Source organism: Mesorhizobium newzealandense (assembly GCF_042682145.1).
Taxonomy (GTDB): Bacteria; Pseudomonadota; Alphaproteobacteria; order Rhizobiales; family Rhizobiaceae; genus Mesorhizobium; species Mesorhizobium newzealandense.
In genome coordinates this window covers 55796-113466 of the sequence record NZ_JBHUGZ010000016.1, presented here as the reverse complement: position 1 = coordinate 113466, position 57671 = coordinate 55796, and the positions used below count along the sequence as shown (strand labels likewise).

The 57671-nt window shown below is 58.8% G+C and carries 35 protein-coding genes and 20 pseudogenes (1 of these 55 cut by a window edge); 43 read left to right on the top strand and 12 right to left on the bottom strand.

Translation table 11 applies throughout. The features are described from left to right. A pseudogene (locus ACFSOZ_RS23490) lies at window positions 1-397 on the bottom strand (IS3 family transposase) (its annotated part extends 619 nt beyond the left edge of the window); the annotation flags it as partial. A gap of 467 nt (window positions 398-864) precedes the next feature. On the opposite strand from ACFSOZ_RS23490, the pseudogene ACFSOZ_RS23485 reads away from it, so the two are divergent. The 3 genes and pseudogenes from ACFSOZ_RS23485 to ACFSOZ_RS23475 all read left to right on the top strand — a co-directional run. Further along, window positions 865-1427: pseudogene (locus tag ACFSOZ_RS23485) on the top strand (helix-turn-helix domain-containing protein); the annotation flags it as partial. A 63-nt stretch (window positions 1428-1490) separates the two neighbouring features. After that, window positions 1491-2642, top strand: a complete 1152-nt coding sequence (locus ACFSOZ_RS23480) for an IS110 family RNA-guided transposase (RefSeq protein ID WP_379101827.1) — start codon at window positions 1491-1493, stop codon at window positions 2640-2642. 295 nt (window positions 2643-2937) lie between these two features. After that, a pseudogene (locus tag ACFSOZ_RS23475) lies at window positions 2938-3447 on the top strand (IS630 family transposase); the annotation flags it as partial. On the opposite strand, the gene ACFSOZ_RS23470 reads toward ACFSOZ_RS23475, so the two are convergent. Next, window positions 3435-4415: an IS110 family RNA-guided transposase gene (locus tag ACFSOZ_RS23470; RefSeq protein WP_379101825.1), complete on the bottom strand. Its 981-nt coding sequence runs from the start codon at window positions 4413-4415 to the stop codon at window positions 3435-3437. The pseudogene ACFSOZ_RS23475 and the gene ACFSOZ_RS23470 overlap by 13 nt on opposite strands. 77 nt (window positions 4416-4492) lie before the next feature. Here ACFSOZ_RS23470 and ACFSOZ_RS23465 point away from each other — a divergent pair. Then, window positions 4493-5484 (top strand): annotated as a pseudogene (locus tag ACFSOZ_RS23465) (IS701 family transposase); the annotation flags it as partial. A gap of 274 nt (window positions 5485-5758) precedes the next feature. Here ACFSOZ_RS23465 and ACFSOZ_RS23460 read toward each other — a convergent pair. Together ACFSOZ_RS23460 and ACFSOZ_RS23455 are read right to left on the bottom strand one after the other, a co-directional pair. Continuing rightward, window positions 5759-6147: pseudogene (locus ACFSOZ_RS23460) on the bottom strand (Y-family DNA polymerase); the annotation flags it as partial. After that, a pseudogene (locus ACFSOZ_RS23455) lies at window positions 6138-7115 on the bottom strand (DUF4158 domain-containing protein); the annotation flags it as partial. The pseudogenes ACFSOZ_RS23460 and ACFSOZ_RS23455, both read right to left, overlap by 10 nt. A gap of 153 nt (window positions 7116-7268) precedes the next feature. On the opposite strand from ACFSOZ_RS23455, the pseudogene ACFSOZ_RS23450 reads away from it, so the two are divergent. The 6 genes and pseudogenes from ACFSOZ_RS23450 to ACFSOZ_RS23425 all read left to right on the top strand — a co-directional run. Further along, a pseudogene (locus ACFSOZ_RS23450) lies at window positions 7269-7769 on the top strand (DUF1403 family protein); the annotation flags it as partial. A gap of 5 nt (window positions 7770-7774) precedes the next feature. Further along, window positions 7775-8116 (top strand): annotated as a pseudogene (locus ACFSOZ_RS23445) (SMC-Scp complex subunit ScpB); the annotation flags it as partial. 40 nt (window positions 8117-8156) lie between these two features. Further along, window positions 8157-8885, top strand: a complete 729-nt coding sequence (locus ACFSOZ_RS23440; protein ID WP_379101823.1) for an IS6 family transposase — start codon at window positions 8157-8159, stop codon at window positions 8883-8885. A 708-nt stretch (window positions 8886-9593) separates the two neighbouring features. Beyond that, window positions 9594-10646 carry a KamA family radical SAM protein gene (locus tag ACFSOZ_RS23435; RefSeq protein WP_379102023.1) on the top strand — a complete coding sequence of 351 codons (1053 nt, stop codon included), beginning with the start codon at window positions 9594-9596 and terminating at the stop codon, window positions 10644-10646. A 366-nt stretch (window positions 10647-11012) separates the two neighbouring features. Continuing rightward, window positions 11013-12020, top strand: a complete 1008-nt coding sequence (locus ACFSOZ_RS23430) for a D-alanine--D-alanine ligase family protein (protein WP_379101821.1) — start codon at window positions 11013-11015, stop codon at window positions 12018-12020. A 49-nt stretch (window positions 12021-12069) separates the two neighbouring features. Next, window positions 12070-12315, top strand: a pseudogene (locus ACFSOZ_RS23425) (IS481 family transposase); the annotation flags it as partial. Between the two features lie 26 nt (window positions 12316-12341). Here ACFSOZ_RS23425 and ACFSOZ_RS23420 read toward each other — a convergent pair. Continuing rightward, a pseudogene (locus ACFSOZ_RS23420) lies at window positions 12342-13786 on the bottom strand (ISKra4 family transposase). Window positions 13787-13939: 153 nt separating this feature from the next. Further along, window positions 13940-14905, bottom strand: coding sequence for a MurR/RpiR family transcriptional regulator (locus ACFSOZ_RS23415; protein WP_379101819.1), 966 nt, complete (start codon window positions 14903-14905; stop codon window positions 13940-13942). A gap of 358 nt (window positions 14906-15263) precedes the next feature. On the opposite strand from ACFSOZ_RS23415, the gene ACFSOZ_RS23410 reads away from it, so the two are divergent. The 3 genes from ACFSOZ_RS23410 to ACFSOZ_RS23400 are packed head-to-tail and all read left to right on the top strand — an operon-like array spanning window position 15264 to window position 19049. Further along, entirely contained in the window at window positions 15264-16043 is a 780-nt protein-coding gene (locus ACFSOZ_RS23410; RefSeq protein WP_379101817.1) for an enoyl-CoA hydratase/isomerase family protein, read from the top strand. Between the two features lies 1 nt (window position 16044). Then, complete coding sequence (locus ACFSOZ_RS23405) at window positions 16045-18237, top strand: acetate--CoA ligase family protein (protein WP_379101815.1); 2193 nt, start codon at window positions 16045-16047, stop codon at window positions 18235-18237. Beyond that, window positions 18234-19049 carry an enoyl-CoA hydratase-related protein gene (locus ACFSOZ_RS23400; protein ID WP_379101813.1) on the top strand — a complete coding sequence of 272 codons (816 nt, stop codon included), beginning with the start codon at window positions 18234-18236 and terminating at the stop codon, window positions 19047-19049. Before ACFSOZ_RS23405 ends, ACFSOZ_RS23400 begins: the two co-directional genes overlap by 4 nt. Here ACFSOZ_RS23400 and ACFSOZ_RS23395 read toward each other — a convergent pair. Then, a complete protein-coding gene (locus ACFSOZ_RS23395) occupies window positions 19046-19351 on the bottom strand; it encodes a LexA family protein (RefSeq protein WP_245330990.1) in 306 nt (101 codons plus the stop codon). The genes ACFSOZ_RS23400 and ACFSOZ_RS23395 overlap by 4 nt on opposite strands. Window positions 19352-19396: 45 nt before the next feature. Between ACFSOZ_RS23395 and ACFSOZ_RS23390 the strand changes: the two genes are divergently transcribed. The 11 genes and pseudogenes from ACFSOZ_RS23390 (at window position 19397) to ACFSOZ_RS23340 (ending at window position 31886) form a co-directional block, all read left to right on the top strand. After that, window positions 19397-20521, top strand: coding sequence for an IS630 family transposase (locus tag ACFSOZ_RS23390; protein WP_095081716.1), 1125 nt, complete (start codon window positions 19397-19399; stop codon window positions 20519-20521). A gap of 128 nt (window positions 20522-20649) precedes the next feature. After that, window positions 20650-21479 (top strand): annotated as a pseudogene (locus ACFSOZ_RS23385) (IS1380 family transposase); the annotation flags it as partial. A gap of 127 nt (window positions 21480-21606) precedes the next feature. Beyond that, window positions 21607-22889: pseudogene (gene istA, locus ACFSOZ_RS23380) on the top strand (IS21 family transposase). Further along, window positions 22886-23767 carry an IS21-like element helper ATPase IstB gene (istB, locus tag ACFSOZ_RS23375; protein ID WP_379101811.1) on the top strand — a complete coding sequence of 294 codons (882 nt, stop codon included), beginning with the start codon at window positions 22886-22888 and terminating at the stop codon, window positions 23765-23767. The pseudogene istA (ACFSOZ_RS23380) and the gene istB (ACFSOZ_RS23375) overlap by 4 nt, the downstream one beginning before the upstream one ends. Further along, a pseudogene (locus ACFSOZ_RS23370) lies at window positions 23768-24325 on the top strand (transposase); the annotation flags it as partial. A 590-nt stretch (window positions 24326-24915) separates the two neighbouring features. Continuing rightward, window positions 24916-26487: an ABC transporter substrate-binding protein gene (locus tag ACFSOZ_RS23365; protein ID WP_379101809.1), complete on the top strand. Its 1572-nt coding sequence runs from the start codon at window positions 24916-24918 to the stop codon at window positions 26485-26487. Window positions 26488-26544: 57 nt separating this feature from the next. After that, window positions 26545-27489: an ABC transporter permease gene (locus ACFSOZ_RS23360; RefSeq protein WP_379101807.1), complete on the top strand. Its 945-nt coding sequence runs from the start codon at window positions 26545-26547 to the stop codon at window positions 27487-27489. Beyond that, window positions 27482-28390, top strand: a complete 909-nt coding sequence (locus ACFSOZ_RS23355) for an ABC transporter permease (protein ID WP_379101805.1) — start codon at window positions 27482-27484, stop codon at window positions 28388-28390. Before ACFSOZ_RS23360 ends, ACFSOZ_RS23355 begins: the two co-directional genes overlap by 8 nt. A gap of 10 nt (window positions 28391-28400) precedes the next feature. After that, the gene (locus tag ACFSOZ_RS23350) at window positions 28401-29876 is read left to right on the top strand and encodes a M81 family metallopeptidase (protein WP_379101803.1); all 1476 of its coding nucleotides are present in this window, start codon (window positions 28401-28403) and stop codon (window positions 29874-29876) included. Next, entirely contained in the window at window positions 29869-30885 is a 1017-nt protein-coding gene (locus ACFSOZ_RS23345; RefSeq protein ID WP_379101801.1) for an ABC transporter ATP-binding protein, read from the top strand. Before ACFSOZ_RS23350 ends, ACFSOZ_RS23345 begins: the two co-directional genes overlap by 8 nt. 35 nt (window positions 30886-30920) lie before the next feature. Next, window positions 30921-31886 (top strand): ABC transporter ATP-binding protein, encoded by a 966-nt coding sequence (locus ACFSOZ_RS23340; RefSeq protein WP_379102021.1) that lies wholly within the window; start codon window positions 30921-30923, stop codon window positions 31884-31886. Window positions 31887-32068: 182 nt separating this feature from the next. Here ACFSOZ_RS23340 and ACFSOZ_RS23335 read toward each other — a convergent pair. After that, window positions 32069-32623 (bottom strand): annotated as a pseudogene (locus ACFSOZ_RS23335) (IS6 family transposase); the annotation flags it as partial. Window positions 32624-32688: 65 nt separating this feature from the next. Here ACFSOZ_RS23335 and ACFSOZ_RS23330 point away from each other — a divergent pair. After that, window positions 32689-32841 (top strand): annotated as a pseudogene (locus ACFSOZ_RS23330) (IS6 family transposase); the annotation flags it as partial. On the opposite strand, the gene ACFSOZ_RS23325 reads toward ACFSOZ_RS23330, so the two are convergent. After that, complete coding sequence (locus tag ACFSOZ_RS23325; RefSeq protein WP_379102019.1) at window positions 32801-34027, bottom strand: DNA/RNA non-specific endonuclease; 1227 nt, start codon at window positions 34025-34027, stop codon at window positions 32801-32803. The pseudogene ACFSOZ_RS23330 and the gene ACFSOZ_RS23325 sit on opposite strands and share 41 nt — an antisense overlap. A gap of 754 nt (window positions 34028-34781) precedes the next feature. On the opposite strand from ACFSOZ_RS23325, the gene ACFSOZ_RS23320 reads away from it, so the two are divergent. From ACFSOZ_RS23320 to ACFSOZ_RS23275, 9 genes are all read left to right on the top strand, one after another. Beyond that, a complete protein-coding gene (locus ACFSOZ_RS23320) occupies window positions 34782-36449 on the top strand; it encodes a DUF4403 family protein (RefSeq protein ID WP_379101799.1) in 1668 nt (555 codons plus the stop codon). A 49-nt stretch (window positions 36450-36498) separates the two neighbouring features. After that, window positions 36499-37149, top strand: a complete 651-nt coding sequence (locus tag ACFSOZ_RS23315) for a hypothetical protein (RefSeq protein ID WP_379101797.1) — start codon at window positions 36499-36501, stop codon at window positions 37147-37149. 229 nt (window positions 37150-37378) lie between these two features. Then, window positions 37379-37960 carry a hypothetical protein gene (locus tag ACFSOZ_RS23310; RefSeq protein ID WP_379101796.1) on the top strand — a complete coding sequence of 194 codons (582 nt, stop codon included), beginning with the start codon at window positions 37379-37381 and terminating at the stop codon, window positions 37958-37960. A 736-nt stretch (window positions 37961-38696) separates the two neighbouring features. Beyond that, entirely contained in the window at window positions 38697-39443 is a 747-nt protein-coding gene (locus tag ACFSOZ_RS23305; RefSeq protein WP_379101794.1) for a hypothetical protein, read from the top strand. Window positions 39444-39522: 79 nt separating this feature from the next. Further along, window positions 39523-40644, top strand: a complete 1122-nt coding sequence (locus tag ACFSOZ_RS23300) for a hypothetical protein (RefSeq protein WP_379101792.1) — start codon at window positions 39523-39525, stop codon at window positions 40642-40644. Then, entirely contained in the window at window positions 40641-40952 is a 312-nt protein-coding gene (locus tag ACFSOZ_RS23295; RefSeq protein ID WP_379101790.1) for a hypothetical protein, read from the top strand. Before ACFSOZ_RS23300 ends, ACFSOZ_RS23295 begins: the two co-directional genes overlap by 4 nt. A gap of 485 nt (window positions 40953-41437) precedes the next feature. Beyond that, window positions 41438-46087, top strand: a complete 4650-nt coding sequence (locus tag ACFSOZ_RS23285; RefSeq protein ID WP_379101786.1) for an RHS repeat-associated core domain-containing protein — start codon at window positions 41438-41440, stop codon at window positions 46085-46087. A 36-nt stretch (window positions 46088-46123) separates the two neighbouring features. Then, entirely contained in the window at window positions 46124-46732 is a 609-nt protein-coding gene (locus ACFSOZ_RS23280; RefSeq protein WP_379101784.1) for a tetratricopeptide repeat protein, read from the top strand. A gap of 181 nt (window positions 46733-46913) precedes the next feature. Beyond that, a complete protein-coding gene (locus ACFSOZ_RS23275) occupies window positions 46914-47693 on the top strand; it encodes an IS1380 family transposase (protein WP_379101782.1) in 780 nt (259 codons plus the stop codon). Window positions 47694-47930: 237 nt separating this feature from the next. Here ACFSOZ_RS23275 and ACFSOZ_RS23270 read toward each other — a convergent pair. Beyond that, window positions 47931-48971 (bottom strand): annotated as a pseudogene (locus tag ACFSOZ_RS23270) (IS110 family RNA-guided transposase). Window positions 48972-49154: 183 nt separating this feature from the next. Here ACFSOZ_RS23270 and ACFSOZ_RS23265 point away from each other — a divergent pair. The 5 genes and pseudogenes from ACFSOZ_RS23265 to ACFSOZ_RS23245 form a co-directional block, all read left to right on the top strand. Further along, window positions 49155-49854, top strand: a protein-coding gene (locus tag ACFSOZ_RS23265) for an IS6 family transposase (RefSeq protein ID WP_465264473.1) whose coding sequence is annotated in 2 segments (ribosomal slippage) — window positions 49155-49808 and window positions 49810-49854 — 699 coding nt in all. Because the reading frame shifts where the segments join, the coding sequence is not laid out codon by codon here. A gap of 24 nt (window positions 49855-49878) precedes the next feature. After that, window positions 49879-51078: pseudogene (gene tnpC, locus ACFSOZ_RS23260) on the top strand (IS66 family transposase); the annotation flags it as partial. Window positions 51079-51102: 24 nt separating this feature from the next. Then, the gene (locus ACFSOZ_RS23255) at window positions 51103-51876 is read left to right on the top strand and encodes a hypothetical protein (protein ID WP_379101781.1); all 774 of its coding nucleotides are present in this window, start codon (window positions 51103-51105) and stop codon (window positions 51874-51876) included. After that, complete coding sequence (istA, locus tag ACFSOZ_RS23250; RefSeq protein ID WP_379101779.1) at window positions 51764-53032, top strand: IS21 family transposase; 1269 nt, start codon at window positions 51764-51766, stop codon at window positions 53030-53032. Before ACFSOZ_RS23255 ends, istA (ACFSOZ_RS23250) begins: the two co-directional genes overlap by 113 nt. Then, a pseudogene (locus ACFSOZ_RS23245) lies at window positions 53029-53388 on the top strand (ATP-binding protein); the annotation flags it as partial. The gene istA (ACFSOZ_RS23250) and the pseudogene ACFSOZ_RS23245, both read left to right, overlap by 4 nt. An 80-nt stretch (window positions 53389-53468) precedes the next feature. On the opposite strand, the gene istB (ACFSOZ_RS23240) reads toward ACFSOZ_RS23245, so the two are convergent. Together istB (ACFSOZ_RS23240) and istA (ACFSOZ_RS23235) are read right to left on the bottom strand one after the other, a co-directional pair. Beyond that, window positions 53469-54236, bottom strand: coding sequence for an IS21-like element helper ATPase IstB (gene istB, locus ACFSOZ_RS23240; RefSeq protein WP_095090151.1), 768 nt, complete (start codon window positions 54234-54236; stop codon window positions 53469-53471). Continuing rightward, window positions 54214-55967, bottom strand: a pseudogene (gene istA / locus ACFSOZ_RS23235) (IS21 family transposase); the annotation flags it as partial. The gene istB (ACFSOZ_RS23240) and the pseudogene istA (ACFSOZ_RS23235), both read right to left, overlap by 23 nt. Before the next feature lie 122 nt (window positions 55968-56089). On the opposite strand from istA (ACFSOZ_RS23235), the pseudogene ACFSOZ_RS23230 reads away from it, so the two are divergent. The 4 genes and pseudogenes from ACFSOZ_RS23230 to ACFSOZ_RS23215 form a co-directional block, all read left to right on the top strand. Then, window positions 56090-56623, top strand: a pseudogene (locus ACFSOZ_RS23230) (ATP-binding protein); the annotation flags it as partial. 74 nt (window positions 56624-56697) lie between these two features. Beyond that, the gene (locus ACFSOZ_RS23225; RefSeq protein WP_379102015.1) at window positions 56698-56955 is read left to right on the top strand and encodes a Mov34/MPN/PAD-1 family protein; all 258 of its coding nucleotides are present in this window, start codon (window positions 56698-56700) and stop codon (window positions 56953-56955) included. Further along, entirely contained in the window at window positions 56952-57380 is a 429-nt protein-coding gene (locus ACFSOZ_RS23220; protein WP_379101775.1) for a patatin-like phospholipase family protein, read from the top strand. The genes ACFSOZ_RS23225 and ACFSOZ_RS23220 overlap by 4 nt, the downstream gene beginning before the upstream one ends. Continuing rightward, entirely contained in the window at window positions 57322-57663 is a 342-nt protein-coding gene (locus ACFSOZ_RS23215; RefSeq protein WP_379101773.1) for a patatin-like phospholipase family protein, read from the top strand. Before ACFSOZ_RS23220 ends, ACFSOZ_RS23215 begins: the two co-directional genes overlap by 59 nt. The last annotated feature ends 8 nt before the right edge of the window (window positions 57664-57671 follow it).

Below are 57671 nucleotides of genomic sequence, written 5' to 3'. Positions count from 1 at the left end.
GTCTCTGGCGGTCGGCGAGACTGGTAGCGGATCATCTTGCGATCGGCGCAGACGAAGGAACAGGCCCGACGCTCCGACAGGCCCATGACGGCCTGCAGATGCGCGACGGCTTCGCGCTTGGCGGCGGGCCCTACCATTTTTTTGACAGAAGCTCACGCAGCGCCGAGGCTTCGAGCATCTGGTCGGCGAGCAGCTTCTTCAGCTTGGCGTTCTCGTCTTCCAGAGCCTTCAGGCGCTTGGCGTCAGAGACGTCCATCCCGCCATACTTGGCCTTCCAGTTATACAGCGTCGCCTCCGAGACCCCGTGCTTGCGGGCCAGATCGCCCGCCTTCGCACCCGCCTCATGCTCGCGCAGAACCGCGATGATCTGCTCTTCCGTAAAACGCTTTCTCTTCATCAGTCCGTCCTTCAATCAAGGCCCGGACTCTAAGCTCAGATGGAGGAAATTCTCAGTGGCATGTATGGACGGCCTCCGCGTGGCAAGGGGAATCTGCGGCGTTTCTGACGAGTTGGTCGGGTGCAGGCATGTATACGGCCTTTGATTGCGGCGCGTTCATGCCGCAGGCCCTGATGAAGTCCGCTGATCGGATCCCAGACAGGTCAACGCGCTTCTAAGCGGCACCCACTGAGCGGGTTTGTCCGATCCCGGCTCGACCGTCCGTCATCACACCATCAGCACCTCACCAATCCCTGCATCCTCCGCGACCGCCTCATGCGGCGGCGGAAGCCTCAAAGCGTCGGCCGGTCGTCATTAGCGCCCAAACGATCCTCGCCATTTTATACTAAAGGATCTGACGGCTGACTCTCTTGGGATACCGGAGTGAGCGGAACCGTGATTCCATTGGGGCGAGGAGGATTCGCGCCATGGGATCAGCGATCAAGATGCGGACGGACTATTCGGCAGCCGAGTTGCGGCGGCTGGCCAAGAGTTCGAAGGATAGCAAGCAGAGCCGTCGGCTGCTGTCGTTGGCAGCGGTTCTCGACGGGATGAGCCGTGAGGATGCGGCCCGGGTCGGCGGCATGGACCGGCAGACCCTGCGGGATTGGGTTCACCGTTTCAACGACGCTGGTCCAGACGGCCTCGAGGACGCCTGGAACGGCGGGCCGGAGCCGCGCCTGTCGGTGTCGCAGAAGGCGGAACTGGCACGGATCGTCGAGACCGGGCCGGACCGGGCCGTCGACGGCGTCGTGCGCTGGCGGCGCATTGATCTCCAGAGGCTCATCAAGGAACGCTTCGGCGTCGACTATCACGAGCGCTACGTCGGAACGCTTTTGAAGCAGCTCGGCTTCTCCCATATCAGCGCCCGGCCACTTCATCCGGGCCAGGACGGCGAGATCGTCGAGGCGTATAAAAAAACTTCCCGCGCACGCTGAGCGCCCATCTGGCCGACCTGCCCAAAGGCAAGCCGGTCGAGATCTGGTTCCAGATGCTATGAGCACGGATATCGTCGAGAGTGGCGGGTGTCCGACCTCACTCGAAGGAAGCCATCATGTCCTCGAATACCATCGACCTGGAGAACGTCATCACCATCGCAATCGAGCTCAGCCGATCAGAATGGCTCGTCGCCTCCCGCTTGCCGGGAGTGGAAAAACCCCGATTTCTTAAGATCGATGCCGGCGACACGGCCGCTCTCCTATCGCATTTCTCGTCACTGCAGGCCCGTGTCTTTTCCCGGTCGGGCGCAGCGCCTGCAGTTTGTTGCTGCTTCGAGGCGGGGCGTGACGGCTTCTGGCTACACCGATTGCTGACCGCCCACGGAATCACCAATCATGTGCTCGAGCCGACCAGCATTCTCGTCAATCGTCGTGCCCGTCGGGCCAAGACCGACCGGCTCGATGCGGAAGGCATGCTGCGCGTGCTTGCGGCCTACCTTCAAGGGGACCGACAGGTTTGCAGCACGGTGCGTGTGCCGACGCCCGATGAGGAGGACGCCAAACGCATTCACCGCGAGCGCGAGCACCTGGTGCAGGAGAGGCTGCGCATCGAGAACCGCATCCAGGCATTGCTGTTCACGCAGGGGATCCACAAGAGGCCTTCTCTACGCACATGGGAGCGTGATCTTGCTGCTGTCCGAACTGGTGATGGCCGTGAATTGGCGCACCATCTTCGGGCTGAGTTGGACCGCCTGCGTCGCCGGCTCGTCATCACGTTGGAGTTGATCCGGGAGGTCGAAGCCGAACGCGACGAGGTGGCCAACGCCAATCCGAAAGACCAGGCTTGCGGAAAGATTGCAAGCCTGTGCCTTATCCGCGGCGTCGGTGCAAACTTCGCCGCTGTGCTTACGCGGGAGGTCTTTTACCGTTCGTTTGATAATCGGCGGCAACTTGCCAGCTATGTCGGCATCACGCCGATGCCTTACCAAAGTGGCGGCATGGACAGGGATCGGCGCATCAGTCGAGCCGGGAATCCCCGCGCGAGAACAACGATGATCCAGCTTGCCTGGCTTTGGCTTCGCTACCAGCCTGGCAGCGACCTGGCCAAGTGGTTTCGCGATCGCGTCGGGACGCTGACGGGACGCACGCGCCGGATCGCGATCGTGGCGATGGCGCGAAAACTGCTGATCGCACTCTGGCGCTATGCCGAAGACGGGGTGGTGCCGGCCGGCGCCGACATTCGCACCGAAGAACCAGCAGCGGCATAGACGACAAGGATTCGCCGCCGACACTGCTCGGTTCGGCGGCGACTAGGGGAGCGCGACCGTCTTCTTCTTTGGCAGCCTGTCGCTGCCGCGTTTCAGGTGGGTCGTGTCTCGCCGGGGCTACGTCTCGTGCAAGAGGCATTGTGGTGCGCGTCCGTGTAAAGGCGCGACCGTATGTAAGGTGACGCGGCATTCGCTGCGGGAAACTCAAGCTCCGGACCCAAACGATGTCGACGCAGGACCATCCTCAAGCGGAGAAGCAAATGCAATAATCGCGTTGACAGTCGAACCCTCATGTAAGGACGAAGCCCGCATCGGCCAGAAGAATGGCATCGTGCGGCAATGGGCCAGGCGCGGCACGCGGCCCCGTCAGCCGGCCGACCAGCGCTACAAGAGCGCCTATCTGTTCGGCGCCATCTGCCCGGCGCGTGGCATAGCAGCCGGGCTGGCGCTGCCCTTCGCCGACACGGAGGCCATGCAACTTCATCTCGACGAGATCAGCCGCCATGTTGCCAGGCGCGCTCATGCCGTTCTGCTGCTCGACCGCGCCGGCTGGCACACCACCGCCAAACTGAAAGTGCCCAAGAACATCACGCTAATCTTCCTGCCGCCCCGCGCGCCGGAGCTGAACCCCGTCGAGAACGTCTGGCAGTATCTGCGCCAGAACTGGCTCTCAAATCGCGTCTTCGAAGGCTACGACGCCATCATCGACGCCGCGTGCGGGGTCTGGCGCGAGCTCATCGAACGACCAAACACCATCACATCAATCGGAATGCGCGAATGGGCTCACGTCGGTCAATCAAATTGACCGTTGGTATTATTCGCCAGGGCAACGGCGACGACGTTGTATGGCTTCTTCGCCAGAAGCTCAGCTGCCCAGCGGGTAGACGCCGGTTTGCCCTTTCGGCTGAAGCGGAGCACGGCATGGGCACCGACCACGAGAAGGCGGCGCAGGTAAGGATCGCCCTGCTTGCTGATCCTGCCGAGGCGATCCTTGCCGCCGGATGAGTTCTGCCGCGGCACCAGGCCTATCCACGCCGCCAATTGTCGGCCGGATTTGAAGAGCGACGCGTCTGTCACCGTAGCGGCGATTGCGCTGGCAGTGATCGGGCCAATTCCAGGGATCGTCTCGAGGCGGCGGCTCAACTCGTTCGAGCGATGCCAAGCATGAATCTGGCGATCCATCTCGCTGACCTTCCCGTGCACCTCTCGCAACTGCCCGATCAGCGGAAGAAGCGCGGACCGCGCAAGCGGTGGGATGAGATCGTGATCATCGTCCTCGACCAACGCGATCAGCATACCGACGCCGGCAATGCCCTGTCGCGTCACGATGCCGAACTCCGCCAAGTGGCCGCGCAAGGCGTTCACCAGCATTGTCCGCTGCCGGATCAAAAGCTCGCGGACCCGATGCAGCATCAGCACACTCTGTTGCTCCTGGCTCTTCACCGGAACGAAGCGCATCGTGGGTCGCGCCACCGCCTCGCAAATCGCCTCGGCATCCGTCGCATCATTCTTCTGCCGCTTCACGTATGGCTTAACGTAAGACGCCGGCATCAGCCGAACGTCGTGACCCAGCGCTATAAGAACCCGAGCCCAGTGGTGTCCCGTCGCGCAAGCCTCGATGCCGATCAGGCAAGGGGGCAATTCCTTGAAGAAACAAACGACATCATCGCGGCGCAGCTTGCGGCGGCTCACGATCGCGCCAGCACGATTGACCCCGTGAACCTGAAATACCTGCTTGGCGATATCCAGACCAATTGTGGTAATCTTCTCCATGGACGACTCTCCCTCATGTGACTTTCGACAGCCACACTATGGCACCTCGATGCCGGGAGCGGAGGCCGTCCACCACATCAGGTCACTGCCAGTCACTGGTGTCGGTGACCCTGGCCTCGCGCGAAGTGCCGGTGATGGTGGGCCTTCGGCTCTTCTTGCCCGACACCTGGACGAAGGATCCCGAGCGGATGATGCGGGCGCGCGTTCCGAAGGAACGACAGGTCGCTCTGACAAAGCCGGAGATCGCCATCGAAGAGATCGATCGTGTCATCGCCTCCGGCGTGCGTTTCGGCTGCGTGCTTGCCGACGCGGGCTACGGGTCGAGCAGCTCTTTTCGTCAGGCTTTGAGTGAGCGCGGTCTGCTGTGGGCGGTAGGACTATCGCGACGCCAAAACGTCTATCCGGCCGATGTTGATCTGATCTTCCCGGTCGCGACCACCGGTAGGCGCCGCCAATATCACATCCCGGACCAGCCGCCGGTCTCTGCCGAGGTGATGCTGTCTGGTGAGAAATGGCACAAGATAGGCTGGCGGCGCGGCACTAAAGGTCGGCTGACATGCTTGTTTGCGGCTCGCCGTGTCTGCGTTGCGGATGGTCATAAGCACCGGATGCTCGACAATCGCATGCAATGCATGCCAGGCGACGAGGTCTGGCTTGTCGGCGAACGCCGGTCGACTGGCGAGCAAAAATACTATGTGTCGAACCTGCCGGCCGATGCCAGCCTCAAGATGCTCGCCGCCGCGATCAAGGCGAGGTGGGTCTGTGAGCAGGCACATCAGCAATTGAAGGAGGAACTCGGCCTCGACCACTTCGAAGGCCGATCATGGACTGGATTACATCGACACGCCTTGATGACCAAGATCGCCTACGCCTTTCTCCAAGCCCGCCGCCTCAAAGCGGCGGGACGGAAAAAAAGAGTCGGCGGACCACCACCTCAACCGAGCATGCCAGCAGTTAGACAAGCCATTCTCGACCTCTTCACGCGGCCGCCACCCCGCAGATGTCCTCACTGTCAGAAACTACTCGCAGACGCGGTCAAACCAAAACTGCCAAAGTAGTGCTTCTGTAATGGGCCTTCTGTAATGGGCCTTCGTTCGTCAAGTCCCCTCTGAACGATATCTCGTCGCCAGGATCATGCTTCTGTCCGTGGTCAGCGCGAAGGCCGCCACACTATGCCATCAGATCCAGAGCTGACAGGTCAATCTAGCAAGCGTGGTTTGCCGAAGCATTCACAGCACTACACACGACCTTGCCAAGCCCTCGTCCCGGCGACGGGACCTCAGGAGAGCGGTGCCGTTTCGGCTCGCTCCGAACGCTCTATCTCCTATGTCATCGCTGCGGCCTTGCATCTTCGCAGCGGTCGCGGGTCCGACGCCATGGAATTTGCGCACGGGCAGGGCTTCGACAAAGGCGGGCCCGTGGCGAGGCGTGATGACGAACTGGCCGTTCGGCTTGTTCTGATCGGACGCCATCTTCGCGAGGAACTTGTTGTAGGAGATGCCGGCAGACGCGGTCAGCCCGGTCACGGCGAGGATCTTCGCCCTGATCATCTCGGCGATTGTCGCGGCCACTGAAATATCGTGGCGGTTCTCCGTCACATCGAGATAGGCTCGTCGAGCGAGAGCGGCTCAATGAGATCGGTATGTTCCGCGAAAATCTCCCGTATCTGAGTTGAGACCGCGCGGTAAACGTCGAAACGCGGCGGTACGAAGATCAGCTGTGGGCATTGGCGGTGTCCGTACGACCTTCCATATGCCGCTGCTTCTTGCGGCTGTTGGCTTGCGAGAACAGCCGACCCATGAGCTTGATGAACATCGTTACAGCGTCATCGGTGAGCTTCTGGCCGAGCTTGATTGCTTGAGCCACGATCAGAGCGTGACGGCGACTTGCGTTGAAGTCGTTGGCAAGCCAAGCCGGCGTGGCGTTGCCTTCGCGGATCATCTGATCCCAACGTCCCGAAGATATGCGCGCTTGAAATTTCGGGTCGATCTCCAGCGTCCGCAGGAATGCAATCCGTTCGGTCAGTCCGACCAGGTTGGATGCACCCGGCGCTTCTGGCGCCGATCGCAGCCAATGAAAGCGCGTCTGCCCGATTGTCGGGTCAACCTCCAGAAGACGGTCGAGGTCTTGTAGCCTATCAGACGAAATGCCTTCGATCAGGGTCCTTTCCGCCCGCCGACGAGCGATAGCGCGAGCCGCGAGCCCCATCCGCTCGATAATGTTGGCCGCCGGGAGCAGCGAATTTCGATGGCGGAGCTCCGCCAGAATGGCACCAGCAATCGAAGTACCGGCGTCTGTTGTTGAGGCCACCTCGATTGCCGACAGCAATGCGGCACGCCGATCTTCGGCTGCTGCGTTTCGCTTCTGCAGATAACCCAGGAGGTGAGCAATGTGATTGCTGCGGGTCTCCTCACGACGGGCATACAGCCTAAATGCGGTGGAGCTTGCGCCTACTTGCTCGGCAACATAGTCCAGCATCGCTTTCGGCGGAACCTCGTTAGCCAACAGTGGCCGGCCGGGGTAGCGCATCAAGCAGAGTTGGATCGCGAAGCCGAGCTGATTGTGTTCGCGCCGCCGTAGCTGGATTTCCAGCAAATCGGCCGGTGAAAGAGAATAGTGACTGATCAGACCGTCTTCATCGACCGGAATGTCGAATAGCGTCTTTCGCTCATGTTCTTTGAGAAGCGCTCGTCGGGCCACTTTCCACTCCACTCCAGAACGGTAGTGGCCAAGCCTCTGTCCAAATCGGCCTAACGGTACAGAAGGCAAATGGCGTATCCACAGCGAACATCCGGGCGTTCACTCTTCGTTCGATCTTAGCGCAAGATTCTGCACAGCTCTTGTTCCGGCCCCGGGATGCTGGCTGGCGCGTTCATGGCCGCCGAACAACATAGCTTCGGACGCACGGTCGGAGCCTGGCTCGCCGACGCACTGCTGGCGCAGCGGCTAGGTTGGCCGCAGGCGATGCCATTGATGGGCGCGGAGGTGGCTTTGGGCTCAAGTCCCGGCCGCTCCCGCCTTTCGTCAACTGCCATTGCGGCGAGCACCGAGGATGAAGCCGACCGTGCGAAGGGTCTGCTCTGCGCACAGGCGCGCGCTGCACTACGCGCCATCGATCTTTCCGCCGAGCTCGAGCGCCGCGCGGACCGGCTGCTTGCCGTTGCGCCGAAACTCAGGGCCAAGGCGGCGGATCTTGTTGTCGATAAGCTGCTGTCCGACGATGCGACCGTTGCCTCGGAAAAGATCGCAGGCATGAGTGACCGCGGTCTGCGCCGCCTGTTCGACCGGCTGGTCGAACTCGGCGCCGTGCGCGAGCTGTCCGGCCGCACCACGTTCCGTATTTGCGGGCTCTGACGATAATGGTCGAGGCGGCGCGCGCGAGAAGGGGGAAAGGTCGATCAGCTGACCAGCTGTTTGACCGGGAACTGGATCATCTGCCGCCGGAGGCGCGCTGGCGCGAATGGATGAACCGCGTCGAGGCCACCATTTTTGCCGCCAGTGAACCGGTCGGTCGCGAGGCGCTGGCGCGCGTCGTCGGCAAAAGCTGCAGCGTCGATCTTCTGATCGACGATATTCGCGAGGAGCTGCGCGGTCGACCCTATGACCTGGTTTCGGTCGCCGGCGGCTGGAAACATTTGACCCGGCCGGTCTATGCCGACGCCATCCGCGCCGCTGTAGGCAGCAATGAAAAGGCGTCCGACCGATAGCGTCGCCTCAACATTTTCGGCGGACTTTACGGGCATGAGCCTGCACCCGCCCACCGATATTATGACGCTCCGATACAAGCGTCATCGTTTTCCTGCCGAGATCATAGCGCATGCGGTGTGGCTCTACTTCCGATTTCCACTGAGCCTGCGTCATGTGGAAGATATTCTGGCCGAGCGCGGCATCGAAGTCTCGTTCCAGACTGTCTTGGAATGGGCTGCCAGGTTCGGCCGCGGATATGCCCGCTCCATCCAGCGGCGGTCCAGAGGTAGTTTTGCCGACAAGTGGCATCTCGACGAAATGGTCGTTGCTATCAAGGGCAAGAAATTCTGGCTGTGGCGGACCGTCGATGCCGATGGCTATGTTCTCGATGCCTTGATCCAGAGCCGCCGAAACAAGAAGGCGGCCTTGAAGCTGATGCGAAAGCTGCTGAAAGGGCAAGGCATCACGCCGCGCGTCATGATCACCGACAAGCTCAGATCCTACGATGCGGCCAAAAGGGAAATCATGCCAGGTGTCGAGCATCGATCGCATAAGGGGCTGAATAACCGAGCGGAGAATTCTCATCTGGCTGTTCGACGGCGAGAACGAGGTATGATCCGGTTCAAGTCGGCACGACAATGCCAGCGCTTCGTTTCCATCCATGGCCCGATCGCCAACCTCTTCAATCTCCACCCGAAACATCTGATAGCCGCCGATCACCGCGACATTCGAGCCGCCGCTATGGCGGTCTGGAGGCAAATCGCTTTGTCGACAGCCGCGTGAAGAGGCCACATCGGGGGCATCCCGTGCCCAACCCAAGTTAAGGCGACGCCACCATCCTGTCTTACCGGGTCAGTTCTCAGTGGCAATCAACAGAGACGTCCATGTTCGGAATCTGACACACTGACGCACAAGCATTCCGCGTTGCGGGCCGATACACGTGGTTTTGCCCCCTTTATCGCACAACCTCTTTGTTGGCCCGCCGATTGCATGGGACACGGTGGAGAACCATTACGAAGATTGCGATCTGGCGGTCTCCGACAGAGGAGGTCCATGTGAAATGTGCTCAACCGATGCAGCTCCATGCGATATCTACTGGACTGTTGGGTGCTGCACCGCCAATCGAAGGTTTTCCGTGTTCGACGCGGGCGCCGCTGTCGTTCACCCAGCCGCGGCTTGGTTCCTTTCTTGTCTGTCGGCGGCAGCGAGACCTCGCCCATGCAACTGCGGGCTTCGCCTTCGCGGGAAGCTGGACGAGGGGCCGCAGTGGGCCTTGGACGATTGGTGGCGCGCCATGAGACGCTACACACCGTTGTGCTTGGGGCGGAGCCCTGCCATGACCTTGGGGCGCAGCCGAAACGGACTCGGCAGGCAATTTTGGTTCATTGCGAGGACCGGAGTATGAGCGATCGTAAGAGGGATGCGCGGACGACCTCGGCGCCGGCGCCTACATCGCCCACTAACTGGGACTCGCCGCACCGTACCGCTGCCATGAATTTCATCGAAGGGACGCGCGAGGTAACCAAGGGCGAGCTACAAGACCACAGTATCACGCGTTATCGTGTGACCAAATTCTATCGTGAACAAATCACAGACGGTGACTATTATGATCAGCTTAAACACATTGTCGAACCGACATTGAAAGAGTTTGAGAGTCCTGGCAATCTGGATACAAGCGGCGAGCACGACAACACGGTTTCACCCGGACTTCAACATAAGTATGCCCAGACGGGGTTGTTGCTGGTGACGGACCGTTGCGCTTCATACTGCCGTTATTGCTTTCGGAAACGCATTGTCGGCCATCAGTCCGATGAAATTGCAACAGATTTCAATCAGATTGCGCGATATATTAAAGATCACCCTGAGATGACCAATGTGTTGCTTTCGGGGGGAGATCCCTTCGTGCTCAGCACGGCCAAGCTTCACAAAATTCTTGATCATCTGCTGCCAATTCCACATCTCGACTCAATTCGGTTCGGGACAAAGATGTTAGCTTATCAGCCCAAGCGGTTCGAGGATCCAGCTTTGTCGGCTTTGTTCCAACGGATCAATGAAGCGGGTAAAGCCGCCGTGATCGTCACACACTTCGACCACATCGGTGAAATCTCCGTCAATGCGGAACGCAGCGTTTGTTCCTTGCGTGCAGAGGGTGTGCAGTTCCTGAACCAAACCGTGCTGCTTGCGAAAGTCAACGATGATCCGGAAATCTTGGCTGCCACTTTCGGCAAATGTCACGAAATAGGAGTTCGCCCTTATTATCTCTTTCAGGGCAGGCCGGTAAAAGGCGCATCGCACTTTCAGGTTTCGCTACGCCGCGGAATAGAGATTGTGCGCGGCATCAACCAACGTCTGAGCGGGATCCAAAAGACATTCAAATACATTATGTCCCACTACACAGGGAAGATCGAGATCCTCGACCTTGGAGCCGACGGCCGGGTGTATATGCGATACCATCAAAACAAGACTCCCGAAAAGATCGGAAAGATCTTTTCCCGGCCGCATCTTGAGGGCGCGGGCTGGCTGGATGATTTGCCCGAAGGATGAGATCGAAAGGCGCGGAATGCTGGCCGCCATACCCAGCTCGAGTGAACCAAAAGACCGCAGTTGCTTCCGTGGGGCAGCGCCATTCAGGCGATGGACGGCTTTCCCACTATGCGCTGAACGGACAGTCCATCTTGCTCCCGCCCTGCTTCTGGCCAGCGAAAGTTTCGCAATCGCGCTCGACGAAACGAAACGGTCTGCATCCGATCGTCGTGACTTTGACGAGCTTGCCGAGTGCGTTGAACCTCCTCCTGCGTTTCCCGAAACGGTGTTGGTAGAGGCCGGCCGTACCGGTGGAGAGCTGATCCCCATAAGCAACCAATCTCAAGCCAATGAACGTGACAACAGGCAACGTCAAAGGAGTAGCTCATGCGAGTAGCCATTGTGACGAATAGCGATTTTAACGGTGTAATTAACCGGTTCGGTCAGCCTCGTCCGCAGCAGCAGCAGCCTTACCCACAACGCGGCACGCTTGAAGAAATGGTGGCGGCACTTCAAGAGGGCGGCCACGAGACGCTAGTGTGTGAAGGCAATAAAGAACTCCTCGCCACGCTCGAGCGGTTTATGCCACCTGATCCGCAGGCCAGGCCCTCGGGAATGGTCTTTAACTTAGCGGATGGAATTCAGGGTGAAAAGCGTGAAATCCATGTTCCTGCCATGCTTGAGATGGCCGGTATTCCATACACTGGATGTAGCCCGCTCGGGATGGGGCTGACGGGCGACAAGGTCATTACCAAAATGCTCATCCGCGATCAGGGTGTAGCGACGCCGAACTTTCGAGTGATGGGTCGCGGCACGGAGAGTGCCGACGACCTGCGATTCCCAGTAATAGTGAAACCTCGCCACGAAGCCTGCAGCCTCGGATTGCAGCTCGTTCACGAACATTCTGAGTTAAGGCAGGCCGTGGAAGTGACTGTCACGCAATACGCGCAAGATGCGCTCGTGGAAGAATACATCGAAGGGCGGGAAATCTGTGTTGCGCTGCTTGGAAACGGGGAGCTCGAAGTGTTGCCTCTGGTGGAGCAGGACTTCGGCGATCGCGAAACGCGGCTTATGGATTGGGACGCGAAATACGTGGCGGCCGCAGCGGTCCCGAAGACTTGCCCGGCCCAAATCGACAGCCGGCTTGAGAAGACGTTACGGGATATTTCGGTTGCTACCTTCCGTGCCTGTCACTGCCGGGACTATGCTCGCGTCGATTTCCGGATCGATCGCTCCGGTCAGCCGTTTGTCCTAGAGATGAACTCGATGCCGTCGCTCACCATGCACTCCAGTTATGTTACTGCCGCAACGACCGCCGGACATAGCTTCTCGAGCTTGATCTATCGCATCCTCGATGTCGCCCACACCCGGTGTTTTGGAATCGGCATCCCCTAGGACCAAATTGTTTGATCCCAGGTTTTGATGGTTCATCATTGTCGTCCGTATCAAAGGATGTGCTAAGGGCCAGATTCTGCATGGGAGCGCCACGACGACAGAGGCGGTCCGTCGAGCGATACAACATAGTCAAGCGAGCCTGAGGACGCTTTCGAAGCGCTACGGCGTCAACCCCAAGACGGTCGCGAAGTGGAAGAAGCGGAGTTCAACCGCCGATCTGCCCACTAGCCCCAGGGAGCCGAGATCGACGGTTCTGTCTGTCGAGGAAGAGGCCATTATTGTCGCCTTCCGCCGGTGTCGAGACCGGTAACTTCTCTGGGGTTAGGCGGCGCGCAGAAGGGGCGGTTTGGGCTTGAATAATGGAGGCACGTTCGGTTCTGGCTGTCGGAACGGTGCCCGCAGCCGATCGCGAAGTTCGCCATTGATCTCCGCCGTCCTGACCTGCATGAGCATGTGCGCACCGTGGAGAGACCAGCGCATCTGCTGCTTCTTGACCATGCGTTTGCCGACAAGCGAATTCACTGCTGACTCGGCGAGGCTGGTGGCGACACGAAGCCCAGCTCGGTATCGCTTGCCATAGTTGACGATCGCGCCGCGGTTCGATCTGACATAGGTCAGGAGCTGCGAGCCGAGGCTATGAAGCCGTGCGATCGAGAACTCGCTGTCTCCTTGCGAATCCTTCACTCTCTCCAAGAGTTGCTCCAGGTCGCGGATCGCGCGATCGACGCGCCCATGCCACAGGCGCCACTTGACGGCTCTGATGTCCCTGTGGATGGTTGGAAGGGGCCTGGCACCGTCCGCGCGAGATCGAACCATGTGGTCGGCGATCTGCTGCATTGGTTGGAGCTTCATGGCGATGTGGAACCAGTCGATGATATGGCTGGTCGGCCTTGGCATGGCGCGGGGCAGGCGCTTCAGGATTTCGGCGCCATCCGAGATCACGGTGACGTCGCCAAAGCCGCAATATCCCTCTTGCTGAAGCGCGTGGAGCGCTCGATCTCGGATTGCGGTTTGGTCGGTGCTGCTGGTCACGAAATAGCGGCCACCGGGTTCGCCTCGACCGCCGCGACCGCATCTGGCTACAACGAGTTCGAAGTTTCGCGCTGCATTGGGATCGGCGCTTCGCACATGCGCTGTGTCGATGCTGATGATAAACTCTTTGCGCCGATCGCCGGGAAGCTCCATTTCGAGCTGGCGTCGATCATCAGCTTGCGCCCTTGCGCGCCGTTCTTCCTCTGCAACCTGCTCGTCCAGCCGTTCACCGATCCTGATGGTGCGCTTGCGCACGGTCGCATGCGTCTCGGTAGGCTCAATGGGCAGAAATTCGGTGAGCACTCTGGCGGCATCATGCTTCCCAGCCGCGCCGTCAGTTCCATCAGCTCGGGCGTCGCCCGATCCGGGCAGATTTCCTTCAGTGGCGCGAAAGCAACGACCATCCCTGGATGGCAATCCCCACACAGCATCCAGCGGGGATTGCGCACCTCCACCGTGCCGAACACAGTTCGGATCCGGCGCGCCGTATAGTCTTTGACCGGCCGGAACGTGTGGCAGTCCGGGCAAACCCGCCGAAACAGAGCATAGGCATTCACCTCCTGGTTTACGACCGCGCTCTGCAGCGCCGTCATGATCTTCTTGCCGTCTTCGATCGACAGGCCGATTTCGCCGTCGAACAGGCGCTCCCAGCTCTTGTCGACCCGGACCTCCCGACGAAAAACGTCGCCGAACTCGCTCTTTCCCTCGATTGTGATTGTCCACTCCACCGCCATCGTTGCTTCTCCGAACAAAGCGACGGTGATGAACTGCTCGGGCCTAACAATCCGTGCTCAACCCCAGAAAAATTACCGGTCTCGACCGCCTCCGCCACAGGATGGGCCTTGCGGTGGGAGACCGAGCCGGTTGCAGCCTGCAAACCATAGCCATCAGTCCTGATTCGGCAGGATCGTTTTACGCCTATTGCCATCCACTTTCGTTGTTGTTGGAGAGGCCGATCGGGACGCGCGGACTTTTCGAGTCCAAGTTCTCGATTTCAAGTGTGTGTTGAGATCCGCGAGATGAGCATCGAACCGGAGTAGAGATTCACGCGCAGCCTCCGCACCCCGTCCGGCGATCAACGCACCAAGCACTTCAGCGACCGCGAACGCCGGTGTCATCGAATGAAAGAACGAGGGACTCTTCGTCTGAACAAGAACGACATCGTCGGCAATACGAGCGAGCGGAGCAACCTCGCTGTCGGTAATGGCGACGATAGGTATGCGATGTTTATACGCATATTCAGCGATCTCAACCGTGACGCGCGTGTACGGGAACACACTAGTCGCGAAGAGCACGTCGTTGCGGGAGGCACGGGCCAACGCATCCGAACCGGTGCCACCGGTCGCATCGAGCATGACCGACTTTTCCCCAATCATTGAAAGAATATAATGCAGATGCCAAGCAGTTGCGTGGCTCGATCTCAGTCCGACGCAGAAGACGCAGTTGGCGGATGCAAGGCGTCTTGCCGTTGATACTATTGCATCAAGTTGAGACTCGGCTAGATGGACAATCTCGGCAGCTTGCGCCCGGAGAATTTCGCGCGCAAGGCCGTGATCGCCTTTACGCCTTTGAGCGATCGCTTGCACGTCGGCCTTTCCGGCGAATCCGAAGTCACCGCTACGAACGGCCTCAGCATAGATTTCGCGAAGTTCGTCGTAGCCGGTGAGGCCAAGATGCTTGGCCAGTCGCGTCATGGTAGCCGGCTGGACCCCGGCCAGGCGGGCCTGATCGCGCATTGATAATAGCGCTACGTCGTGCGGTTGGTCGATAATGTAGCGGGCCGCCAATTGGAACTGCTCCGACATTGTGTCAAAGCCCCCGATCAATCGCTCAGAAAGAGGTCCGTCAGCCATAACTCCTACCTAGCGCAGCGTCATAGCATGCGCAACATATGTTGCATCGCGCCAGGTCCTTCCGCGCCAGATCGATTGGTCCGAGCGGCAAGGAAGGATGGTCAGCCGTCCGCCATTGGTCGCAACGCACATTGCGGTCGGCCGTTCAATTTCGATCATTTGCACCGTCTGAGGCATTTGTCTCTTCGCCGAACTGGCGCGAGAGACGCCTCTCCCGGTGTTTCGGCCCTCTCGCGGTCAAGGATGATCCATACAACTCACTCGTGCAATGTTGAAACATGTGTTGCAAATCAAATTGCCTCTGTTATCGTGCCCGCCAACCGTGATCACTCGTCTAGCGGGTTATAGGAAGTACATAATGTTTGAAACGGTCGCCTATGGAATCCAGGACAGTATCGCTGAAATTCGTCTGAATCGTCCGCACCACCTGAACGCAGTGGTGCAGAAATTATACGACGAAGTTTTGGTAGCTCTCGATCAGGCTGAAAGAGACAAAAACGTACGCGTCATTGTCCTAACCGGAGAAGGCCGGGCGTTTTCTGTGGGCGCCGATTTGAAGGAGCACAAGGCGGGTCGCACGGCCTTCGATCGGCGACAATATCTCATGAGCGAACAAAGGGTGTGCAGACGTCTTGTCTCACACCCAAAGCCGGTCATTGCGGCGGTAAACGGCTATGCGCTTGGCGCCGGGGCCGAGATGGCTCTCGCTTGCGACTTTATAGTCATGGCCGCCTCAGCGCGGATCGGATTTCCCGAAATTGGCCTTGGCGCATTCCTGGGGGGTGGGGTTACAAACATCCTTCCACGGCTTGTCGGCCTCGCAAAAGCGCGTGAGCTGATCTTCCTCGGTCGGCAGATTGACGGAGGGGAAGCAGTCAGGATCGGACTGGCCTCACGCTGTATCCCCGACGAGGAGTTCGTTGAAGGCATCCGCACTTTGGCGAGCGAACTGTCAAAGAAGGCCCCATTCTCGATGCAGCTTGCCAAAGAGCAGTTGGCGTCAGCTGTTCACGGGACGTTCGACTCTGCTCTTACTGCTGAGCTTGAGGGCATGATGTTTTGTTCGACGACGCGCGATTGGCAGGAGGGTGTCGACGCCTTCGCGGAAAAGCGTTCGCCGATCTTTCGGGGGGAATAACATGGCGTCGCATGACCTCTTCAACATTCTGTCCCCCGACTCCATTGCGATCATCGGCGCATCCAAGAACCCGGCAAAGCGGGGATATCGGTCGCTAAGAAAACTCCTGGACGATGGCTATGCCGGGGCGATCTATCCGATCAATCCAAAAGAGAGTGAAATCTGCGGCATTAGGTGTCTGCCCGATCTGGGCAGCCTACCGGGGCCCGTCGACCTTGCGCTGGTCTGCACTCCAGCAGCGACGGTTGCTTCAGTCATCACCGAATGCGCCGCTAAAGGAGTGCGCGGCGCCGTGGTTCTGGCGGGTGGCTTTGGAGAGGCCGGAGACGACGGCAAGCGGCTCCAGGATGCAGTGCTAGCCGCTGCGCGCGCTGGCGGGGTGAGGATCATCGGGCCAAACACCTCGGGCATGTTCAATACTCACAAAGCCTGCAATCTCGTCGGCTTTTCGGACTTGCGGAAGGGTAGCATTGGCCTTTTGTCCCAGTCGGGCAACATGGCTCTGTCCCTCGTCACCGAAGCTCAAGCCAACGGGCAGGTAGGCTTGAGCACTTATGTGGGTGTAGGTAACGAGGCCGATATTCGCTTCGACGAGTACCTCGACTACTTTACGGCCGATCCCAAAACCAACGTGGTGATCGCCTACGTTGAAGGACTGAAAGACGGCCGCCGCTTTTTAAGCGCCTTGAGGCGGATCTCGCTGGAGAAACCAGTTGTCATTTACAAATCGGGTCGGACAAGTGCCGGACGCATTTCCGCGAAGTCTCATACCGGCGCTTTGGCTGGCGAATATGCCGTCAGCGAAGGTGTGCTGAGGCAAGCCGGCGCAATCCTTGCACATCGGTCCGACGAGATCCTGCCGATGGCGGAGGCGCTATCGATACTACCTCCCCTGCGATCGCGCCGCCTCGCCATCCTTGCGGACGGCGGAGGCCACGCGACAATTGCCGCCGACGCCTTATCTGAACACGGACTGCTGCTAGCTCCCTTGAGCGATGAAACGCAACGGCGGCTTGCGACGATGCTCCCTCCGGCCGCGTCGGTCATCAATCCAGTGGACGTGGCTGGGGGCACGGACACGGATCCGTCGGTGTTCGCCGCTTGCGCGGAGATTCTGTTGCAGGATTCGATGGTGGATGGACTTCTAATATCAGGTCTCTACGGCGGTTACGCGGTCCGTTTCTCACAAGACCTGCTCGCAGCAGAAATCGATGCCACGAACCTCATCGGCGCAATGCCACGCCGGTTCGGCAAGCCCGTAATCGTTCATAGCCTGTACGGTGCACTTCAGGCAAATCAGCGGCCGTTGCCACTCCTCGAGATGCACCGCGCAGGCGTCCCGGTGCACAGCTCCCTGGAAACTGCCGTGCGATGCATGCAGGCTTTGGCGGAGTGCGGTGAGGTGGGCCGCGCCTTTGCAGCGCTGCCGCCACAGCGGGCGCAGCACAGGAAAATCTTTGAGCAGGTTCTTGCGCGATGCAGAGCCGAGGGCAGGCGAGTAGTTTTGGAACACGAAGGGCGAGCCAGCCTGCGCGACTTCGGCCTGGATCTGGCTCCGGCTTTGCTGGCTCTCGATGAAAAAGAAGCCGAAGAGGCTTTTCTCCGTCTCGGCGCACAACCGGTGGCAATGAAAATCGTATCTCGCGATATCCTGCACAAGACGGAGGCGGGCGGCGTCAAACTCAATGTCGTAGACGTCGCATCGGTGCGCAGCAGCTTCCTTGAGATCGTCGCCAATGCTAGGGCTGCGGTAACCAATCCGAAAATTGCAGGCGTCCTCGTCACTCCGATGGCAGCAAAGGAGGGCGTCGAGATCATCGTCGGCGTCGTGCGCGATGCCTCATACGGTCCCATCATGATGTTCGGACTGGGCGGAGTCCTCGTCGAAGTTCTTGGGGATGTGGTGTTCCGCGCACTTCCGATCTCACGCGATGATGCCTTTGCGATGTTGGGCGAAATCAAGGCGCAAGCGGTTCTGGATGGCGTGCGGGGGGGAGCGCCGGTTGATCGAGACGCGCTCGCGGATTTTATGGTCAGTATTTCGGATTTCGTTGAAGCCTGCCCGGAGATCGACGAACTCGACCTCAATCCCATCCTTGCATATCCCAACGGTTTGACCGTGCTCGATGTGCGCATTCTTCTCACCGAGTCTTCCCCCGCGCGGTCGGTAGAGAAACAAAGGATCGAAGCATGACGGATCTGCCCAAGCTGATCGACTCGAAACTCGAAGTCAGCGACCGCGTCGCCTTGCTCGTGCTTGACCGGGATGACGTCCGCAACGAACTGACCGGGACGAGTTTGATAGACGACATTGTGCAAACGGTTGACTGGATCAATGGTGGGGCGGCCATCTCGGTTTTGCTCATTACAGGGGCTGGCAAGGCGTTTTCCGCCGGTGGCAACGTCAAGGACATGCGCGACCGTAAGGGAAGCTTTGCTGGCGATGTGTATGAGGTACAGGATCGTTATCGCCGTGGAATCCAACGGATCGCCTTAGCCACGCACCGGCTGGAGGTCCCTGTCATTGCTGCGGTCAATGGGGCAGCAATCGGTGCTGGTTTCGATCTGGCAACAATGTGCGACATCCGTATCGCAGCGGAGGACGCGGTATTCGGCTCCACGTTCATCAATCTTGGCATCGTACCGGGAGATGGCGGTGCCTGGTTCCTGCAGGATCTGCTCGGTCCCCAAAGGGCGGCGGAGTTGATCTTCAGCGGGCGTTTGGTGCGCGCCGAGGAAGCTCTACGACTGGGAATCGTTCTTGAGATCGCGACAGCGTCCGAATTGCGGTCGCAAGCCCTGCAGCTTGCTGCAAGTATTGCAGGAAAACCTCCTCAAGCACTTCGTCTCGCAAAACGGCTGCTGAAGGCAGCGCGGCGATTGGACCTGCCTGATTTCCTCGACCTCTGCGCAGTGTTTCAGGGCATGTGCCACAATACGCAGGACCACGCTGAAGCGGTCGAAGCATTTCTGGACAAACGTCCTGCCCTCTTTCAGGGGCGCTAGTACCTCTGCACAGAGGTTATGACGGGTTGAACCGGCTGAAGTTTGGGTAGGATGTCGTGGTCGACGAGCAGTTGGATGCTGCGCGCGACACCTGGTTGCCTGCGGATGAGGCCGGAGCGTTCGAGGGTTAGCACCATCTGGTGGACGGACGGCGGGGTGACGCCGAAATAGCGTTGCATGTCGCGTTCGGCCGGCGGCTGGCGGTTGATCTGCATATAAGCCCAGATGAAGGCGAGGTACTGGCCCTGTTTTTCGGTGAAGCTGGGACCCGCAGGCGTTTGCCCGTCAAGTAATTGATTCAATTTTCGATTCATCCGGAACCCTTGGCAACCGAGGAGGCTTTCTGGATGAATCTACGCTATCGTGTCGATCTCGACCAACCCGAACGCGATGAACTCACAGCGATGCTGGCAGGCGGCAAGCAGCCGGCTCGCAAGCTCAAGCGGGCGCAGATCCTGCTCGCCGTCGACGCGGGCTTGGGTGACGAGGCCATTGCCGCGACGGTGGTGGTCGGCGGCTCCACTGTCTATCGCACCAAGCGCCGCTTCGTGGAGATGGGTCTGGAGGCGGCGCTCAGCGAAGAGCCACGCGCAGGCGCGCAACGCAAGCTGACGGGCAAGGAAGAAGCCCTGCTGGTGGCCACCGCCTGTTCCAGTCCGCCGCCGGGCCGCGCCCGCTGGACCCTGGAACTGCTGGCCGGTGAGTTCGTCAAGCTGACCGATCACCAGGAACTGTCGCGCGAGACGGTGCGCCGACGCTTGGCAGACAACGATCTCAAGCCCTGGCGCAAGGACATGTGGTGCATCCCCAAGGTCGACGCCGAGTATGTCGCGCGCATGGAGGACGTGCTCGACCTCTATGCCGAGGCACCGGACCCGAAGCGACCGGTGGTGTGCTTCGACGAAAGCCCGACCCAACTCATCGGCGAGGTGCGACAGCCGATCCCGGCCGAACCGGGCCGGCTTGAGCGGTATGACTGCGAGTACAAGCGCAACGGCACCGCCAACCTGTTCGTCTTCCTCGACGCACACCGCTCCTGGCGCAAAGTCAAGGTCACCGAGCGGCGCGCCGCGGAAGACTTTGCCCATTGCATGCGCGACCTCGTCGATATCCATTACCCGCAGGCCGAACGCGTCAGGGTGGTGCTCGACAATCTGTCAACCCACTCGGCCGCCGCGCTCTACCAGGCTCTGCCTGCTTCAGAGGCGCGACGCGTCCTTCGACGGCTGGAATTCCACTACACGCCCAAACACGCCAGCTGGCTCAACATGGTCGAGATCGAAATCGGCGTCCTGCGCGGCCAGTGCCTCGATCGTCGCATCAATAGCTATGATCGCCTCGTCGCGGAGACCGCTGCCTGGGAGCACCTGCGAAACACCAGTGGCGCTCGCATCAACTGGATGTTCTCTACCGAAAACGCACGCCTTAAGATGGCCAAAGCCTATCCCAAGCCGACTTCCAAAGAGTCATAACCTCTGTGCAGAGGTACTAGCCCGGAAAATTCATGGAGGCTGGTGGATGTGGCGCAACCCGTTGAAATGACGTAGGATTTGGTTGCTTAAGCCGATCCGAACCATTTCCCGGAGACCACACCCGCCATATGAATGATCTTACGCTGCCGCTGAGCGGTTTGTCATCTGTTGGCGGCAAGTCCGTCGTCGCCCGTTTCGACGGCGGCATGCTGTCGTCCAACAGTGGGGTTCTGGCTCTGGCCGAGGTGGAAAAGCGGCTGCGTGTCGCCGAGCGTCTGGCGCGCTGCATCGATGATCCGCGCTGCCCGGACCAGGTCATCCATAGCGTGGCCGACATGATCGGCTTTCGCATGAAGATGATTGCCGCCGGCTACGAGGATGGCAACGACGCCAACCGGCTGCGCTGCGATCCGGTCTTCAAGATGGCCCAGGATGCGCTGCCTTCGGGTCGGGATCTGGCCTCTCAATCGACGATGTGCCGGCTGGAGAACCTGCCTGGCGTGCGGGAACTGGTCGTTATGGGCCGGGCGATGGTCGACCTCTATTGCTCTTCCTTCCGCCAGGTTCCGAAGCGGATCGTGCTCGACATTGACGACACTTTTGACGCCGTGCATGGCGGCCAGCAATTGCGGCTGTTCAATGCCCATTACGACGAATACGGCTTCCAGCCGATTGTTGTGTTCGATGGCGACGGCCGGTTCGTCGGTGCGGTCCTGCGACCAGCGAAGCGGCCGAGCGGGGCTGAAATCCGCCCCCACCTGCGCCGCCTGGTGCGGGCGATCCGGAGCACTGGCCGAACACCGGCATCCTTATCCGGGCCGACGGGCATTACTGCAGCCCGCAGGTCATCGACTGGTGCCGCGCCAACGATGTCGACTTCATCCTCGGCGTGGCGCCCACCACGACCCTGCGCAAGCATGTCGCGGACCTGGAAACCAGCACGATGGCGCGCTTCGAACGATGTCGATACCGGATCAATACTCCCCAGAAGTGCCGTTTGAATCTTCCCCAGTTTAGCGTTGCCGTCGGTCCTCCGGGGCGCGCCCCGGAGGACCGGCGGCGCGTCATCACCGATACTGCTCTCGATGGTCGAGAGGGGAATGTCGGGGATCAAACTCGGGGAGATAGTCATGATTTTAGATTTGCACCGGCAGGGATTGTCGGTGTCGGCGATCGCCAGACAGACCAACGTCGATCGAAAGACAATTCGTAAATATATTGAACGGGGTCTCGAAGCGCCTGCTTATGGACCACGCAAGCCGCGGGCGACGGTGATCGATCCATTCACGGCTTATCTACGTGAACGGGTTGCTGCCTATCCCGGCCTGAGCGGCCGGCGGCTCCTGCGAGAGCTGAACGATCGCGGATATGCGGGTGGCTACACGGCCGTCACGGACTTTCTCAGAGATGTTCGCCCGACCTCAGAACAGGGATTTGAAGTTCGGTTCGAAACAGCTCCCGGCGAACAGGCCCAGGTGGATTTCGCCCAGTTTCAGGTCATCTTCACCGATGAGCCGGCAACGCCCAGGATCGTCTGGCTCTTTTCCATGGTGTTGGGCCATAGCCGTCTCATCTGGGCTCGCTTCGCTATGCATAGGATCTTCCGACGGTGCTGCGATGCCATGTCGCCGCATTCGATGCAATTGGCGGCGTTCCACGCGAGATTCTCTACGACCGCATGAAGACTGCCGTCATCGGCGAAGGGGAAACCGGTGGCATTGTTTATAACCGTGCTCTGCTCGATCTTGCCCGCCATTACGGCTTTCATCCAAAGGCCTGCAAAGCATATCGCGCCAAGACGAAGGGAAAGGTCGAGCGACCATTCCGCTACATTCGTGAAGACTTTTTCCTGGCACGCTCGTTTCGCAACCTCGACGATCTTAACAGCCAACTGCGATATTGGCTTGACACGGTTGCCAATCCGCGTGTGCACGCGACAACGCAGCGCGTCGTCATGGAGGCCTTCGCCGAGGAGCGTCATCATTTGCGGCCTTTGCCTCTGGCTCCGTTCCGCTCCGTGTTGAGACTGGAGCGCAGGATCTCTCGAGACGGTATGGTCAGCGTTGGTGGAAACGCCTACAGCGTGCCCGACGCCACCAGGAGGCGTCTTGTCGAGGTTCATACCTTGGCCAATGAAGTTCGGATCTTCGAGGACGACACCCTCATTGCTGTGCATCCAGTGTTGGAGGGTCGTCACCAGCGTCGCGTCGAACCAGGACACAGAACCCTTCGCTCACTGCCGCGATCGCGGCCACACGTCAACAATGACGAGATCATTCTTCATGGAACCGGAGACAGGGTCACACAGCGGCCGCTCGCCTTCTACGACGCCGTCGCCAGAGCCATGGCACAGGAGAACCGCACATGAGCGCCGCTCTCGATTCCGTGCCGTCGATGATCGACCGCATTCGCCATGACCTTGTCGGCTTGAAGATGCCACGTGCCCTTGAAGCACTCGACCATATTGTCCGGCGCCTGGAGCAGGGCGAGCTGTCGGCTCTCGAAGCAATCGATATCCTACTTTCCGAAGAGCTGACCCTGCGCGAGAACAGCCGTATAAAAACCGCGCTTCGGATGGGTCGCCTGGCAACCATCAAAACGCTCGCCGGCTTTGATTTTTCTTTCCAGCCCTCACTCGATCGAGATCGGATCTTCACGCTGACGCAACTGGGTTTTGTCGACCGCCATGAGGTCGTCCATCTCCTTGGGCCGCCGGGAACCGGCAAAAGCCATCTGGCCGTGGCGCTCGGCGTCGAAGCTGTCAAGGCCGGCAAGAGCGTCTACTTCTGCACGCTGGCCGATCTCATCGCAGCCTTGTCGAGGGCCGAGCGCGAGGGACGGCTGCAAGAACGCATCCGCTTCTTCTGCAGGCCCAGTCTCCTGATCGTTGACGAGATCGGTTATCTCCCGGTCATCGCCGGCGGCGGCAATCTGTTCTTCCAGCTCGTCAACGCCCGCTATGAGAAAGGTGCGATGATCCTCACATCAAATCGCGGCTTTGCAGAATGGGGCGATGTCTTTGGAGACGCCGTGGTCGCAACGGCCCTCCTCGACAGACTTTTGCATCATGCCGTCGTCGTTCAGATCGAAGGATCAAGTTACAGACTGCGCCAACATGCCGAATTGATGCCCGAACACGTCCGTTCGAAAGCATTGATAACGCCACCGTCTTTCGCCCCGCCATCACGCGAACGCGGCAGACCCCCGAAAAATGCCCAATTCTCCACGTCGTCCGGAGCGGCATAATTGGGGAATTTTACTTCGGCAATTCTGCGGAAATTTCGCCCGGTATTGACAGCATCGAAGACGAACAAGGTCCGCCGCTTCAAGGAGTTTTTTGACGGCGCCGCCAGTTGGAGCCGCGTAGAGCGCATCATCGCCCGCGTCGAGGTCGGCGCCCAAGGTGCCGATACCCGCTTCATCGTCACCAACCTTGCGAGTGGCAAGGCCAAGGCGCTCTACGAGGATGTCTACTGCCGGCGCGGCGCTGCCGAGAACCACATCAAGTCGTGGAAGACGCATCTCGCCGCCGACCGCACCTCCTGCACAAGAGCGACGGCCAACCAGTTCCGGCTATTCCTGCATGCCGGCGCCTACTGGTTGATGTGGGGCTTGCGCGCCGCGATGCCGAAACGCTCCAGCTTTGCCGTCGCCCAATTCGACACGCTGCGATTGCGCCTCATCAAGATCGCCGCCCGCGTGGTCGAGATGAAAACCCAGATCCGCCTGCACCTGCCGACATCCTGCCCCGACCAGCGCATCCTGCGCATCGTCCTCAGCCGCATCCCGCAACTCGCGACATAAACGATGGGACGCAGACGTCCCGAAACAAACCCGCCGACCTCAACCCGCAAACCCCCGCCTTCCATCACGACGGATCATCGCCGGCGCCCGACGAGGCTTGTCAAAATGCACTCCGAGGGCGGCCAGATCGCCGATGCAGGCCGCCGAAAGCCGATCGCCGTGCATCAAGCGGGCTAGTTGCCACCGTTATCAGTGCGGCGTGCAGTTAGTACTGTTCGAGCAGATTCTCGCTGACAAGCGGTGGGCCAACTGTCGGTGCGACCGCTACCGAGGGCCACAGCGGCTCGCTCCCCCTTCTTGACGATTTTGTGTGATCCATACGGTCATTATGACACAAATGCGAAACACTTGTTGCAAACCAAGCCGAAGCATGTTTACCGTGCGGAAGCTGCCATCGCTAAGGCTTGGTGGTTACGAGGGAGGAATTGGAATTTGAAACGGTCGCCTCTGGAAATCCAGGACAGCATCGCGGTTGCTGGCCAAAAAGCAAACGTCACTTTGCATAAATCGCCATAGATCGGCGCGGCCATCACAGCGGCTGCAGTCAAGCGTCGCCATGACCGTAAGCACACCAACAGGGAGGAAAAGCAATGCGGATGAAGCTGACAAGGCGTACCTTCAATCTGGGTCTAGGGTCGCTCGCGCTAACGGCGCCGGCCGGCCGCCTCAATGCCCAGGAGCTCGCAGAAAAACAATTCCTTGGATATGCGGTCGGGGCGGACGATATCAAGACGGTCGATCCGCACTTCTCCGTAGGCACCGGCGAACTGGTAGGCCCGTATTACGAGGGTCTCCTGGCGTTTCCCGACGGGCTCGTCACGAATGAGGGTCTGAGGCCAGGCCTAGCAACGGAGTGGAGCGTGGCCCAGGATGGTGTGACCTGGACCTTCAAGTTGCGTAAAGGCGTCCAATGGCACCAGGGGCACGGTGACTTCACCGCCGAGGACGTCAAGTTCTCCATCGAGCGCGTCAAGGACCCAGCAGTGGCATCACCCTTTGCCGATAGCCTATCGGCAATCGGCTCGGTGACGGTGATCGACCCTCATACTGTGGAGATCAAGACGTCGCGAGTCGAGCCGTCCCTGCCCGCACTTCTGGTAAACAATCAGGGCGGCTACATCGTTTCAAAGCACGCTGTCGAGGCCGGTGTGGACCTCAGAACCCACCCGATCGGCACCGGTCCCTTCATGTTCCAAGAATACCGACCGCGCGAGAGTCAAATCCTAGTGCGTAACGAGAACTATTGGGGTGGAACTCCCAAGATCGAGCGGTTCACGGTGCTGTTCATGGCCGACGACAGCACGCGCCAACTGGCCTTGCGCAGCGGCGACGTGCACGCGATCGAGCTGCCGGCCCGCCAGGATGTCGTGGGTGGCATGCGCGACGCCGGCATGATCGTAGACCTGATGGCGCCGGCAAACATGTTCTCGCTGCTCTTTAATCTGAAGCACAAACCTCTCGACGATATCCGCGTTCGGAAGGCCCTTGCGGGCGCGATCGACCGGAGCGCCTTAGTCCAATTCCTAGGCAAGGACGTGGCAGCGCCGGAACTCAGTCCCTTGCCGGGCGGCTATCTCGGCCACACAGACGATGTGCCCTACACGCCATACGATCCGCAGAAATCCAAGGATCTCCTCAAGGAGGCCGATCATGGGGGTGGGTTGAACCTCTCTATGGTTTGCAGCAACAGCAACATCTATCTGTCGCCGATGCAGGTGATCCAGGAGATGTGGAAACAGATTGGGGTCAATCTGGAACTCAAGGTTGTAGATCATCCGACCTATCACCGGCTCATACGGGAAGACGTCAATCCGGTAGTGATCTATGGTGCATACCGATATCCCCTCACGGGAACCATCTATCTGACGCAGTTCTACCATTCGAAGTCCGCCATCGGTAAGCCGACCGCCTCGCTCAATTTCTCCCATTACGGCGAGATCATTCCTGGCGTAGACGATCTCTTGGACCAGGCTCGAACCGAGCTCGATCAGAAAAAGCAGGTCAAGCTCTGGGAGGAGGCGCAGCGGAAGATCACTGAGGACGTCGTTTCAGTTCCTTTGATGACGAGAAAATACGCCATGGCTCGGAGTCCCAAGCTGGACCTCGGTTCGGAACCGAAGAGCTTCTACGCCATCAACGAGAAGACTCGCCTCCTCAAGTGAGTCATCGGCGCGGCCGGAGGGTCGACCGCGCCATCCCCTGCACCTGGACGTCAAAGTATGCAAGCCTACATCACCAAGAGACTGCTCTCGGCCGTTGTGGTCATGTGGGCGGTCGCTACGATTGTCTTCTTCGCGATGCGCGTGGTTCCCGCCGACCCGGCCGAGGTTGTGCTCGGAGACTACGCCTCGCAAGAGTTGCTCGACGCGTTCCGGCATAAGATGGGCCTGGATCTTCCCATCTGGCAGCAATATGTCGACTTTCTCGCCGGTCTGCTGCATGGCGATCTGGGCCGATCGATGATCACCAACCAGTCGATCTCCGAACAGATTTTTTCGGTTTTTCCCTATACGCTTAGCCTCGCTCTTGCATCCCTGCTCGTCGGCGCTTCGATTGGCGTTCCTCTTGGAGTCATCACCGCTGTTCGGCGAAATACGATCGTTGACTCGGTGGGCAGGTTTTTTGCGCTGGCCGGGTTTTCATTTCCCTCGTTCTATCTAGGGATCGTTCTGCTCATAATATTTTCGGTTCATCTCAAATGGTTCCCGGTCGTCCATTCGATCAGCGCGGGAGGGGGGCTCCCCGAGCATATCCAAAAGCTTATTTTGCCGGCCTTCAGCCTTGGACTTATTCAGGCAGCTTACATCACGCGCCTCACTCGTTCGGCAATGCTGGACACTCTGAGCCAGGACTACGTGCGAACAGCTCATGCTAAGGGTCTGCCGAGGAGAGTCGTCTTTTTCAAGCATGCCCTAAGGAACGTCCTCATTCCGGTAGTGACCGCGATGGGCCTCTATACAGGGTCAATACTTGGCGGCGCGGTCCTCACCGAAACAGTTTTCAGTCGTCCTGGCTTGGGAAAGCTGCTCATCGGCGCAATCGCCCAGCGTGATTACACCCTGATCCAGTCGGGCGTGATGATGTTTGCTTTCGTCGTCCTAATCGTAAATCTGCTGGTCGATCTCAGCTACGCTTTTTTTGATCCGAGGGTAAAGTATGATTGATGTGACAGCTTCTACTTCACCCCCCGGCAACGAGCCCGCACGACCCAATCTGGTGTGGGCAGCCGTCAACATTCTAGTACTCGACCGGAATGCATTGGTCGGCTGTCTAATCATTCTGGGCTTCTGCTTCGTTGCGCTGTTCGCGCCGCTGATCGCGCCGTTCGATCCCACGGGTCAGCACATTCTGGATGCACTCAAGGCGCCGAACGCGACCTATTGGCTCGGCACTGACGAATACGGACGCGACCTGTTCAGCCGAATGATCTACGGCACGCGCCCGGCGCTGGTCGTGGGCATATTCTCAGTCCTCGTGTCGATTCTGATCGGAGTGCCGATCGGCTTGGTCGCAGGTTATAAACTGGGCTGGTTCGATCGAGTCGTTGGCTGGCTAATCGACATCATGTTGTCTTTCCCGTCTCTGCTGCTCGCTCTGATGATGGTGACGCTCGTTGGCTCCGGGATGACGACGCTGGTCTTTGTGATCGGCATTTCCTATGTGCCGGTCTTTGTCCGATTGACGCGCGGCGCCGCCATGGTGGTCAGGAACCACGACTTCGTGACGGCAAGCAGGTCATTTGGCGCGACCGACGCGCGCATCATGCGTCGACACATCCTTCCGAATGTCCTTGGACCGATCATCGTGATGAGCAGTTTGACCATTGCGGGAGCAATCCGAGATGAAGCAAGCCTCAGCTTTCTGGGCATGGGTATTCAGCCACCGAACCCGAGTTGGGGAAACCTGATCCGGGACGGCGTCTCAGTTATCCTCCAAGACCCTTGGATGGCAGTGGCGCCAGGGCTCGCGCTTACCTTGAGCGTGCTCGCCTTCAACATGGTCGGCGACTGTCTGCGGGACATGCTCGATCCGCGAGACATTGCCTTGTCTACCGAAAAGAAATGAGGATTTTGATATGAAAGTAGCCATCGCTGGATTCATCCTGGAATCGGTCAGTTTCCTGCCGAGCGTAGTGACCCTGGAGGATTTCAAGCGCAACGAGTCGCGAGGAAGCAAGATGGTGGACCGTCACCGAGGAACGGAGACCGTCCTTGGCGGCTTTATCGACATCTGTGAGCGCGAAGGCATCGAAATGGTGCCGATCGTCTCGACTTCAGGCGACGCGATGGTCGCCGCTGCGGATGACGCGTTCGACCATTATTGCCAGGTCATTGTCGACGGGCTGAGGGCGCACCACGGATCGCTCGACGGCGTGCTCCTCGATCTTCATGGGGCATGTACAACTCCGACGCGCCTCGACCCCGATGGCGACATGGTGCGCCTGGTACGCAATGCGGTCGGACCGGATATTCCGGTTATGCTCGCCCTCGACTACCACGGCAATCTTGATGCATCCACGATCGCCGATTCGACAGCCACCTTTGGCTATCACTATTCTCCCCATATCGACATGGGTGACACCGGCAGGCGAGCGGCGGAATGCCTCTTCAGGACCTTGCGAGGAGAGATCAATCCCGTGACGGCGATTTCCCGACCAGGTGTAATGGTTCCGAGTATTTTCAGCGCCACGACTTTGCAACCGCTTTCGAGTTTCGTCGCCCGCTCGGTCAAGCTTCCCCACACCACTCCCGGACTGTTGGACATCTCGATATTTGCAGGGTTCTCTTATGCAGACGTTCCGAACTGCGGATTCTCCGTCGTCGTCGTTGCCGATGGCGACCGGAGTCTCGCCGAGCGGACTGCAATTGATCTCAGCGATAGCATACGCCAGGCCTGTCGCGAGCTCCACATTCCTGGACTGGTTCGAAATCTGGAGGATGGCGTGGCTTACGGGCTCGAGCGGGCAAAGTCGTCTGAGGCGCCGGTTGTCCTGCTCGAGCATGCCGACCGGATGAATGATTCCACTCACGTGCTGCGTGAGTTAATCCGCAAGGGAGCGAGCAATGCCGCCGTGCCCTTCCTCTGGGATCCCCAAAGCGCAGCGGCTGCGTGCGAGGCTGGCGTGGGAAAAATCGTTCACCTGAACCTTGGCGGCCGCTCGTCGCCAAGGTCGGGAGGGCCGGTCCCTGTCGAGGCGAGGATTCTGCAGGCGGGCGAAAAGCACTATTCAGTGACTGGCCCGATGGGTCGCGGCGCCAAAGTTGACCTTGGTCCGACCGCCGTGCTTGACATCGGCGGCATCATCGTGAGTGTCACCACCAAGGCCTCCACCGCGATCGATGAGGACCCGTTCATACAGTTTGGCATGCGGGCGCAGGACTTCGCCATCATCGTGCTCCGCTCGAAGACTCACTTCCGGGCGGTATATGAGCCTCTGGCAGCAGAGATCGTCATCATCGACACGCCCGATTGGGGGCCGGCAGACCTCAAGACGCTGCCATATCGGTATGCCCCGACCGCCACGTCCTATCCATTCGTCGATCATGTCTGAGATCCCCTCTCCCCTCCTTTCTGTTCGTGACCTCTCAGTGTCGCTTGCCCTACGCCGCGGCACGGCCATTCCTGTGCTCGACGGCGTCAGCTTCGATGTGGCCCAGGGCGAGGTTGTCGGCATCGTCGGCGAGTCAGGCTGTGGGAAAAGCCTGACTGCGCTTTCGGTCATGAGGCTGTTACCTAGGGCAGCCGTGGTGACCGGAGGAAGTATCCTCTTCCGGGGGCAAGACCTTCTCCGGCGATCCGAATCCGAGATGCGGGCGATACGCGGAAACGATATCGCCATGATCTTCCAGGAGCCCATGACCTCCCTCAATCCGGTATTAACCGCAGGCGAGCAGATCATCGAGCCTATTATTTACCACGAGCGCACCACGCGAGCGGCGGCGAGAAAGAGGGCTATCGAGGTCTTGGACGTGGTGGGGATTCCATCACCTCAGCGGCGTATCGACGACTATCCTCATCAAATGTCGGGAGGTATGCTTCAGCGTGTTATGATTGCGATGGCGCTGGCCACAAAACCGAAGCTTCTGATCGCCGATGAGCCGACAACGGCTTTGGACGTCACGGTTCAGGCGCAGATCCTCGAGCTCTTGCGCAAGCTTCAGGTCGATACCGGAATGTCGGTGATCATCATTACCCATGACCTGGGCGTGATAGCCGATTTCGCCAAACAAGTCATAGTCATGTACGCCGGTCGAATTGTCGAGGAGTCCGATACTAATGGTCTTTTCGAACGACCGCTCCACCCCTACACGGAAGGCCTCATGCGAAGCATTCCGCACATCGATGAAGATGTCAAACGACTCCACACGATCGAGGGACTGGTACCGCTCCCTGGAGATTGGCCAGCGGGATGCCGTTTTCATCCACGTTGCCCTCGCGCGATCGCCGCCTGCAAAGAAGCAATTCCAAAGTTTGCGGAGCATTCGCCGAACCACCGCGCAGCCTGCATCCGATGCGAGGTCGAGCGCGTAGAGTTGGCTGATGGTGAGGTGATGAAATGACCCAGGAGCGTCCTCAGATGTCCGTGGCGCCACCCTTGGAGGCCCCACTCGTCGAAGTGAAGGGATTGGTGAAGCACTTCCCAATCAACAAAGGTGGTTTCCTGATCTCTCGCCGGGTGGCATCCGTTCACGCCGTTGATAACATCTCCTTCGATATCCATCGCGGCGAGACGTTGGGCCTCGTTGGTGAATCCGGCTGCGGGAAGTCGACGACTTCGCAGCTACTTGTCCGACTCATTGATGCGACAGCTGGGACGATCCGCTTCGATGGTGAGGACATCTCGGCTCTGTCGGGGAGTGCCCTCAGGAGAAAGCGGAAGGATTTTCAAATCATCTTTCAGGACCCATACAGCTCACTCAATCCTCGGATGAGGGTTCGCGATCTGCTAAGCGAACCGATGGAGATCTCCGGCATGAATTCGCCGGAACGAGCGGCTAGGGTTTTCGAACTCCTAAGTCTGGTTGGTTTGGCTAGAAGGCACGCGGACCGTTTCCCGCACGAATTCTCGGGCGGGCAGCGCCAACGCATTGGAATCGCGCGAGCCCTCGCACTAAAGCCGAAGTTCGTCGTCTGCGACGAGCCTGTCTCCGCCCTGGACGTTTCCGTTCAGGCCCAAATTGTGAATCTATTAAAGGATCTTCAAGGAGAATTCGGATTAACCTATTTGTTCGTAGCTCATGACCTCAGTGTAGTCCGGCATATCTCCGATCGGGTCGCTGTCATGTACCTAGGTAAGATCGTCGAGATCGCTTCGAAGTCATCAATATTCTCGAATCCTCAGCATCCTTACACTCAGGCTCTCATTTCCTCCTTGCCAATGCCCCGCCCGCGCCAAACGCGAAGGGTGATCGCTCTGAAGGGAGACGTGCCGAGCCCAATAGATCCTCCGTCCGGGTGCCGTTTCCACACGCGATGTCCTTTGGTAGTGGATCGTTGTCGCGTTCAGGAACCGCCATCGAGGGAGGTCGGGACGCATTCGGTCGCGTGCCATTTGGCCTAGTTGCGTGTTTCGGCTGAGGCTCAGCACATGCGAGATTCGAAACAGGGGGTGCCGTTCGAACCTGATCTTCAGGTCGGCGTTCGCGCTGCCGCCGCGCTGCTCGAGAACGGTGATTGGGCGCGCCATGCGGTTTTGTTGCAACGGGTGAATAGAGGGCGCAGAGAGGCCTGATGTAAGGTCAATCAGGCGGCGAGGATTTCGAACTGCTCGGCCAGGGACGGATTCGGATTGAAGGCATACCTCGCCTGTCGCTTGCGCATCATGTGAATCATTTCGATGCCGTAAAGGATGGCGGAGGCGGTGGCCGTCGATTTGAAGCCGAGCATCGGCCGGACTCGGCGCTTTATGCGCCGATGGTCCTGCTCGATCCGATTGTTCAAATACTGGCTCCGGCGGATGCGGATCGGCTTCAGCCGGCGCCGGGCGCGATCCTGCAAGCGATTTGTGGTGTCGCAGGAAACGATCGCCTCGTGGTTGGTCTGGCTCCCGTCGATGACGACGCGATCCGGTCGGCCATGACGGTCCAGCGCCTTTCTGAAGAAGCGCTTGGCCGCCGGCAGGTCGCGCTGCTCGCTGAACCAAAACTCGACTGTGTCACCGGCATTGTCGATGGCGCGATAGAGATACATCCACTGGCCGCGTACCTTGATGTAGGTCTCGTCCACATGCCATTTGCCGGTCACGCCACGCTTGCGCTGGTTGAAGCGCTCGAGCAACAAGGGCGAGAAACGAAGGATCTGTTGCAACCTTTTGATTACCAGCGCTGTGGCAAGGAGCCTTCGATCATTTTCGGAGGGTTGCAATGTTTAAAGGCCGTCAGTTCGACCAGTCCGTGATCCTGCTTTGCGTGCGCTGGTACCTGGCCTACAATTTGAGCCTGCGTGATCTTGAGGAGATGATGGCTGAGCGCGGCATCAGGGTCGATCACACGACCATCCACCGCTGGACCGTTCGTTTCGGTATTTCTGGGGGATTCGCGGGTCAAACACCCAACGATCTTGACCGAAGAAGGCGCGGCCGCTGGAGGTCCTTTTCGATGCATCGTAGTCGACATTTACCGCCGACCACATCTGCATGCGCCGGGAAGCGTTCATCGCCAGGCTGAAGTGATGGTACTTGAGCACGACGATCTGGCCATTTTCCTTGTACATCTCCTGGTCCCGCTCCTGCGAAATGCGAGGCAGCGGCACCGCGATATCGTTTTCGAGAAAATCAGGGTTGTAGCCTTCTCGATCGTCGTAGTTGGGGTCGAAGCGCAGTGCCTTCTCGAGCGCCTCGTCTGCCGCGCTCTCGGCCGTCGCCAGTGGAAGCTGCGATGCCGGCACGCCGCTACCAATGAAAATCGTCACTGGTCCGGAAAAATTCATGGTAACGCCGCCCATTGCGTTTCCTTTCACGTTTGCGAAAATTTTGGAGGGATCAGGTAGCAGAGGATTAAGCGCTTCTGGCGCGCGAGGCGTCGCTAGCTTCGCGACCTCATCGGTAGGATCGGTCGTGTTGGCCAGCAATTCGTCCAAAAGGCGTTTGGAGGAGGGCGTCGTCGGCACAAGTCCGCCGAAGGCCTTGACCAACGCACTTATGCGCACACCCTCATTCGCGATCCAATCTATCCCCTCATCCGGCTGGCCAGGTGACCATGCCGAACCGTCCTTATTGAGAATAGTATTGCCTCGCATTTTCGGGATTGAGGCGTGGTGCAAACCGACTACCTCCCATATTTCCGAGGAGCAGGGTGAGCCCGACGATCCACCCTCAGTGTCGGTCTCGTACCGGAGGAAACCGTCGTCCCGCAGTTCGAGCAGCCGGCAATTCTCCATCGCATAGCGCTTTGGCCCGCCATCAGGATATTCGATCATCCGGATCGGCATTCCTGGCAGGATCTTTGACCGCGATCCATTGATCGCCAGGAAGTTGACGGAAGAAAGAAGCTCGCCAGTGACCGCCTTCGGCTTCACCGCGACGATCGCGAAATCGAGATCCTCCTCCGAGAAGAAAAGCGCATCCGGATCGAACTCAAAAATAATGCCTCGAGTGACACCCGATGCCGTTTGATCGTGAAGAAAGTTGGCGCCTGTTCCTCGAACCGAGCCGGGATCCGGAAACACATGCCAGTTGGTCAGAAGAATGTTGGGTGAAATCATGAACCCGGTCGCAAACCCGACAGGATCGACCTTCGGATCGACGTTGACCACGATGCGCGCGACCGGCCGGCCAGCGGCTCGAGCAGCATCGTCCGGCGGCAAGGTGTACCAGTCAAGGGTGGGGCCGATCTTGCGCTCGACGAACACCGGAAGACGGCCTTGAGCCTTCAATTCGCTGGCCTGAACGAAGCTCGAACGGCGAGCGTCGTAGCGCGCCTGTTGCGATGGCGTCACTTGCGTCGTCGCAGGCGTCGGCGGCTGCGTTTTCCATCGCTTTGCCGCTGCAATCATTACCGCGCGGCGGCGCTCGTCGAATAAATTAGTCGCGGCCATGTAGGCTCTTCCTTCTAACGGCCTAAATACGGAAAGACGATGGACTTTGTTTGAGGATGGCGATTGACAGATTCGACTTCATACGACAAACGCTCAAGCGGCAGAATGTTTAAGCGGCTAACAACGTTTCACGCGAAGGCCTTTCGACCCGCGATACTGCTCAGTCAATGTCTTAAAAAGTTCCAGACTACTCTTACATCACTATGCAATAAAGAGTAATGTGTGGTCAATGTAAAGAATAGAGTTCTCAACTAAGTTCCTCGCGCGGGATCGCTTTTTCGGCTGTCTTTTGGCAGCAGGAGCTTCGACGCCGGCCTCCGCATGGGGGCCTGAAGATCATTCGATCACGTAGAGATCACAAAGCGGTGACATTCAGCGACGCCGCTTCAGCAGGTGCAAAGCATTCTTGGGGGAGACGTCCATGGCATCGCGTACCAGACCTGGCATGAAGTTGCGTGTCGCTCACTTAGCCGTCGCAACCCGCCGGTTCGTTCCGGTCCTTCTCATTTTATTTAGCGTGTCGGGCTGCGAAAAAAATCTCTTCCAGGCGCCAGACCATGGTGGCACTGCCGATGTGCCGCCGGCTCCGACGTCGGACAGCGTTCTCACGCTGGTGGCACAAATTCCGTATGAGACGCTAGTGCGAGCGGCGCAATCGAAGATACCGCAATCCGTTCCAATACATGGAGATGGTCAAATTGGATGTGTCGGTGTTCCTCATATTAATGAAGGACACGTCGGACATCATACCGAGTGCCGTTGGATTGGTGTCCGTGTTTGCGCTGAGGTGCCAGATATTACCGCTCCGAGCATTGGCACTACGAACCAATGCGCCGACTATCATTGGCATGCTGATATCAAAACTGATGGCCCTCTTGTCGTGACCCAGGCGGGCAGTGGCGTTCACGTCGAACAACCGCTGTTTGTCAGCGGTCAGGCCGGCGTAGGCGGCGACCTTGCCAGATTGCTTTCGCTTTCGGGAAAGAACTTCGAGGCTCGGCTGGTCCCCGGCGTCGATCTGCAGCTCGATATGAACGATAAGTGGTGCCCCGTGCTCTCGGGAACCCCAACCGGCAGATGGGTGAGCAGTGCTTCGGTGGAAGTCGTTGGCAAAAACTGCCTCGGCTTTGATTTTGGAAACCTGGCGCATCCCCAAGTTTGCGCAGGGCCAATCAATCTGGGACTGGCCGACGTGTTGAACGGCCAGATCAATGACCACCGTGCCAAGATACAGGATGCCATTTCCAAAGCTCTACCCTGTGATGCGCTTCGGTCAAAGGTGGAGGCCCAATGGCACGCCTTTTCGATCAAGATCGATCGACGGGACAGCACGCCCGTCTATCTCAACATCGTCCCCACAGCGGCGAGCTTTTCGGGCCTGGTCGGTGAAGCGCAAGGCATGAAGATGACCGTGCGTGTCGCGGCAAAGACCAGTCTTGCCGCAGAGCCAGTTCCCACACAGTCCCTGTCTCTGCCGCCTTTGGGCAAAACATCAGCCGATCGAAGTCAAGCCGATATCACGCTGCAAGCAACTGCTGCCTATGGATTGCTATTAGACGAGCTGTCAAAGAACCTTAAGGGTCGCGATTTCCAGCAGCAGACGCCGGCAGGCGCCGTCGATGTGAAGGTCGACGACGTTGACCTCTATCCTAGCGCCGGCTCCGTCGTGGTTGGCTTGAAGGTACAGGCGAAGCTGCCCGGGGAGTACTTGAATACGACTGGCTGGGTTTACCTCTCAGGGCTACCCCGCGTCGAGAAAACTGGAACAGCGATCTCGATCAATGAATTGCATTTCGCGACCGTCCTGGACAACGCCTTCTGGAAGGCGGCACAATCCTTGTTCGAAACCCAGATCCTCGCAGATTTAGAGGCTCATTCGAGAATCGATCTCAATAAGCAGATCAACGACGCGTCCGATGAGATTTTGAAGGCCGTTCACAATACCAACGTTCCGGGATTGAAGATTTCCGCTGACACGCCGTCGATCGAACTTCTCGATATCACTGTCGGGCCAAAGAACCTGATTGCCAGTGCCCGGCTCAAAATGAATTTCGATATGGCGCTATCAGCTGATCTAGTAGGTCAGTAGCCCGTCTGCCGAACGAGCCGGGGCCACCCATAACGAACAAGAGGTGCAAATGACGCAATCGCAGCTTAGCAAAGTTTGGTTTGTGGTCAGCGCGCTCCTTCTCTATTACGCCCTGAATTCCTGGGTGGTCGCGCAAGGCGGGGAAGAGATATTCGGGGCAAAGCTGGTCATGAAGGCGAGGGTGCCTGCAGTAATGATCGCAATCCCGATATGTTCGATTTTACTCGCACTAACCTCACTCATTGGACGCGTCTACGCTCTACGCGGCGGCTCGCAATGGCATGAGCGGATACCCGTTGTCGGCTTCGACGCAATCGACACGGGCTCGCGTGAGGGCTGCGTCTATCAAGGCGCGATGATTGTAGTCTTCTCTCTGCTACCCGCGATCGCGCTGGTCTATTTCTGGTGTACGTTTCTCTCCGCGACGGTAATGCTGAACGACGGCAAGAAGGACCCCGGCGCCAGCGTGTGGGATTGGTCGCAGCTCCGGACGCTGAACGATCCCGCACGTATCTGCACTGATTTTCACAAGGAGCTGGCCGATCCGTGTATCGGCAATGCGACTGTGCTGCCGGGCCTTGAGCCAACAATCTTTGGTGCGCTAACCCTCGCGGGCATTGTTGCGCTCGCGATACACTGGCGTGCTGTGGCGACGGGTCAACGGCGGCAGCTCCCACCAATTACGACCCGCCGCAGGTAAGCGAGGCTGCAAGTCTACGCGCTGCTGCCGAGCTTCAGCTAAATTAGGGAGGACTATCCACAAACTTCTTCTTCGGTCATCCGCCGCCAATTCTCGAATGGGCACGGCCGGGCCAGAAGAACCAGCAGCACCAGGATCGTTTTCACATCGGTCTTCCCTCGTCAGCGAACTCAGGCGTCAGCGGCGCCTTCAACAGACTGTCTCGCAAGCGGCTGGGAGCAGATCCATCGTGTCAAAACTGCGCCACCATCAAAGCGCTCGGCACGCATATTTTCGGAAGCCGATGCCCTGCAAGGGCGGAGATTTGATTACACAAATCCTTGCACATCAACTCATAAAATGCCAAATACCCATTGTTAAACAACGAGATGCAGAAAGGTTATTCGGTCTCGCAGACGGCGGGGCGGCAGCACGACTATTGCGCTCGCGACTCTATCAGGTGAAACGGCGGTTCCGGCATGTCCTCAACTCGTTTCTAGATAGTGATTTTTTTGGACGAACAGAAGCCCAACATGACTACGGTCAACTCAAGCACGAAAATATTGGTAATCGTCTCGGGGCTGCATACGACCTCCGCAGCAAGTACGTTCATTCCGGAGAGTCATACGGCAGGTGGATAGCTCCTGAACGAACCAACGATGAGGTTCAGATTGGCCACCCCGTTGTAGCGGATGCGGCCTTCGCGCGAGCCCTTCACATGGCACCGACCTTCATCGGCCTCGAACGAATTATGCGCTATTGCCTGCTTCGGTTCGCGGAAAAGCATTTCGGTGTCGATTTGGCTGTTGAGGAGCCTTCGGAGGCCGGGTGAGTGACTGCTACCGCCGAAACCTAGGCGTCCAGCTCTCGACAAGGTCGCGTTCTTCATCCTCTTCGGTGATGTCATCCGGGTCGCCGATTGTGGTCGAGCTAAGGATCGTCAACACCTTCCCATAGCTTCCAAGACCGCAGGTCGTAGGTTCGAGCCCTGCTGCCCGTGCCATTTTCTAGGAATGGCACCCAACGCGATGTTTCGCCATTTCACGAAATGGCCATCAAAACGATATTTCTGCAGGCTGGCGTTTGCCGTCGCCAAGATGCAGGCCTTCGATCTCCCCGTCCATTGTGTGACCTCGAGTGCGCTGATACCGACAGCGCTGAGCGCGCATGACATCGGCAAACCGCGATGTCTTTGCCATACCATGCGCCCACGTTCACGTTCCCGTGACTGATCTGCGGAAAATTACGCGACGGAAGCCAGAAACACCTCAATCGAGACGGAGGGCGTCTCTTATCCCTCTGTTTTCAATAGGAAATTAAACAAATATATATTCACAAAAGCTAAAGTACAGTTTTAATTGTGCGGCATCATTTTATTTGGTACGGATAAGTATATATCTCGCTTTCAGGCTCACATAAGGATCGGCGCCGTGCGATGGAATGCCGTACTCGTATTGTTTGGAAGTATTTGTGGAATAATATTAGCTGGCGTCAATTATGCTGATGCTCAGTGCCCGGCTTTGCCATATTCACTCACGAACGGGCAAGCAGCCGACGCTACACAAGTCATGGCTGACTACGAGGCACTTCGAACGTGCCTGAATACCGGCGAATTCGTCGAAGTTCCGACGCCCAGCAGGCAGTTCTCAGGCCCAGGCGGTGGCGTCATTACGATGCAGAATCCCAGCGCGGCGACGAACTACAACTTCAACCTTCCGGCAACAGCAGGCAGCGCCGGCGAGCTACTCACCTCAGGTGGCGGCGGCTCCAACCCGGAGGCCTGGACATCGCTTGGCACGGATATGCTGTTGAGCGGCAATGTCCTGAATTTGGGTACGACCACGGTCACGGCTGGCACGTATGCCTTGTCGAACATCACCGTCGATTCAAAGGGTAGGCTGACGGCTGCCGCCAATGGGCCGAGCACGGGGACATCTGGTCACACATTGCCATATCTGGACGGTGGCAATTCCTGGTCCGGAACGCAGATCTTTGGCCCCGTGGTCGGGTCTGTGTCTACAAAGACCGGAACATCCTATGCGCTTGCGGCGACAGATTGCGGCACGACGCTTCTGTTCACGGACAATTCCGCGATCACCGTGACGACGTCGAACAGCCTGCCAGCCGGCTGCGCTGTCGCCATTGAGCAGGGAGGCGGCGGGCAGGTGTCAATTGCAGCCGGTTCGGGCGCAACTCAGCATTCGCCGCACAACTACACCAAGACCTACGGCCAATACGCAATTCTGGGTCTTTTCGTAGACACGAATGCCGGCGGCACAGCGGCCAATGTCATCATCACTGGAGACGGCGCCTAGGCGCTCTGGAAAACGTCGGCTGAGATCCAGACCACGCTTCGAACAACGCCATTATCCAAGGCTCTGGAAGGAGAACCTCATGAAACTCTGGTGGCTAACTGTGGCGTTGTGGGGTTTGTGCGTCGCATTCGGGCCGACAAAGGCTTCCGCAACGCTGCTCTTTTCTGGCGGGGAAGACGGAGATTTCAATTGCGCTGTTGGCGGCAGTTGTGTCGTCGATACGACCACCGGCAGGTTCAGGGCTGGCTGGGCACGGGAAGCGTATCAGTTGGAGGGCCTGGCGGCCGATCCTGCAAAGAACCGGATTGTGACTCCACCTTTCTCGGCAAGCTCGACCCTCTGGGTTCATGCGCAATACTGCAGTGTGTGGCTGAATACCGGCAGCTGCGTGAACGACACCACCGCAAGCAGCCAAATGATCCGGATCATCGACGGCGCTGGCAACGCGACGCTCGTTGTTCAAGGTACCGGCACAGCCGGGGAAGTTAAGATATCGTCGCGCTCCTCATCCGGCACATTTACCGATCTGGTCACATGTCCTGGAACGATCGGAATAACACTGCAGCAGGTTGATCTCTCCATCAACTACGGGGCATCCGGCCAGGTCACCCTCTACAACAACAGCGTTCAAGTTTGCACTTATACCGGCGACGTTACCAACGGCGACGGGGCAACGACGCTAAATCAGGCGGAATTCTCTTCGGCCCGCGCCACGAACGGCGGGCAACTCTACACAGGGGAATGGTCCGAAGTGATCATAGCTGACACCGACACCCGGGCCATGTCCCGATTTACCGCCAACACCGTTGCCGATGGCAACACGGTTGGTTTTTCCGGGGCCAATGTCTGCTCGGCGATTTGGAACGCAAAGCCCTTCAATGATGCAAACTATGGGTATTCCGGTTCGAACAATGTGGTCCATGAATGCACGGTCAACGGCACGATCCCTGCCGGCGCATACAATGTGCTTGGACTGGTGATGAGCGCCCGGGCGCTCGTCGGAACCAGTGGACCACTCCATTTCGACTTCGTGACCCGCGTTAGCGGAACCGACTACACCTCGGCTGACTTTGCGCCGCTGCCAAGCTTTTCCAACATCATGAACTACATCCAGACGACCAACCCGGCTACGAGCAGCCCGTGGGCAGTCTCGGACTTCGCCGCTGTAGGCTTCAATGTCGGAGAAAAGACGAAGCCATGAGGGGGTTCGCAATCATTGTTGGCTCCGCCCTCCTGTGCGCGACAACGACTGCCGCGTTTGCGGGCTCCGACTTTGAGAGCTCAAAACTCTCGCCCGCTGTCGTGATGGAGGGTGAAGGGCTTCAATCGTCGAAGGTTTTGCCCGGCATTGTTACGGAAGGATCGGGGCTTCAATCGTCAAAGCTCTCGCCGGGTGTCGTGCTGGAGAATTCAGGACTTCAATCGCCCAAGCTCAGCATTGGTGTCGTTGTCGAGGCGCTGCAAGGCGGTGGCGGGATCGTCTCTCGTGCTCCGCTGACTCACTGGTAGACGGCTGGCCCCATCAATCACTCCGACTGTCTTGGTAATTTGAAGGGCGACTGGTCGGAATACGATCCGCAAATCGAAAGAGATGACCGATGTCTATTTGGCAGGATTGTCGTGGCAAAGTGCGGTGGGTCTCCGTGATAACGGCGACAATCGTTTCTATGCTTCCTACGGTTGCCAACAGCTCGGTCAGCTACGGCTACGATGATCTTGGGCGTGTTACGTCTGCCTTGTACGACAATGGCATGTGCATCGCCTACAGCTACGATGCAAACGGCAACCGGACAGCGCAAAACAATGCGGTTGGAACCACTGTCTGGGGCTCTGGCGTGTGGGGGTGCTTCAATTGGACTCCCTGACCGTCCCCACGGGCGCTGCCTGCCACGTGGCAACCAGGTGCCGCAATTTACGATTCGCGCGCGTCGGCGGATATTTGACACCCTTTTTCTTGCCGACTCGCCCAAGGCGGTAGTACCGGGAGACGGGATATGAACGCACCAAAGTGGTCGGCATTGGCTGTAACGGCAATCAGCTCCACCGTCCTGTTTCTGTCGCTGACATTTGTCTTGGAAGCTGCGCACGCAGCGGGAAGTAATAACGAGGCTATAGCCGGCGCAATTCGCGCGGCGCATTTTGCCGAGCCGCTTGTCACGACCGCTGTCACCTCGCCGGAAGACGATCAGGCTCTATTCAAGGCAGTGGCGACATACAACCAACGCACCACCCCTGACGATATCAGCGGTCTGACCAAGTTCCTGGACGAGCATCCGCACTCCGGGTGGGCCTCTGCACTCAACACCAATCTTGGCCTTTCGTACCTGCATGATGGCTACTTTTCTCGAGCTATCGAGGTCTGGCAAAAGGCATGGATTGAGGGCAAGGAGGCCAAGGACCCGCGGGCCAGAGCTCTGGTCGATCGCGCAGTCGGTGAGCTTGCCCAGCTTGAAGCCAATTTGGGCCATAACGAGCAGCTGACTGCATTGTTCGATGATATAGGGCATCGGCCCATTACGGGATCCGCAACCGAGGCGATACAGAACGCCCGCGAAGAGCTTGTGCTGGAAACGAAGGACCCGCGGCATTTGTTCATCTGCGGGCCGTTAGCTCTGAAGCAACTGATGCTGGCTCGCAACGTCAGTTTCGACAAAGTGGATTTCCTACAGTGGTATCGCGCCGCCTCGGACGGAACCAACCTGGCCGAGGTTGGCCGGCTCGCGGATAAGGCCAATCTTGCCCACCAGCTTATCCTGCGAGAGCCGGGTCAAGCGGTTCCGGTGCCGTCGATCGTGCATTGGAAGGTCGGGCATTTCGCGGCGATCGTCGGCGAGGCGAACGGGCGCTACCATGTCCGCGACTCGGTTTTTTCAGGCACTGACCTGTGGGTGACCAAGGCTGCGCTTGATGCAGAAGCGAGCGGATACTTCTTGGTTCCTTCTGATGTTCAGGCCGATCGGCGCTGGCGCGCTGTCGACGTCGCAGAGGCGTCCAAGATTTGGGGAAAGGGGCCGACGAACGGCACAAGGCAAGGCGGTGGCTGCTGCGACCCAAATGCCAACGGCCCTGGCCCTGATGGCCCGGGGCCTAATGGCCCTGGCCCCAATGGCCCTGGTCCTAACAGCCCTGGCCCCAATGGCCCTGGTCCTAACGGCCCTGGCCCCAATGGACCTAACGGTCCCAATGGACCGCCTACAGCAAGTAAATCGCTGACATGCCCATTGTGCGGCTACAACATCAAAGAATCGAGCGTCAGCGTCTCACTTTCCGATACTCCCGTCGGCTACGCACCGCCGATCGGCCCATCCGCAAAGGTAAGCGTTAGCTATAATCAGCGTGAGGATAGCCAGCCGGCCGTCTTCAGTTTCTTCAATGTCAGCCCGAAATGGACCTTCAGTTGGCTGGCCTATGTCACCGATGACCCAACAAACGCAGGCGCTAACGTATCCCGTTATATGCAGGGCGGCGGGGCGTTCTACTATCTCGGTTATGACTCCAATTCTGGCGCTTTTGCCGCCCAGGACGATGACGGGTCGATCCTTGTCCGTGAAGCGAGCACGCCAACCACCTACCGACGGCAACTTCGTGATGGTAGCACTGAAATTTACGCACAATCGGATGGCGCGACCGCCTATCCGCGCAGGATTTTTCTAAGTCAGGTTCTTGATCCGCAAGGCAATGCTCTCACCTTGACGTATGACGGTCAGCAGCGGCTCGTGTCACTGACGGATGCTGTCGGACGCCTGACGACCTTCACGTACGGTTTGGCAGGCTTTCCGCTCCTCGTCACCAAAATCACCGATCCATTTGGGCGCAACGCGACATTGACCTATGACGGTAGCGGACGCCTGAGCTCGATTGCCGACATTATCGGACTTACCTCCAGCTTCACCTATGACGCCAATTCGCTCGTCAACTCTATGACGACGCCCTATGGAACGACATCCTTTGCCTATACAGCCCCAGGAACGAGCGCGCCGCCGCGTTTCGTCGAGGTCACCGATCCACTTGGCTATCATGAGCGCGAGGAATGGCTGGAGCCCGCCCCAATCCCCAATAGCGACCCTGCAGCCACCGTGCCGCAGGGGATGCCGATAGACCCGACAAATGGCTACCTGGAATATCGCAACAGCTTCCATTGGGACAAAGACGCTTATGTGGCTGCGGGTTGCACACCAACAGGTGGCTGCGACTACACCAAGGCCCGGATTAGGCATTTTGTGCATATGCCGAACACGTCGCTCAAGGGCACGGCCATCGAAAGCGTCAAATACCCCCTCGAAAATCGGATTTGGTACGAATATCCGGGCCAATCGAGCAGCATATATGGTGGGACGTACGCCCAGCCGATTGCGATTGGCCGCGTGCTTGACGACGGCACTACGCAACTCACCAAGTTTTCCTACGATACGGGCGGCTTCTTCAACCTTACCCGGGTCGTAGATCCGGTTGGCCGCACCACTTCGTATGCCTATGCCAATCAGATCGACCTTGCTGCGGTTAGTCAGGTCACGCAGGCTGGTGTGCAAACGACAATCGCCCAATATATCTACAACAGCCATCACCGCCCGCTGCTCTACGTCGATGCCGCCGGCGAGACGACCAATTTCACCTACAATGCCGCTGGCCAGCTAACGTCGTCCACCAACCCAAAAGCCGAGAAAACCAGCTATCACTACGATTCATCGGGCAATCTGACCTCCGTCACCAATGCCAACAACGCAACCGCGTCCACCTACACCTATGACATCTTTGATCGTGTACGGACCTATACTGACTCGGAGGGCTGGACCGCCGCCTACGACTACGACGCTGCTGATCGCCTGACGAAAATCACGTATCCGGATGGCACGGCCGATCTCTATGGCTACAACAGGCTCGATCTTGCCTCCTATAAGGACCGTCAGAATCGGCTGTGGACTTATGCCTACGATGCCAATCGTCGCCTGACAAAGATTACCGATCCGATCGGTAGTCAGACGCTGTTTGGCTATGACGGCCTGGACCAACTCGCCAGCCTGAGCGATTCCAACGACAACACCACCAATTGGACCTATGATGTTCAAAGCCGGCTCACGCAAAAGACATACGCCGACAGCAGCGCGGTCACATACGCTTACGAGGACACAACGAGCCGGCTCAAATCAGTGCTCGACGCACTCGGGCAAACCAAGCAGTTCAGCTACTTTAAGGACAACAGGCCTAGCGGAATCACTTACCTGAATGCGGTGCACTCGACACCGAATGTCAGCTTCGGTTACGACGCCTATTTCCCGCGAGTCAAATCGATGACCGACGGAACCGGCACGACGCAATATAGCTATGTCCCGCCCTTTACTCAGGGTGCATTGCAGTTGCAGCAGGAGAACGGTCCGCTGCCGAGCAGTGCCATTGCCTATACCTACGATGAACTCGGGCGGTCGGCTTCACGCACAGTCGCAGGCGCCGGTACGGAGATCTTCGGTTACGACATGATCGGCAGGGTGATCGGCCACACCAGCGATCTTGGGTCTTTCACGCTCAGCTATCTCGGCCAGACGGGACAGATAGCAAACCGCCAGCTCGCCAGTTCCACTCTATCGACGACCTGGAGCTACCTGCCCAATTCTGGCGATCGTCGGCTGGCGGGAATCAACAATGTCGGATTGTCGGCGGGCCAGTATTCAACCTACCAGTACACGACCACGCCCGAGAATCTAATCACTGCGGTCACCGAGACGAGCGACAGTTCGACCTCCTATCCGACTGCCAGCACGCAAACCGCGAGCTACAATAGCCTTAATCAGTTGACGAATTTGTCAGGTCAAACCTTAAGCTACGATGCCAACGGCAACTTGCTTTCAGACGGCCAGCGCAACTATGGCTGGGACGCTGAAAACCGACTTATAGGCATCAGTTATCCTGTAGAGCCGGGTAAGGCTACAGCATTCGCCTATGATGGTTTAAGCCGACGCGCCACGATCACCAGCACGCCAGCAGGGAGCGGTGGTACGTCTGCAGCAACTTCATACATCTGGTGCGGTCTATTCCCATGCCAGACAAGGAATGCTGCTAACTTGCCGACACGAGCCTATTATGCTGAGGGGGAAATTGCTCTGGTCACGGCGCCTCAGTCCTACTTCTATGGCCTGGATCAGATCGGGTCCGTGCGGCGGGTTTTTACAGCCAGCAACGCGCCAGCGTACGCATACGACCCCTACGGCCATCCATTACAGGCAACGGCGCGATTGACCGAATTCGGCTACGCTGAAATGTTTACCGACGCTGACAGCGGGCTCGACCTGACTCTCTTCCGGGTCTACGATACGCTCAGTGGACGCTGGCTTTCGCGCGATCCATTTGGTGAAATCGGCGACGTACGTGTATCTTCAAATGCCCTTTGGTCAGACTTGGCTTGGTTGCCGTTCGTGGGCCAGTATAATGGCTACACGTATGTTGCTAGCAACCCCGTTAGCTGGATCGACCCCTTAGGACTTGCAAGAAGCTGTGGAGAGAAAATACGTAGCTTTTGTGCAGGTCTGCTTGCGCTGTGTTCACAATATGTAGTCGGCGACCCTGGTGGAAATACCGCAGACCCACCCTCGGAACCGCCGATTATCGAAATAGACCCAACTTCCGCTGGCCAAGGCCGAAAAAAACGATAACGTATTGGTCGCGCTACATTTTATAGGTTAATGCTAATGCCAAACCAAACCCCTTGGGAAAAGGAACCGGACCTTCCCGCTCTGAAACATGCATACGACCTTATTACTAACGATGAGGTTGCAGCGGTGAACGAGTTGACTGAGTTGGCAAATCGAGGCTCTCAGATGAGTCTGGTTTATTTGGGGAATTTGTATCGTAAAGGGCAAGGAAGAATCCCAGCAAACCCGGATGAAGCAGAGAAATGGTACAGAAAGGCTGCGGATAGAAATCTGACGGTTGGTGTGTTCCACCTATCTATATTGTGCATGAACGAAAATCGTTATGATGAATCTGAACAGTTACTAAAGAAAGCTGCGGACCGTGAATATTCACCGGCGATCTATTGGCTGGCTCGCCTATATTGGAAGGGCCCTGCTAATTTGAGGAATCTGGATAAAGCACGCGAATTGTTAGAAAGGGCGTCTGACAGGGGTCATATTTGGGCGAGTAGGGACTTGGCGCGCGGCTATCTCAACGGTGCACTCGGATTTCACCCTTTGAAAAGTGCCCTCTTTTTTCTGCGAGGCGCTATTAAATTTATGCAGGTATATCAATCAGATCCAAAAAGTCAGCGCCTTCAACGCGATGGCGCTTGGGCGGAATAAGCCTTTATTTGCAAACATGCCTGAAAGGCGGCCCGGCGCCTCTCGATCATGTGAACCTAGCCCGTCTTGTGCACGACGACCCTCTGAGAGGCTGGCGGAAGTAGCTTAAGCGATTGATGTGGCGTAGGATTTTGGTGCTGAAGCCATTCCTGTCGCCCACATCTTGCGAGCCACACCCGCCATGACCGACGATACGTTGCTGCAGTTCTCGTTTCCAGCCGTTGGACGCAAGAAGATCACAGCTGCGTTTGACGGCGGACGCATCACCTCGGATGGCGGCGTGATGCTGCTGGCCGCGGCCGAGCGGCGGCTGCACCTGGCTGACAGGCTTGCCGCTGCGATCCAGGATCCGCGCGATCCAGCGCGCGTGACGCACGCCATGGCTGACATCCTGCGCGCCCGCATCTTCGCCATCGCCTGCGGTTATGAGGACGCCAACGATCTCGATCGGCTGCGCACCGATCCGGCCTTCAAGCTCGCCTGTGGTCAGCTGCCCGACAGCGGGAATGACCTGTGCTCGCAGCCGACGTGTTCGCGGCTGGAGAACCTGCCGGACCTGCGCACTGTCATCCGGCTCGGCCGGGTGCTGGTGGATCTGTGGCTGTCGAGCTATGTCGCGCCGCCCAAAAGCGTGACGCTCGACATCGATGACACGCTCGATGCCGTTCACGGCCATCAGCAGCCGTCGCTCTTCAATGCTCATTACGACGAGCGCTGCTTCTTGCCGATCCACATTTACGACGCCGCGACAGGGCGGCCGGTCGCCATGATCCTGCGTCCGGGAAAGACGCCGACGGGCAAAGAGATCCGCGGTCATCTGCGCCGGCTTGTCCGGATGATCCGCGCCCGCTGGCCGAGAACCCGCATTCTGATCCGCGGTGACAGCCACTATGGGCGGTTCTTCTCTATTCGGCGTGTTGAGGTCAAGCGCTTTCGAGCTTTCCGCTCTGCGGGTGTTTGACGTCTTTCGCGGGTCCTTGCTTCTCTTCGGGATCGGCCGTCGGCCCTCCCATGATGGGATCAGTAGAATGAGGCGGCCCAATCTGTCGCGCGTCCTGACCGCGATGGTGCGATCGGCACAAGAACCCAAGCGAACTCACCTCATCCATCGTCCCGCGAAGGACGTCTTCTCCACCGGCGGGCGGAACTTTATCGTCTCCTTTTTGATACCGGCTCAATGTCGATATTCTCGGCGTGGTCAGACCATGGCTTGAATGCTGTTCTCTCTTGTCCAGCGGAATTCGGTGCCATCACTCCACATGCGATGCATGATCACCGCCAGCCGGCGGGCGAGCGCAACGATGGCCTTTTGCCGCCCGCGGCGCCTGGCGACGTTCATCGCCCAGGCTTTCAGCCAAGACCATTTCTTCACCCGGCTCAACATGACCTGGGCTGCTTCGTAAAGCAGGGACCGCATCATGCCGTCACCGCACAGGGAAACGCGACCGACGCGATGGCTTTCGCCCGATTGGTTGAGGACCGGGGTCAATCACAGCGCCGGACCGACGGCGCGTGAGTTGCTGAAGCGCGCCGGAACATCGATGGTGCTGATGAAAGCAAGCGAGGTAACAGGACCGACACCGGGGATCGTCATCAAACGTCGGCAGGCCTCGTCGTCACGGACGATCGATAGCAGCTTGCGGTGGAGAGCCATGAATGTCTCACGCAGCTTTTGCCGCGCCGCCAGCAAAGGCTTCATGATCTCGCCAAGGTCCGGCATGCCATCAATAAGCTCGCGGATGCGATCATCAAACCTGACCGTTCCAACGATACCGACCTTGAGTCCGAAGTTGCGCAACAGCCCCCGAATGTCATTCTCGATGGCAATCGCCTTTTCCTGCAGCAGCTTGCGGGCGGTCAACAGGGCGCGGCGGCGCTGGCTCATCAGTGTCTTGACATGCACGGGCCGGAACAGATTGACCCGCATCATCTGCGCGATGCCGCGGGCATCGTTGCGGTCGGTCTTGTTCACCTGAGCTTTTAGGAATGCTTTCGCATGCCGGGTTTCGATACAGATCGCCGGCAATCCCGCCTCTGCCAATCCGCTGAACAGCCATTGCGACAACGGTCCGGCCTCAAGCCCGATCCGAACGATTTGCCACGCGGGATTCTTCAAGGCTTGGACGAGGTCTTCTGGGTGGCTGGGGACTTTGATCTCGCGGCAGATAGCACCCGTTTCGTCCACAATGCATATCGACGTCTCTTTCACAGAGACGTCCAATCCGGCATAATGTTTCATGCTGCGCTTCCTTCCCTGATGCTTGTGGCTGTTCCAACAGACCACGTTCTATCATCAGCTCGAAGCGCAGCGCCTCTGCACCCAGTCTCCAGGAATGGGCTCAAGCCGAATACCCCATCTGTCGCAAACGGAATGGCAACCTATGTCCCGCATGAAGCGCTCAGATTTTCGCAGAAGCATTCCATGTTCAAAGGCCGTCATTTTGATCGATCCGTGATCCTGCTGTGCGTACGCTGGTATCTGGCCTACAATCTGAGCTTGCACGATTTGGAAGAGATGATGGCCGAACGCGGCCTGAACGTCGATCACTCCACCGTGCATCGCTGGGCCGTCCACTTCTCGCCTCGGCTGCTGGAGTGTTTCAACGGACGCAAGCGTGCCATCACCGGCAAGTGTCATATGGACGAGACGTATATCAAGGTTCGCGGCCAGTGGACGTACCTCTATCGCGCCATCGACAGCGCCGGCGACACGGTCGAATTCTTCTTCAGCGAAAACCGTGACCTGGCGGCCGCAAAACGCTTCCTCCGGAAGGCGTTGGGTCGCCACGGTCGACCGGATCGCATTGTTATCGACGGCAGCCAGACAAATCACGAGGCGATCATTTCCTGCGATGCTGAATACCGTTTGCGGGATCGATCGCGGCGCTCACTGCAACCAATCCGAATCCGCAAGAGCAAGTATCTCAATAATCGGATCGAGCAGGACCATCGACGCGTCAAGCGCCGCATCCGCTCCATGCTCGGCTTCAAATCGACGGCAAGCGCCGAAGTAATTCTCTCCGGCATCGAAATGGTTCACATGATGCGCAAGCGACAGGCGAGATTTGCCTATAATCCACGCCCCCTCAATCGCTGAGCAGTTCGAAATCCTCGCAGCCTGACAATCGGGGCGAAAGCGCCCTCTCGTGGCGGAAATTACAATTTGCGACAGAACCGCCGAAGCCGCCAACGCACAGGCTATGCTGTCCGACAACGAGGCGCTGATCGCGCATCTTGAGCTGCGCATCGAAAAGCTGAAACGCGAACTGTACGGGCAGCGCTCCGAGCGCACGGCGCGGCTGATCGAGCAGTTGGAATTGGAGCTCGAAGAACTCGTCACCTCGGCGACCGAGGATGAGCTTGCCGCGCAGGCCGCGGCGGCGAGGACGCAGAAGGTCCGCCCCGTTCATCCGCAAGCGACCGGTGCGCAAGCCATGGCCGGATGACATCGAACACGAGCGCGTCGTCATCGATCCTCCGACTGCCTGCGCCTGCTGCGGCGGATTCCGGCTGTCCAAGCTAGGCGAGGACGTGAACAAGACGCTGGAGGAGATCCCGCGCCGCTTCAAGGTCATCGAAACGGTCCGGGAGAAGTTTACGTGCCGGGATTGCGAGGCGATCACCCAGCCGCCGGCGCCATTCCATGTCACGCCGCGCGGCTTCATCGGCCCGCAGTTGCTGGCGACCATCCTCTTCGCCAAGTTCGGCATGCACATCCCGCTCAACCGGCAGAGCACGTGCTTCAAGTGCGAGGGGATCGACATGCCGATCTCGACGCTGGCCGATCAGGTTGGTCATGGAACCTTTGCCCTCATGCCGGTCTTCAAGCTGATCGAGGCTCATGTGTTCGCGGCCGAGCGCCTTCATGGTGACGACACGACCATCCGTGTCCTGGCAAAGAGCAAATGCAAGACGGGCCGTATCTGGACGTATGTGCGCCACGATCAGCCGTTCGGCGGCGCCGCGCCGCCGGCGGCGGTCTATTACGCCTCGAGCGACCGACGAGGTGAGCACCCACAAAAACATCTGGCCCGCTTCGGGGGCATTCTGCAGGTCGACTGTTATAGCGGCTTCAATCCGCTCTTCGATCCGAAGCGGAAAGAGCTGCCGATCACGCCCGCATTCTGTTTTGCGCATGCGCGCAGGGGATTCTTCGAACTGGCCGACGTCGAGAAAAATGCCCGCGAGGCAGGAAGAATGGCAAACCGATCTCCCCGACGGCGCTGGAGGCGGTCAAGCGCATCGACGCGCTCTTCGACATCGAGCGCGACATCAACGGCAAGACAGCCCCTGAGCGGCGTGCCGTGCGGCAGGAAAAGAGTAAGCCACTCTTCGATGACATGTACGCGTCAGTAGGCGGCCTTTAGCGTATGCGTACGGTTGTCCTCCTTGCGGAAGGCATCGACCGCGCGGTCACGCTGCGCGACCTCGAAGGCCAGTACCACCGCATGATCCAGACGGAACCGGCGCTCGCCGATCACTTGCAGACCCGCGCCTCGGGCATGCGATACAGCGGCTCATGCCGCTCGGTCACCAATCGCATTTCCGCGTCGCAAGCGGCCCTGCTCAGCGCTCTTGCGACGCGCGGCATCACCGCAGCCCTCAAGGACGAACAAGCCTCCGTGCGCATCTGGAGCGTCAGCGACGCTGGGGAAGTGCAGTTACACGAACAAGCAGCCGCACCCGTGACCAGGATTCCACTGGCGGGTTGGACCGTCACCTACGATCAGCGCGTTCAACAGGTACTCGTAGCACTGCGGGCGCGCAATCTTCCCAACGAAACGGGCGGCGTTCTCCTTGGCATTTCGGATGCCAGCCGCCGTTCCATCCATATTGTGCGCGCCCTCCCGAAACCGGCAGACAGCGAGGGTAGGGTCGAGCGCTTCGAACGATGTCGATACCGGATCAATACTCCCCAGAAGTGCCGTTTGAATCTTCCCCAGTTTAGCGTTGCCGTCGGTCCTCCGGGGCGCGCCCCGGAGGACCGGCGGCGCGTCATCACCGATACTGCTCTCGATGGTCGAGAGGGGAATGTCGGGGATCAAACTCGGGGAGATAGTCATGATTTTAGATTTGCACCGGCAGGGATTGTCGGTGTCGGCGATCGCCAGACAGACCAACGTCGATCGAAAGACAATTCGTAAATATATTGAACGGGGTCTCGAAGCGCCTGCTTATGGACCACGCAAGCCGCGGGCGACGGTGATCGATCCATTCACGGCTTATCTACGTGAACGGGTTGCTGCCTATCCCGGCCTGAGCGGCCGGCGGCTCCTGCGAGAGCTGAACGATCGCGGATATGCGGGTGGCTACACGGCCGTCACGGACTTTCTCAGAGATGTTCGCCCGACCTCAGAACAGGGATTTGAAGTTCGGTTCGAAACAGCTCCCGGCGAACAGGCCCAGGTGGATTTCGCCCAGTTTCAGGTCATCTTCACCGATGAGCCGGCAACGCCCAGGATCGTCTGGCTCTTTTCCATGGTGTTGGGCCATAGCCGTCTCATCTGGGCTCGCTTCGCTATGCATCAGGATCTTCCGACGGTGCTGCGATGCCATGTCGCCGCATTCGATGCAATTGGCGGCGTTCCACGCGAGATTCTCTACGACCGCATGAAGACTGCCGTCATCGGCGAAGGGGAAACCGGTGGCATTGTTTATAACCGTGCTCTGCTCGATCTTGCCCGCCATTACGGCTTTCATCCAAAGGCCTGCAAAGCATATCGCGCCAAGACGAAGGGAAAGGTCGAGCGACCATTCCGCTACATTCGTGAAGACTTTTTCCTGGCACGCTCGTTTCGCAACCTCGACGATCTTAACAGCCAACTGCGATATTGGCTTGACACGGTTGCCAATCCGCGTGTGCACGCGACAACGCAGCGCGTCGTCATGGAGGCCTTCGCCGAGGAGCGTCATCATTTGCGGCCTTTGCCTCTGGCTCCGTTCCGCTCCGTGTTGAGACTGGAGCGCAGGATCTCTCGAGACGGTATGGTCAGCGTTGGTGGAAACGCCTACAGCGTGCCCGACGCCACCAGGAGGCGTCTTGTCGAGGTTCATACCTTGGCCAATGAAGTTCGGATCTTCGAGGACGACACCCTCATTGCTGTGCATCCAGTGTTGGAGGGTCGTCACCAGCGTCGCGTCGAACCAGGACACAGAACCCTTCGCTCACTGCCGCGATCGCGGCCACACGTCAACAATGACGAGATCATTCTTCATGGAACCGGAGACAGGGTCACACAGCGGCCGCTCGCCTTCTACGACGCCGTCGCCAGAGCCATGGCACAGGAGAACCGCACATGAGCGCCGCTCTCGATTCCGTGCCGTCGATGATCGACCGCATTCGCCATGACCTTGTCGGCTTGAAGATGCCACGTGCCCTTGAAGCACTCGACCATATTGTCCGGCGCCTGGAGCAGGGCGAGCTGTCGGCTCTCGAAGCAATCGATATCCTACTTTCCGAAGAGCTGACCCTGCGCGAGAACAGCCGTATAAAAACCGCGCTTCGGATGGGTCGCCTGGCAACCATCAAAACGCTCGCCGGCTTTGATTTTTCTTTCCAGCCCTCACTCGATCGAGATCGGATCTTCACGCTGACGCAACTGGGTTTTGTCGACCGCCATGAGGTCGTCCATCTCCTTGGGCCGCCGGGAACCGGCCCCCGCGGGTCACTTCAAATTCCCCCGGGTAGGGTCAGTCAAACTCCCCCACCCGCAAGACAGGACAGAGGGTGTATTTGTTAGTTTGACTTTGTTTCCCGAGCAAGGGCCTCAGCGGCTTCTTTGAGACGATAGCTGCGTCCATCGAACTCAAGCAGATGGCAATGATGCATCAGCCGATCGAGTATCGTCGTGCTCATGGTGTTGTCTCGCAGATATGTCCCCCAGTCCTGTACGACCCGATTGGAGGTGACGATGACGCTGCGACGCAGTTTGTAGCGCTGATGTATCAGGGTCTGCAGCCATGCGCCGGCTTCGTCGGGGATGGCCCGTGCGAGGAACAGATCGTCGAGCACGAGGAGATCGCAGTCGATGATTGTTCGCATCCGGGCCTCGCGTTGCGCGGGGGCGTTCAGAGCGTGGCGGTGGAAGAAGTCATCGGTCTCAAGATACTGGACCTTGTGGCTGTGCAGGATCGCCTGATAGGCAATCGCCTTGGCGATGTGGGATTTCCCGGTGCCCGGTTTGCCGACCAGCATCGCGTTCTCGCCGGCGGCGACGAACGCCAGGGTGTGGAGCTGGAAGCAAGTTTGGCGCGGCAATTTGGGATTGAAGGCCCAGTCGAACTCGGCGAGCGTCAGTTTTTCATCGAGCCCGGATTGCTGATATCGCCGCTCGATAAGGCGGGATTGGCGACGATCCAGTTCGTCCTGCAGGATCAGGGAGAAGGTCTCGAGGAAGGGTTGGTTTGCGCCCTGCGCCTGCAGCACGCGCGTCTGCAGCGTGTCGCGGACGCCCGACAGGCGCAACTGTCGCAGGCAGCGTTCAATTTCGGGTATGGTCATCATGGGGTTGGGTCTCCAGTTTGAGGTGAGAAGGGATAGCGGGAGCGCTCGTGGCGGCGAAGCTGGTCGGGGTTGCGCAGGCGCCACGAGCGCGGGGTGGAGAGGCGCGGTCGTCGTCAGCCCCAGCCTGCCGGCCATTGTTGCCGGCATCGTGCCGCACAGCACGGCTGAAGAGGTCGCCATATTCGGCGGGCGCGCGTATCAGTGGATGATCCTGGGTGAGCTGCGATACCGGCTGTGGGGCTTCTTCAACCTGTTGCAGCGCCTGCTCAAACAGCCGCTCGACAGTCGCGCGTACGTGCTTGTAACGGTAGATGCGGTTGCTGATGGCATGAGCACAGGCCTGCTCGACCAGCCGTGTCGGATACTTCCGGCTCAGCCCGACAATGCCCCACATCGCGCGCTGTCCGGGGCGTCCCTCGGCATCGAACATATGTTGACACAGGGCCTTGGTTTGTGGGCCGATGCGGCCGGCGTTCGCCAGCAGCACGGCGGTTTGCCGTGACGGATTGAACGGCCGTTCGTTGGTCGGCAGGACGACAGAACCGGGGTGCGTCATCCGGGGATGAATCCGCAGCAGCGCATGGGTGTGGCGATCACGGATCTCGATCGTGGAAGTGTAGATGCGCACGACGACCAGACTGCCGATGGCCGCGGGCCGCGCGGCGTAATAGCTGCTGTCGACGCGTACGGTGGTGTCGTCGCAGACGGTCCGAACGACTTCAGTGAAGATGCGGAAGGGTGCGACAGGCAGCGGCCGCAGGTGCGGCCTCTCCTCCTGGAACATGGCCTCGACCTGACGGCGAGTGCTGCCGTGGATGCGCTTGGAAGCCCAGTTCTCCTCCCAGTGCCTCAAGAACTCGTTCTGCGCTTCCAGCGTCTCGAAGCGCCGTCCGGCCAGCGCGGTCCCCTGGGTATGTTGAATCGCATTCTCGACGCTCCCCTTCCGATTGGGGTCCGCCACGCGGGCCGGATCGGCGACGACGCCGTAATGAGCCAGCATCGCACTGTAGATCGGATTGAGCTCGGGCTCGTACAGATCGGGCTTGAGGACGCCTTCCTTAAGGTTGTCGAGCACCACATAGCTGACCACCCCGCCAAAATACCGAAACGCCTCTTCGTGAAGCTGCGCCCAGACTTGCTGGCTGGATTGCCAGACTACCCGCCGGAAGCTGCGCCGCGAATAGCGCAGCGTCATCACGAACAGGCGGGGACGACAGTACCGGCCGCTCTTGGGATCGATCGTCAGCGCGCCCTCGCCATAGTCGACCTGAGCCTCCTCGCCGGGGAGGAACTCTAGACGATCAAACTGCTTGGGATCGCTGTGTCGCAACGTGCGCACAAACCGCTTGACGCTTTGGTAGCTGGACTGAAAGCCAAACTGATCGACCAAGTCCTGGTAAATCGCCTGCGCATTTCGCTTCAGGCGGACCTGTTCTTCGATCCACGCCCGATGCACTTCGCAGGCCGAGCGGGCCAGGCTGCTCGTCGCTCCCGACACCCCAAAAGCCGGTGGTCGGGGTGGAGGAATTTGGTCCTCCGCGCTTGCCGAGCCGGTGGTCACTTCCCCGGGGGAATTTGCCTCCGCACCAGCCCGCTGCGCTCGGTAACGCCGAATCGTCTTGCGATCGACACCCGTCAGCCTTTGAATCTCGCGCTGGCTGGTGTTGCGATCAAGTAATGTTAGTACGGTGCTTTGCAGATGTGCCTTCAAGACGTTCAACTCCCGGTCCCCTCGCTATAGAAAGGGGATGAAAATAAACGTCCTGCCTTACCGGCTACCGCTGTTCAGTAGCGCTGCCGGTGATCATCGGGTGGGGAGTTTCAAGTGACCACACCCGGGGGATTTTGACCGACCCACGGGGGGCAAAAGCCATCTGGCCGTGGCGCTCGGCGTCGAAGCTGTCAAGGCCGGCAAGAGCGTCTACTTCTGCACGCTGGCCGATCTCATCGCAGCCTTGTCGAGGGCCGAGCGCGAGGGACGGCTGCAAGAACGCATCCGCTTCTTCTGCAGGCCCAGTCTCCTGATCGTTGACGAGATCGGTTATCTCCCGGTCATCGCCGGCGGCGGCAATCTGTTCTTCCAGCTCGTCAACGCCCGCTATGAGAAAGGTGCGATGATCCTCACATCAAATCGCGGCTTTGCAGAATGGGGCGATGTCTTTGGAGACGCCGTGGTCGCAACGGCCCTCCTCGACAGACTTTTGCATCATGCCGTCGTCGTTCAGATCGAAGGATCAAGTTACAGACTGCGCCAACATGCCGAATTGATGCCCGAACACGTCCGTTCGAAAGCATTGATAACGCCACCGTCTTTCGCCCCGCCATCACGCGAACGCGGCAGACCCCCGAAAAATGCCCAATTCTCCACGTCGTCCGGAGCGGCATAATTGGGGAATTTTACTTCGGCAATTCTGCGGAAATTTCGCCCGGTATTGACAAACGAGGGGTTGCGGGCTTGCAGATGGCGGTGTCCGCCGCAATAGAAGCCTCCCTGCATCAGGTGCGCTATGTGGGCGAATGGCACTCTCATCCTGTCGGGTCGACAACGCGGCCCAGCACGATTGACCTGCGGCAGCTGTACTGGCTGACGGAAGAACTCGAAAGCGAGGGTCTTCCGGCATTGATGGTCATTGCCGGCGACGATGGCGCGATCAGCCTTATGCTCGGCGGCAGGCAGATTTCCACTCTGCCCGGTGCCGACAAGGAGAGCTGCGCATGAGGCCGCACGCTCGCCCCGCTGATATCCAGAGTCTGTTCGCGGCCAACGCCGACACTAAGGATTTCGTGCAGGCGCGCAAACTGGAGGATGCGTACGAAGACACGATCGGGCTGTGCCTTTCAGGCGGCGGCTACCGCGCCATGATCTACCATGTCGGCGCCCTCATCAGGTTGAACGAGCTGGGCTTCCTGCCGCGCCTCGGGGAGATCGCCAGCGTGTCCGGCGGCTCGATCACGGCGGGCGTTTTGGCGCTGGCATGGCCGCGGCTCATATTTGATAACGCGGGAACGGCAACGAACCTGGGCGACCTGGTTGCTAGGCCCCTGTTGATTGCAGGAGATCACCGATTTCCCGCGATTCACCTTTATGGCTACCAACTTGCAGACTGGCAGCGGTTGGCGGTTTGGCAAGGCTTATGCAGCTGATTTTCGTGTAGGCATGATAGACCGACCGACGTTGTCGCTGGCACGGGTCGTGGCAGCATCATCCGCCTTTCCTCCCTTTCTCTCCCCTGTCCGGATCAATTTGAAGGATCAGGTCGTCCGGGCTACCGAAGGCGCGGACCTTCACCGGCAGCCGTTCACCGAGCTGGCGGTGCTCGCCGACGGCGGCGTCTACGACAACCTCGGCCTGGAACGGGTCTGGAAGCGCTGCCGGACGATCCTATTGCAAGGTGCCTTGGTGCACCGCTTACTTTCATCTGGTTAGTATATCAT

Bases quoted from the DNA above. Each gene is read 5' to 3' on its own strand.
- istB (WP_379101811.1), top strand. From the start codon at position 22,886: ATGAGCGCCGCTCTCGATTCCGTGCCGTCGATGATCGACCGCATTCGC.
- ACFSOZ_RS23405 (WP_379101815.1), top strand. From the start codon at position 16,045: ATGGCGTCGCATGACCTCTTCAACATTCTGTCCCCCGACTCCATTGCG.
- ACFSOZ_RS23315 (WP_379101797.1), top strand. From the start codon at position 36,499: ATGACGCAATCGCAGCTTAGCAAAGTTTGGTTTGTGGTCAGCGCGCTC.
- ACFSOZ_RS23430 (WP_379101821.1), top strand. From the start codon at position 11,013: ATGCGAGTAGCCATTGTGACGAATAGCGATTTTAACGGTGTAATTAAC.
- ACFSOZ_RS23300 (WP_379101792.1), top strand. From the start codon at position 39,523: ATGAAACTCTGGTGGCTAACTGTGGCGTTGTGGGGTTTGTGCGTCGCA.
- ACFSOZ_RS23355 (WP_379101805.1), top strand. From the start codon at position 27,482: ATGATTGATGTGACAGCTTCTACTTCACCCCCCGGCAACGAGCCCGCA.
- ACFSOZ_RS23280 (WP_379101784.1), top strand. From the start codon at position 46,124: ATGCCAAACCAAACCCCTTGGGAAAAGGAACCGGACCTTCCCGCTCTG.
- ACFSOZ_RS23365 (WP_379101809.1), top strand. From the start codon at position 24,916: ATGCGGATGAAGCTGACAAGGCGTACCTTCAATCTGGGTCTAGGGTCG.
- ACFSOZ_RS23390 (WP_095081716.1), top strand. From the start codon at position 19,397: ATGAATCTACGCTATCGTGTCGATCTCGACCAACCCGAACGCGATGAA.
- ACFSOZ_RS23220 (WP_379101775.1), top strand. From the start codon at position 56,952: ATGAGGCCGCACGCTCGCCCCGCTGATATCCAGAGTCTGTTCGCGGCC.
- ACFSOZ_RS23350 (WP_379101803.1), top strand. From the start codon at position 28,401: ATGAAAGTAGCCATCGCTGGATTCATCCTGGAATCGGTCAGTTTCCTG.
- ACFSOZ_RS23225 (WP_379102015.1), top strand. From the start codon at position 56,698: ATGGCGGTGTCCGCCGCAATAGAAGCCTCCCTGCATCAGGTGCGCTAT.
- istA (WP_379101779.1), top strand. From the start codon at position 51,764: ATGTCGGGGATCAAACTCGGGGAGATAGTCATGATTTTAGATTTGCAC.
- ACFSOZ_RS23400 (WP_379101813.1), top strand. From the start codon at position 18,234: ATGACGGATCTGCCCAAGCTGATCGACTCGAAACTCGAAGTCAGCGAC.
- ACFSOZ_RS23295 (WP_379101790.1), top strand. From the start codon at position 40,641: ATGAGGGGGTTCGCAATCATTGTTGGCTCCGCCCTCCTGTGCGCGACA.
- ACFSOZ_RS23410 (WP_379101817.1), top strand. From the start codon at position 15,264: ATGTTTGAAACGGTCGCCTATGGAATCCAGGACAGTATCGCTGAAATT.
- ACFSOZ_RS23470 (WP_379101825.1), bottom strand. From the start codon at position 4,415: ATGGAGAAGATTACCACAATTGGTCTGGATATCGCCAAGCAGGTATTT.
- istB (WP_095090151.1), bottom strand. From the start codon at position 54,236: ATGATGACCATACCCGAAATTGAACGCTGCCTGCGACAGTTGCGCCTG.
- ACFSOZ_RS23440 (WP_379101823.1), top strand. From the start codon at position 8,157: ATGAGCCTGCACCCGCCCACCGATATTATGACGCTCCGATACAAGCGT.
- ACFSOZ_RS23320 (WP_379101799.1), top strand. From the start codon at position 34,782: ATGGCATCGCGTACCAGACCTGGCATGAAGTTGCGTGTCGCTCACTTA.
- ACFSOZ_RS23285 (WP_379101786.1), top strand. From the start codon at position 41,438: ATGAACGCACCAAAGTGGTCGGCATTGGCTGTAACGGCAATCAGCTCC.
- ACFSOZ_RS23305 (WP_379101794.1), top strand. From the start codon at position 38,697: ATGGCTGACTACGAGGCACTTCGAACGTGCCTGAATACCGGCGAATTC.
- ACFSOZ_RS23360 (WP_379101807.1), top strand. From the start codon at position 26,545: ATGCAAGCCTACATCACCAAGAGACTGCTCTCGGCCGTTGTGGTCATG.
- ACFSOZ_RS23480 (WP_379101827.1), top strand. From the start codon at position 1,491: ATGTCCTCGAATACCATCGACCTGGAGAACGTCATCACCATCGCAATC.
- ACFSOZ_RS23325 (WP_379102019.1), bottom strand. From the start codon at position 34,027: ATGATTTCACCCAACATTCTTCTGACCAACTGGCATGTGTTTCCGGAT.
- ACFSOZ_RS23275 (WP_379101782.1), top strand. From the start codon at position 46,914: ATGACCGACGATACGTTGCTGCAGTTCTCGTTTCCAGCCGTTGGACGC.
- ACFSOZ_RS23255 (WP_379101781.1), top strand. From the start codon at position 51,103: ATGCGTACGGTTGTCCTCCTTGCGGAAGGCATCGACCGCGCGGTCACG.
- ACFSOZ_RS23435 (WP_379102023.1), top strand. From the start codon at position 9,594: ATGAATTTCATCGAAGGGACGCGCGAGGTAACCAAGGGCGAGCTACAA.
- ACFSOZ_RS23415 (WP_379101819.1), bottom strand. From the start codon at position 14,905: ATGGCTGACGGACCTCTTTCTGAGCGATTGATCGGGGGCTTTGACACA.
- ACFSOZ_RS23215 (WP_379101773.1), top strand. From the start codon at position 57,322: ATGGCTACCAACTTGCAGACTGGCAGCGGTTGGCGGTTTGGCAAGGCT.
- ACFSOZ_RS23345 (WP_379101801.1), top strand. From the start codon at position 29,869: ATGTCTGAGATCCCCTCTCCCCTCCTTTCTGTTCGTGACCTCTCAGTG.